The 57,671-nt window shown below is 32.1% G+C and carries 59 protein-coding genes and 1 pseudogene (1 of these 60 running past the window's edge); 42 read left to right on the top strand and 18 right to left on the bottom strand.

Annotation, left to right across the window (positions count from 1 at the left end):
* From MK851_RS07425 to MK851_RS07405, 5 genes are all read right to left on the bottom strand, one after another.
* Positions 1 to 372 carry the 5' portion of a hypothetical protein gene (locus MK851_RS07425; protein WP_320242822.1) on the bottom strand. The gene continues 270 nt to the left of window position 1, outside the view, so the window shows 372 of its 642 coding nt (coding positions 1–372); it begins with the start codon at positions 370 to 372; its stop codon lies beyond the left edge, outside the window.
* A gap of 12 nt (positions 373 to 384) precedes the next feature.
* Positions 385 to 2,094, bottom strand: coding sequence for an alanine/glycine:cation symporter family protein (locus tag MK851_RS07420; protein WP_320242820.1), 1,710 nt, complete (start codon positions 2,092 to 2,094; stop codon positions 385 to 387).
* A gap of 85 nt (positions 2,095 to 2,179) precedes the next feature.
* Positions 2,180 to 3,079 carry an SDR family oxidoreductase gene (locus MK851_RS07415; RefSeq protein ID WP_320242818.1) on the bottom strand — a complete coding sequence of 300 codons (900 nt, stop codon included), beginning with the start codon at positions 3,077 to 3,079 and terminating at the stop codon, positions 2,180 to 2,182.
* Positions 3,079 to 4,083, bottom strand: coding sequence for a potassium channel protein (locus MK851_RS07410; protein WP_320242816.1), 1,005 nt, complete (start codon positions 4,081 to 4,083; stop codon positions 3,079 to 3,081). Before MK851_RS07410 ends, MK851_RS07415 begins: the two co-directional genes overlap by 1 nt.
* Entirely contained in the window at positions 4,080 to 4,307 is a 228-nt protein-coding gene (locus MK851_RS07405; RefSeq protein ID WP_320242814.1) for a PspC domain-containing protein, read from the bottom strand. Before MK851_RS07405 ends, MK851_RS07410 begins: the two co-directional genes overlap by 4 nt.
* A 113-nt stretch (positions 4,308 to 4,420) precedes the next feature.
* On the opposite strand from MK851_RS07405, the gene uvrA reads away from it, so the two are divergent.
* From uvrA to MK851_RS07310, 19 genes are all read left to right on the top strand, one after another.
* Positions 4,421 to 7,246, top strand: a complete 2,826-nt coding sequence (uvrA, locus tag MK851_RS07400; RefSeq protein WP_320242812.1) for an excinuclease ABC subunit UvrA — start codon at positions 4,421 to 4,423, stop codon at positions 7,244 to 7,246.
* Between the two features lie 137 nt (positions 7,247 to 7,383).
* Positions 7,384 to 8,067 (top strand): DNA-binding response regulator, encoded by a 684-nt coding sequence (locus MK851_RS07395; RefSeq protein WP_320242810.1) that lies wholly within the window; start codon positions 7,384 to 7,386, stop codon positions 8,065 to 8,067.
* Between the two features lie 116 nt (positions 8,068 to 8,183).
* A complete protein-coding gene (locus MK851_RS07390) occupies positions 8,184 to 9,782 on the top strand; it encodes a vitamin K epoxide reductase family protein (RefSeq protein WP_320242808.1) in 1,599 nt (532 codons plus the stop codon).
* A 187-nt stretch (positions 9,783 to 9,969) separates the two neighbouring features.
* Positions 9,970 to 10,098 carry a hypothetical protein gene (locus tag MK851_RS07385; protein ID WP_320242807.1) on the top strand — a complete coding sequence of 43 codons (129 nt, stop codon included), beginning with the start codon at positions 9,970 to 9,972 and terminating at the stop codon, positions 10,096 to 10,098.
* Positions 10,099 to 10,197: 99 nt separating this feature from the next.
* Complete coding sequence (locus tag MK851_RS07380) at positions 10,198 to 10,869, top strand: GLPGLI family protein (protein ID WP_320242805.1); 672 nt, start codon at positions 10,198 to 10,200, stop codon at positions 10,867 to 10,869.
* Positions 10,870 to 11,054: 185 nt separating this feature from the next.
* Entirely contained in the window at positions 11,055 to 11,258 is a 204-nt protein-coding gene (locus tag MK851_RS07375; RefSeq protein ID WP_320242803.1) for a hypothetical protein, read from the top strand.
* 62 nt (positions 11,259 to 11,320) lie between these two features.
* Positions 11,321 to 11,476 carry a hypothetical protein gene (locus MK851_RS07370; protein ID WP_320242801.1) on the top strand — a complete coding sequence of 52 codons (156 nt, stop codon included), beginning with the start codon at positions 11,321 to 11,323 and terminating at the stop codon, positions 11,474 to 11,476.
* Between the two features lie 14 nt (positions 11,477 to 11,490).
* Positions 11,491 to 11,730 (top strand): hypothetical protein, encoded by a 240-nt coding sequence (locus tag MK851_RS07365; RefSeq protein WP_320242799.1) that lies wholly within the window; start codon positions 11,491 to 11,493, stop codon positions 11,728 to 11,730.
* Positions 11,702 to 11,941 carry a hypothetical protein gene (locus tag MK851_RS07360; RefSeq protein WP_303508602.1) on the top strand — a complete coding sequence of 80 codons (240 nt, stop codon included), beginning with the start codon at positions 11,702 to 11,704 and terminating at the stop codon, positions 11,939 to 11,941. The genes MK851_RS07365 and MK851_RS07360 overlap by 29 nt, the downstream gene beginning before the upstream one ends.
* A 20-nt stretch (positions 11,942 to 11,961) precedes the next feature.
* Positions 11,962 to 12,120, top strand: coding sequence for a hypothetical protein (locus tag MK851_RS07355; protein WP_320242795.1), 159 nt, complete (start codon positions 11,962 to 11,964; stop codon positions 12,118 to 12,120).
* A gap of 78 nt (positions 12,121 to 12,198) precedes the next feature.
* Positions 12,199 to 14,385: a peptidase domain-containing ABC transporter gene (locus MK851_RS07350; protein ID WP_320242793.1), complete on the top strand. Its 2,187-nt coding sequence runs from the start codon at positions 12,199 to 12,201 to the stop codon at positions 14,383 to 14,385.
* Between the two features lie 83 nt (positions 14,386 to 14,468).
* The gene (locus MK851_RS07345) at positions 14,469 to 14,687 is read left to right on the top strand and encodes a hypothetical protein (protein ID WP_320242791.1); all 219 of its coding nucleotides are present in this window, start codon (positions 14,469 to 14,471) and stop codon (positions 14,685 to 14,687) included.
* 14 nt (positions 14,688 to 14,701) lie between these two features.
* Positions 14,702 to 14,923: a hypothetical protein gene (locus MK851_RS07340; protein WP_320242789.1), complete on the top strand. Its 222-nt coding sequence runs from the start codon at positions 14,702 to 14,704 to the stop codon at positions 14,921 to 14,923.
* A 397-nt stretch (positions 14,924 to 15,320) separates the two neighbouring features.
* On the top strand, positions 15,321 to 16,610 hold the full coding sequence (locus tag MK851_RS07335; protein ID WP_320242786.1) for an HlyD family secretion protein: 1,290 nt from the start codon (positions 15,321 to 15,323) through the stop codon (positions 16,608 to 16,610).
* A 69-nt stretch (positions 16,611 to 16,679) separates the two neighbouring features.
* Entirely contained in the window at positions 16,680 to 16,871 is a 192-nt protein-coding gene (locus MK851_RS07330) for a hypothetical protein (RefSeq protein ID WP_147300548.1), read from the top strand.
* A 235-nt stretch (positions 16,872 to 17,106) separates the two neighbouring features.
* Positions 17,107 to 17,286, top strand: coding sequence for a hypothetical protein (locus MK851_RS07325; protein ID WP_303508628.1), 180 nt, complete (start codon positions 17,107 to 17,109; stop codon positions 17,284 to 17,286).
* Between the two features lie 35 nt (positions 17,287 to 17,321).
* Positions 17,322 to 17,465, top strand: coding sequence for a hypothetical protein (locus MK851_RS07320; protein ID WP_320242781.1), 144 nt, complete (start codon positions 17,322 to 17,324; stop codon positions 17,463 to 17,465).
* 117 nt (positions 17,466 to 17,582) lie between these two features.
* The gene (locus MK851_RS07315) at positions 17,583 to 17,789 is read left to right on the top strand and encodes a hypothetical protein (RefSeq protein ID WP_320242779.1); all 207 of its coding nucleotides are present in this window, start codon (positions 17,583 to 17,585) and stop codon (positions 17,787 to 17,789) included.
* Positions 17,790 to 17,801: 12 nt separating this feature from the next.
* Positions 17,802 to 17,978, top strand: a complete 177-nt coding sequence (locus MK851_RS07310; RefSeq protein WP_176550523.1) for a hypothetical protein — start codon at positions 17,802 to 17,804, stop codon at positions 17,976 to 17,978.
* 124 nt (positions 17,979 to 18,102) lie between these two features.
* Here MK851_RS07310 and MK851_RS07305 read toward each other — a convergent pair whose 3' ends face one another.
* Both MK851_RS07305 and MK851_RS07300 read right to left on the bottom strand, forming a co-directional pair.
* Entirely contained in the window at positions 18,103 to 18,933 is an 831-nt protein-coding gene (locus MK851_RS07305; RefSeq protein ID WP_320242775.1) for an IS3 family transposase, read from the bottom strand.
* A 5-nt stretch (positions 18,934 to 18,938) separates the two neighbouring features.
* A pseudogene (locus tag MK851_RS07300) lies at positions 18,939 to 19,265 on the bottom strand (hypothetical protein); the annotation flags it as partial.
* 251 nt (positions 19,266 to 19,516) lie between these two features.
* On the opposite strand from MK851_RS07300, the gene MK851_RS07295 reads away from it, so the two are divergent.
* The 3 genes from MK851_RS07295 (at position 19,517) to MK851_RS07285 (ending at position 25,732) form a co-directional block, all read left to right on the top strand.
* The gene (locus MK851_RS07295) at positions 19,517 to 20,227 is read left to right on the top strand and encodes a TIGR00730 family Rossman fold protein (RefSeq protein ID WP_303508632.1); all 711 of its coding nucleotides are present in this window, start codon (positions 19,517 to 19,519) and stop codon (positions 20,225 to 20,227) included.
* Between the two features lie 111 nt (positions 20,228 to 20,338).
* Positions 20,339 to 23,161 carry an aminopeptidase gene (locus tag MK851_RS07290; RefSeq protein ID WP_320242771.1) on the top strand — a complete coding sequence of 941 codons (2,823 nt, stop codon included), beginning with the start codon at positions 20,339 to 20,341 and terminating at the stop codon, positions 23,159 to 23,161.
* A 117-nt stretch (positions 23,162 to 23,278) separates the two neighbouring features.
* Complete coding sequence (locus tag MK851_RS07285) at positions 23,279 to 25,732, top strand: thiamine pyrophosphate-dependent enzyme (protein WP_320242769.1); 2,454 nt, start codon at positions 23,279 to 23,281, stop codon at positions 25,730 to 25,732.
* 81 nt (positions 25,733 to 25,813) lie between these two features.
* Here MK851_RS07285 and MK851_RS07280 read toward each other — a convergent pair whose 3' ends face one another.
* Both MK851_RS07280 and MK851_RS07275 read right to left on the bottom strand, forming a co-directional pair.
* Complete coding sequence (locus MK851_RS07280) at positions 25,814 to 26,584, bottom strand: SH3 domain-containing protein (protein ID WP_320242767.1); 771 nt, start codon at positions 26,582 to 26,584, stop codon at positions 25,814 to 25,816.
* Positions 26,585 to 26,649: 65 nt separating this feature from the next.
* Positions 26,650 to 27,921, bottom strand: a complete 1,272-nt coding sequence (locus tag MK851_RS07275) for a DUF2851 family protein (protein ID WP_320242765.1) — start codon at positions 27,919 to 27,921, stop codon at positions 26,650 to 26,652.
* Between the two features lie 216 nt (positions 27,922 to 28,137).
* Here MK851_RS07275 and MK851_RS07270 point away from each other — a divergent pair, with 216 nt between their 5' ends.
* From MK851_RS07270 to MK851_RS07260, 3 genes are all read left to right on the top strand, one after another.
* The gene (locus MK851_RS07270; protein WP_303508642.1) at positions 28,138 to 28,767 is read left to right on the top strand and encodes an NAD(P)H-dependent oxidoreductase; all 630 of its coding nucleotides are present in this window, start codon (positions 28,138 to 28,140) and stop codon (positions 28,765 to 28,767) included.
* Positions 28,768 to 28,855: 88 nt separating this feature from the next.
* Positions 28,856 to 30,298 (top strand): sodium:solute symporter, encoded by a 1,443-nt coding sequence (locus tag MK851_RS07265; RefSeq protein ID WP_320242763.1) that lies wholly within the window; start codon positions 28,856 to 28,858, stop codon positions 30,296 to 30,298.
* A complete protein-coding gene (locus MK851_RS07260; RefSeq protein ID WP_164723466.1) occupies positions 30,291 to 30,464 on the top strand; it encodes a hypothetical protein in 174 nt (57 codons plus the stop codon). Before MK851_RS07265 ends, MK851_RS07260 begins: the two co-directional genes overlap by 8 nt.
* Before the next feature lie 118 nt (positions 30,465 to 30,582).
* On the opposite strand, the gene MK851_RS07255 is transcribed toward MK851_RS07260, so the two are convergent.
* Positions 30,583 to 31,206, bottom strand: a complete 624-nt coding sequence (locus tag MK851_RS07255) for a LysE family translocator (protein WP_320242759.1) — start codon at positions 31,204 to 31,206, stop codon at positions 30,583 to 30,585.
* A 110-nt stretch (positions 31,207 to 31,316) separates the two neighbouring features.
* On the opposite strand from MK851_RS07255, the gene MK851_RS07250 reads away from it, so the two are divergent.
* On the top strand, positions 31,317 to 32,210 hold the full coding sequence (locus MK851_RS07250) for a LysR family transcriptional regulator (protein WP_320242757.1): 894 nt from the start codon (positions 31,317 to 31,319) through the stop codon (positions 32,208 to 32,210).
* A gap of 59 nt (positions 32,211 to 32,269) precedes the next feature.
* On the opposite strand, the gene MK851_RS07245 is transcribed toward MK851_RS07250, so the two are convergent.
* The 3 genes from MK851_RS07245 to MK851_RS07235 form a co-directional block, all read right to left on the bottom strand.
* Positions 32,270 to 32,527: a DUF6952 family protein gene (locus MK851_RS07245; protein WP_303508657.1), complete on the bottom strand. Its 258-nt coding sequence runs from the start codon at positions 32,525 to 32,527 to the stop codon at positions 32,270 to 32,272.
* A 2-nt stretch (positions 32,528 to 32,529) separates the two neighbouring features.
* Positions 32,530 to 32,838, bottom strand: coding sequence for a thioredoxin family protein (locus MK851_RS07240; RefSeq protein WP_320242755.1), 309 nt, complete (start codon positions 32,836 to 32,838; stop codon positions 32,530 to 32,532).
* 92 nt (positions 32,839 to 32,930) lie between these two features.
* Positions 32,931 to 33,572 carry a peroxiredoxin gene (locus MK851_RS07235; RefSeq protein ID WP_047790073.1) on the bottom strand — a complete coding sequence of 214 codons (642 nt, stop codon included), beginning with the start codon at positions 33,570 to 33,572 and terminating at the stop codon, positions 32,931 to 32,933.
* Between the two features lie 288 nt (positions 33,573 to 33,860).
* Here MK851_RS07235 and katG point away from each other — a divergent pair, with 288 nt between their 5' ends.
* A complete protein-coding gene (gene katG / locus MK851_RS07230) occupies positions 33,861 to 36,053 on the top strand; it encodes a catalase/peroxidase HPI (RefSeq protein WP_320242749.1) in 2,193 nt (730 codons plus the stop codon).
* A gap of 75 nt (positions 36,054 to 36,128) precedes the next feature.
* Here katG and MK851_RS07225 read toward each other — a convergent pair whose 3' ends face one another.
* The 5 genes from MK851_RS07225 to MK851_RS07205 all read right to left on the bottom strand — a co-directional run bounded on the left by MK851_RS07225 (position 36,129) and on the right by MK851_RS07205 (position 40,913).
* On the bottom strand, positions 36,129 to 37,292 hold the full coding sequence (locus MK851_RS07225; protein WP_320242747.1) for a sigma-54 dependent transcriptional regulator: 1,164 nt from the start codon (positions 37,290 to 37,292) through the stop codon (positions 36,129 to 36,131).
* Between the two features lie 41 nt (positions 37,293 to 37,333).
* Entirely contained in the window at positions 37,334 to 37,690 is a 357-nt protein-coding gene (locus tag MK851_RS07220; RefSeq protein WP_320242745.1) for a four helix bundle protein, read from the bottom strand.
* Between the two features lie 26 nt (positions 37,691 to 37,716).
* A complete protein-coding gene (locus MK851_RS07215) occupies positions 37,717 to 38,556 on the bottom strand; it encodes a mechanosensitive ion channel family protein (RefSeq protein WP_320242743.1) in 840 nt (279 codons plus the stop codon).
* Positions 38,557 to 38,660: 104 nt separating this feature from the next.
* Entirely contained in the window at positions 38,661 to 39,980 is a 1,320-nt protein-coding gene (locus MK851_RS07210; protein ID WP_320242741.1) for an ABC transporter permease, read from the bottom strand.
* A 3-nt stretch (positions 39,981 to 39,983) separates the two neighbouring features.
* Positions 39,984 to 40,913 (bottom strand): ABC transporter ATP-binding protein, encoded by a 930-nt coding sequence (locus MK851_RS07205; RefSeq protein ID WP_303508679.1) that lies wholly within the window; start codon positions 40,911 to 40,913, stop codon positions 39,984 to 39,986.
* Positions 40,914 to 41,103: 190 nt separating this feature from the next.
* Between MK851_RS07205 and MK851_RS07200 the strand changes: the two genes are divergently transcribed.
* The 15 genes from MK851_RS07200 to MK851_RS07130 all read left to right on the top strand — a co-directional run bounded on the left by MK851_RS07200 (position 41,104) and on the right by MK851_RS07130 (position 57,581).
* Positions 41,104 to 41,565, top strand: coding sequence for a MarR family winged helix-turn-helix transcriptional regulator (locus MK851_RS07200; RefSeq protein WP_303508681.1), 462 nt, complete (start codon positions 41,104 to 41,106; stop codon positions 41,563 to 41,565).
* Between the two features lie 17 nt (positions 41,566 to 41,582).
* The gene (locus MK851_RS07195; protein WP_320242737.1) at positions 41,583 to 43,988 is read left to right on the top strand and encodes a 3-hydroxyacyl-CoA dehydrogenase/enoyl-CoA hydratase family protein; all 2,406 of its coding nucleotides are present in this window, start codon (positions 41,583 to 41,585) and stop codon (positions 43,986 to 43,988) included.
* A 68-nt stretch (positions 43,989 to 44,056) separates the two neighbouring features.
* Positions 44,057 to 45,247 (top strand): acetyl-CoA C-acyltransferase, encoded by a 1,191-nt coding sequence (locus MK851_RS07190; protein ID WP_320242735.1) that lies wholly within the window; start codon positions 44,057 to 44,059, stop codon positions 45,245 to 45,247.
* Between the two features lie 119 nt (positions 45,248 to 45,366).
* Positions 45,367 to 47,175, top strand: a complete 1,809-nt coding sequence (locus MK851_RS07185; RefSeq protein ID WP_320242733.1) for an acyl-CoA dehydrogenase family protein — start codon at positions 45,367 to 45,369, stop codon at positions 47,173 to 47,175.
* 274 nt (positions 47,176 to 47,449) lie between these two features.
* Positions 47,450 to 48,451, top strand: a complete 1,002-nt coding sequence (locus MK851_RS07180; protein WP_320242731.1) for a PliI family lysozyme inhibitor of I-type lysozyme — start codon at positions 47,450 to 47,452, stop codon at positions 48,449 to 48,451.
* 10 nt (positions 48,452 to 48,461) lie between these two features.
* On the top strand, positions 48,462 to 48,890 hold the full coding sequence (locus MK851_RS07175) for an META domain-containing protein (protein WP_320242729.1): 429 nt from the start codon (positions 48,462 to 48,464) through the stop codon (positions 48,888 to 48,890).
* A 787-nt stretch (positions 48,891 to 49,677) separates the two neighbouring features.
* The gene (locus MK851_RS07170; RefSeq protein WP_320242727.1) at positions 49,678 to 50,241 is read left to right on the top strand and encodes a TetR/AcrR family transcriptional regulator; all 564 of its coding nucleotides are present in this window, start codon (positions 49,678 to 49,680) and stop codon (positions 50,239 to 50,241) included.
* Between the two features lie 51 nt (positions 50,242 to 50,292).
* Entirely contained in the window at positions 50,293 to 50,700 is a 408-nt protein-coding gene (locus MK851_RS07165; protein WP_320242725.1) for a nuclear transport factor 2 family protein, read from the top strand.
* A 12-nt stretch (positions 50,701 to 50,712) separates the two neighbouring features.
* Entirely contained in the window at positions 50,713 to 51,690 is a 978-nt protein-coding gene (locus MK851_RS07160; protein WP_320242723.1) for an alpha/beta hydrolase, read from the top strand.
* A gap of 172 nt (positions 51,691 to 51,862) precedes the next feature.
* Complete coding sequence (locus tag MK851_RS07155; protein ID WP_320242721.1) at positions 51,863 to 52,735, top strand: helix-turn-helix domain-containing protein; 873 nt, start codon at positions 51,863 to 51,865, stop codon at positions 52,733 to 52,735.
* A 185-nt stretch (positions 52,736 to 52,920) separates the two neighbouring features.
* Positions 52,921 to 53,694, top strand: a complete 774-nt coding sequence (locus MK851_RS07150) for a nuclear transport factor 2 family protein (protein WP_320242719.1) — start codon at positions 52,921 to 52,923, stop codon at positions 53,692 to 53,694.
* Positions 53,695 to 53,756: 62 nt separating this feature from the next.
* Entirely contained in the window at positions 53,757 to 54,569 is an 813-nt protein-coding gene (locus MK851_RS07145) for an SDR family oxidoreductase (protein ID WP_320242717.1), read from the top strand.
* Between the two features lie 29 nt (positions 54,570 to 54,598).
* Positions 54,599 to 55,075: a hypothetical protein gene (locus tag MK851_RS07140; RefSeq protein ID WP_320242715.1), complete on the top strand. Its 477-nt coding sequence runs from the start codon at positions 54,599 to 54,601 to the stop codon at positions 55,073 to 55,075.
* Positions 55,076 to 55,098: 23 nt separating this feature from the next.
* Positions 55,099 to 55,758, top strand: coding sequence for an oxygen-insensitive NAD(P)H nitroreductase (gene nfsB, locus MK851_RS07135; protein ID WP_320242713.1), 660 nt, complete (start codon positions 55,099 to 55,101; stop codon positions 55,756 to 55,758).
* A gap of 164 nt (positions 55,759 to 55,922) precedes the next feature.
* Positions 55,923 to 57,581 (top strand): ATP-dependent nuclease, encoded by a 1,659-nt coding sequence (locus MK851_RS07130; RefSeq protein ID WP_320242711.1) that lies wholly within the window; start codon positions 55,923 to 55,925, stop codon positions 57,579 to 57,581.
* Positions 57,582 to 57,671 lie beyond the last annotated feature (90 nt).

Raw genomic sequence — 57,671 nt, 5'->3', positions numbered from 1 at the left:
TAAGCTATCAGACACTTTTGTTACTTGTTTAAAATCTTTAACAGAATTGATCCACTTGTTTTGTTTTCTGTAATTATGTAATCTATCAATTTCTTCAAGTGACATTCCTAGTTGATAACCTTTAAAATCAGTTATATAATTTGGGTTGAATGGATACAGCTTTGGTTTTCTTTTATCCAGTTCTATTCTTTTTAAACTATCAATTTTATTCTGAAAAGCTATCAACTCCTTCTTATTTATATCCTGTGTTTCTCCCGAAGAAAAATCGACATAAACATATATTAATTGTAAAGTAATTATTATAAACAGTAAAAAGAAAACCCCATTTCGTTGGTGTTTATTATACCAGAAATGGGGTTTAAATATTTTCATTCGTTTTATTTTTTATTCTTCTACTGCTTCTTTCTTAAGGTTAATAGCATCTATATATCTTTTCAGCTGTTTTTTAACTACAGGCATTAACAAATATAAACCTACCATGTTAGGGAACACCATTGCAAAAATCATTGCGTCAGAGAAATCCCATATAGACTTCATACTAGCCGCAGCTCCGATCACCACAAAAGTTAAAAATAAAAATTTATATGTTAAATCGGCTTTTTTACCTCTACCAAATAAAAACTTCCAAGATTGCAACCCGTAATAAGACCAAGAAATCATTGTAGATACAGCAAACAGTACTACTGCTACAGTTAAAAACAAATTTGAGTAAGGAATGTAAGCTGCAAATGCTTTAGAAGTAATTCCTGCCCCTTCGTAAGAAACTCCGTCAATAAGTACAGAACCAGCACCGTCACCACCATATTGAAAAATTGTGGCTCCCGACGCATCTCCTCCAAAATTAAAGATAATAATTACTAAAGCTGTCATTGTACAAATTAATACAGTATCAATAAACGGTTCTAACAACGCCACCAAACCTTCAGAAGCTGAATATTTAGTTTTCACTGCTGAATGCGCAATTGAAGCGGAACCCGCTCCTGCTTCGTTTGAGAAAGCTGCTCTTTTAAAACCTACCAATAAAACACCTATAACACCACCTACACCAATTGCTGTTGGATTAAAGGCTTCTGTTACAATTAAAGATATAGCATCATCTATTAAAGAAAAGTTAACTCCTAATATATATAAACAAGCTAATAAATATAACAATGCCATAAAAGGAACTACTTTTTCAGTAACAGAAGCAATTCTTTTAATACCTCCAATAATTATTATACCTACTAAAATAGCCAACACAACACCTATAATAGCTCCGGCTGCTGTACTTTCTAAACCTAACAACTCCTTAATTACTATAGTTGCTTGGTTAGACTGAGCAGCATTACCTCCACCAAAAGAACCTCCAATACAGAAAACTGCAAATGCTCCCGCAGCTATTTTACCTAGAGTTGCAAAACCTTTTTCTTTTAATCCTTTAGATAAATAGTACATAGGTCCTCCATATACTGTTCCGTCTTCACCTACATCTCGATAATGTACTCCTAACGTACATTCAACAAATTTTGTAGACATTCCCAGTAAACCACAAATTATCATCCAAAATGTTGCCCCTGGACCACCTAAAGCAATCGCTAATGCAACTCCTGCAATATTACCGTTTCCTACTGTACCAGAAACCGCTGTTGCCAACGCTTGGAAGTGTGATACCTCTCCTTCATGACTTTCATCTCGAATGGTATCTTTAATATCTCCATCAATCTCTAAATCACTATGTAAACTTTCTACATTCTCTATATGCTCCTCAATATCATCAACCTCATTCATATCCACTCCTTGAGCTATACCATCTTCTCCATATAGCAATTGAGCTCCATGTTTTTCGATATCCTCATATTTTCCTCTTACAACATTAATTGCAGTAAAGAAGTAGCGAACATTTGGAAACCCAAAATAGAACGTAAAAAAAGCGGCACTAGCCACTAACAAAATCAATACAAAAGGAGTTCCAAATACTGGAAAGAAAATCACACTACTAAAAAAATCAGAAATTGGCTGAAACCATTCATCTATTTGTTGGTCTAAACCTTTTTCCTGTGCAAATGTTAACATCGGCGTTATTGAAAACAACAATGCAAGTAGTTTTTTGTTCATAATATGTATTTGATTTTTGAATTAGTAGCCCGCAATATCATAAAAAAATGTACTTACAACAAGTTTTCGTTGTTAAATATAGTTTTTACGTTAGTTTTTCTTTAAATTTTTGTAAATCTTCTTGAAATGATTTCGGAGCCAACCCCAAGTATTTCTTAACTTTTTCCAAATCAAAGCCTGTTGTAGCTGGGCGTTTAGCTCTTTGATTTAGTTCTTCAGTAGAAATTGGTTTTATTAAGCTTTTGTCTAGCATGAATACTTCTGCTATTTGCTGTGCTATTTCATAAATACTCAACATTTTTTTTGAGGAAACATTAAAAACTCCCAATGCTTTTTTATCTATTGACAATTTACATGCCAATGCCAAATCTTCAACATAAGTTGGCATACGAAACTGATCATCTACTATCGTAATTTCTTTCCTATCTCCCAACATTTTCTTTACCCACAATACTATATTGCTACGTGACATATCATATACTTTTCCATATACTAATATGGTACGTAAAATAGTATAATCTATCTTAGACTGGATTAAGGTCTCTTCTGATTTCAACTTAGAAAGTCCATAATAACTTAACGGATTTGGTTTATCAGTCTCTTTGTATGGACCATTCTTTCCATCAAAAATAAAATCAGTTGAAATATGGATTAAATGTGCATTATTTTCTTCAGAATAGTTTTTAAGATATTGAACTACATCTATATTTAGTTTATCACAAGCTTCTTTATTTATTTCACATTCATCAACATTTGTCATTGCTGCTGTATTTACAATAACATCTGGTTTGTATTCAGACAGTTTTTTGTAAAGCAAAACTTCATCTGTAACATCAATTGAAACATAATTAAAATCACTTCTACCACTTCTATTTTCTCCTCTTGAAAAACCTATTGTTTGATATCTTTCTTTTTCTTCCAATAAAAGGTTTACTAAAGTTTGTCCAAGCAAACCATTACTTCCTGTTATTACGACTTTCTTCATTAAAAAACTTTTCTAAGTGTTTCTATCTGCTCAGTACGTCCTAAAACAATTAAATTCCCTCCTGTTTCTAACTTCACAGAAGCCTCTGGGTTGATGATGTAATCTTTATTTGGAGTGCGATAACCTATTACTGTACATCCTGTTTTTTTTCGTAAATCTAAATCTAATATTGTTTTATCAATATATTTTTCTGGTAAATCATTAATCGCTACTTCTTCTAAATTAGCAGTTGTTTCTCCTTCAATAGTTAGCCTATCTACAAACTCAATAACATCAGGAGTTACCACTAAAGATGCCATGTGAGAGCCTCCTAATTTATCTGGCATAATTACATTATCTGCTCCTGCTATTTTTAGCTTACTATATGACGTTTCTTTAGATGCTCTGCTAATTACTTTACAGTTTTTATTTAATTGCTTTGCTGTTAACACTACAAATAAATTATCGGCATCAGAAGGTAACGCCGTTATTAGATTTTCTGCATTCATAATACCAGCTCTTAATAAAGTTTCATCGAGCGTTGCATCACCTTGAATAGCTAATACTCCTTTTTCATCTAACTGCCTGACTATTTCGTCGAACTTTTCAACTATGACTACTTGCTTTTTGTAATTCTTTAATTTTGAAATAGCTTGTTTACCGTTTCTTCCATAACCACACACGATAGTATGCCCTTTTAATTGTTCTATTTTTTTTTGCACTTTTTTTATTTTTAACTGATGAAAAAATTGCCCACTAATTAAATACTCTGAGAATGAAGAAACCGCATAACCAAAAACAAACAAACTAGATATTATCAATCCGATAGTAAATAGTTTTTCTCCCGTACCAAAAGGATGCACTTCTCCAAAACCAATAGTACTAATGGTTATAATCGTCATGTACAAAGCATTAATAAAGGAATAGTCAAAAAGTAACATATAGCCTACAACCCCTACCATGACTATTAAAACGGAATAAATTATAGCTCTATATAACCTTGATTGAAATACTGTGTTTATCATAAATCAAAAACAGATGTTCTTTTAGTATAAATCATATCTTTTAATCTCAGTAGAAAGGCCATTGTTAAATACAATCCAAAAGATAAACCTACTGTTACAAATGATATATAAATAAAGAATAAACGCACATTAGTAGCTCTCATACCCAATTTATCAGCAAATCTAGAAGACACATTAAAACCATAACGTTCAAAAAAATGTCGTACAGAATCTATAAACTTCATTTATTAATTAAGTTTTATTCGCAATATACTATTTTCAGTTTATTTGTTGATAATCGCTGCTTCAAAATAAATTTGGTTTTGGTAACTTTGCTGTTTTTGGTAAAATCCTCACTTTGAAAGAACAAGAATACATAGAAGTTTACGGAGCCCGTGCTCACAATTTAAAAAATATTGATGTTAAAATCCCTCGTGAAAAACTCGTTGTGATTACTGGTTTGAGTGGAAGTGGAAAGTCTTCTTTGGCTTTTGACACAATTTACGCTGAAGGACAACGTCGCTATATTGAAACTTTCTCTGCATATGCACGTCAATTTTTGGGTGGGCTAGAAAGACCTGATGTTGATAAAATTGACGGACTTTCGCCTGTAATTTCTATTGAACAAAAAACAACGAACAAAAGTCCACGTTCTACTGTAGGGACTATTACTGAAATTTACGATTTTCTCCGTTTGTTATTTTCTCGCGCGGCTGATGCTTACTCATACAATACAGGTGAAAAAATGGTAAGCTATTCTGACGAACAAATCAAAAACTTAATTTTAAAAGATTTTAACGGGAAACGTATTGCTATTCTTGCCCCTATAATCAAATCGAGGAAAGGACATTACCGTGAATTGTTCGAACAAATTTCTAAACAAGGTTTTGTTCGTGTTCGTGTGGATGGAGAAATTAGAGAAATTGAAAAAGGCATGAAACTCGACCGTTATAAAACACACGATATTGAAGTGGTTATAGATCGTTTAGCTGTGAATGACGCTGCTGAAAAACGCTTAGAAGAAACTATTAAAACTGCTTTGTATACTGGTGATAATATTTTAATGGTTATTGATGTTGATGATGAAAAACCACGTTATTTCAGTCGTGAATTGATGTGTCCTACTTCAGGAATCGCTTACCCAAACCCTGAACCAAACACCTTTTCATTTAACTCACCAAAAGGTGCATGTTCTCACTGTAACGGATTAGGAATTACTAATGAAATAAACAATCAAAAAGTAATTCCAGATGATACTATTTCAATTAAAAATGGAGGAATTGTTCCTTTAGGAGAGCAAAAAAATAGTTGGATTTTTAAACAACTACAAACTATTGCCGAACGTTATAGTTTCAAATTAACTGATTCAATAAGAAGTATTCCTAAAGAAGCCATGGAGATTATTCTTCACGGCGGGAAAGAAAAATTTGAAATACAGTCCAAAACTGCTGGGGTTACTAGAAATTACGAAATTGATTTTGAAGGAATTATTGCCTTTATTGAAAATCAATATAAAAATTCAGAAAGCACTTCCATTAAACGCTGGGCTAAAGGTTTTATGGATGAAGTTTCCTGCTCAGTTTGTAATGGGAAACGGTTAAAAAAAGAAGCACTTCATTTTAAAATCACTGATAAAAACATTAGTGACTTAGCTCAAATGGATGTTTTGGAATTGGCTAGTTGGTTTCAAGAAGTTAATGAAAAATTATCAGAAAAGCAACTCACTATTGCTGCTGAAATTTTAAAAGAAATACGTACTCGAATTCAGTTTTTATTGGATGTTGGGTTAGATTATCTAACATTAGACCGTACATCAAAATCACTTTCTGGTGGTGAAGCACAACGTATTCGTTTAGCAACACAAATAGGTTCGCAACTAGTAGGTGTTTTATATATTTTAGATGAGCCAAGTATTGGCTTACATCAACGTGACAATCAAAAATTAATTGATTCTCTTATCAAACTTCGTGATGTTGGTAATTCTGTTTTAGTGGTTGAGCACGATGAAGACATGATCAAAAATGCTGACTTTGTCCTAGATATTGGTCCTGGTGCTGGTCGCCATGGTGGAGTAATTGTTAGTGAAGGTAATTTTGACGATTTAAAAAGTCATGACACCCTTACTGCTGATTATTTATCTGGAAGAAAAGTAATTGAAGTTCCTAAAAAACGTCGTGAAGGGAACGGAAAAACAATTTCTTTAAAAGGTGCTTCAGGGAATAATTTAAAAAATGTTTCCGTTGAATTTCCTTTAGGAAAAATGATTTGCGTTACAGGAGTCTCTGGTAGTGGGAAATCTACCTTAATTAATGAGACCCTCTACCCTATTTTAAACGCACACATTTATCGAGCAGTTAAAAAACCGATGCCTTACAAAAAAATTGAAGGCTTAGAACATGTTGATAAAGTTATTGATATTGATCAATCTCCTATTGGTAGAACTCCACGCTCCAATCCTGCTACTTACACTGGAGTGTTTAGTGAAATACGTAGTTTATTTGCAAAAACTCCAGAAGCCTCGATTCGAGGTTACAAACCTGGTCGTTTTAGTTTTAATGTAAAAGGCGGACGTTGTGAAACCTGCCAAGGTGGTGGTGTTCGTGTAATAGAAATGAATTTCTTACCAGATGTTCATGTAGAATGTGAAACCTGCCAAGGAAAACGTTTTAATCGAGAAACATTAGAGATTCGTTATAAAGGAAAGTCTATTTCAGACATTTTAGAAATGACGATTAACGAAGCTACAGCCTTTTTTGAACATATTCCTAAAATATATAGAAAATTAAAAACAATTAAAGATGTTGGTTTAGGATACATTACACTCGGACAACAATCTACCACACTTTCTGGTGGAGAAGCACAACGTATTAAATTAGCATCAGAGTTATCAAAAAGAGATACAGGAAATACCTTTTATATATTAGATGAACCAACTACAGGATTGCATTTTGAAGATGTTCGGGTTTTAATGGATGTTTTAAATAAATTAGCTGATAAAGGAAATACTGTATTAATTATTGAGCATAACTTGGATGTTATTAAACTTGCCGATTATATTATTGATATTGGTATGGAAGGTGGTAAAAAAGGTGGTAAATTACTAACTTCTGGAACTCCTGAAGAAGTTTCTAAACACAAAAAAAGCTACACAGCGAAATTCCTAAAAAAAGAGTTAAAAAAGTAAGATTACAATATTTCTCACACACATACAACTTGTTTTTTATATATTTTTTTTGATTTTAAATTAATTTATATAAATTTATGAGCTGATTCTTTGAAAAAAGAATCAATTAAATAGTATTCCCCCGAAATTATTTAAACATGAGAAAAGAAAAACAATCTGCTTTATTAGCAGATAATTGCCCACTTATTTGCGAAACGTACAAGAACATAATATCTAAAATAGCTAGGCTAAATCCTAACTTTAACTTTAACACGGACATTACCTACAATTGTAATGGAGCTTATGATATTATAAAAAAGACAATTGAAAAAGAAACTTCTCTCAACTTTGTTGTTTTAGACTTAAAACTTTCTCCTGCTAAGAGTAGAAAAATATTATCTGGGGAAGATCTAGGGCTTTTAATAAGAAAGTTACTTCCAAACACAAAACTGATTGTTTCAACTGATTGTAATGACAATTACAGAATCCACAATATTTTTAAAAGCTTAAATCCTGAAGGCTTTCTTATTAAGAATGATTTAACTTCAAAAGAGTTAAAAAATGCGATAAAGAATGTGACTAGTAACATTCCTTATTACAGCAAAACTGTCTTAAGCCTTTTAAGAAAAGAAGTTTCCAACAACTTTTCCATTGATTCGATAGATCGACAAATCCTATACGAACTTTCATTAGGTTCTAAAATGAAAGATATGCCTAATTTTATACCTCTTTCTGCTGCTAGCATTGAAAAACGTAAACGGCATTTAAAAAAAATTTTCAACGTTAAAGCTAAAGGAGACAGAGAGTTGATATTAATAGCCAAAGAAAAGGGCTTCATTTAAAAAACAACAATTACGGTTTTCCCTTACTTTTTTTATGGTTTTTTATATGAAAAAATAATTATCAAAATATAGCTTTGGGAAAACAGAAAATAGCTATCCTTAAAACCTTTTTACTTTTGAAAGACACATTAATTAATTTAGTACAAAATTTACTTAAGAAAAATAGTATTTCTTTTGACAAAGAAGAATTGGCTTTTCAAATTCAAAGCCATCCTTCTTATCCTAGCTTACACGCAATTACAGGAGTGTTAGATCATTTTAATATTGAAAATGTTGCTGCCGATGTTCCTGCTAACTCAGAAACACTTTTACAACTCCCTGAATGTTTTATCGCTCAAATTAATGGCGACCATGGTCAAGATTTAATTGTAGCAGAAAGAAAAAATTTAGACTACATAATTTATGATTCTGAAAACAAGAAAACGAAACTATCAGAAAATGAATTTCTAGGTAAGTTTACTGGAATTATTGTGGCTGTTGAAAAAACAGAAGATTACCAAGCAGCCAAAAACAACTCTAAACTAGTAAAAACTATCGGCTTTTCTCTTCTTAGTGTTTTTGCGTTATTTTTTGTTTTTAATAATTCAACTTCATGGTATAATACTTTTTATTTTATGTTATCAATAACAGGAGTTGTTATTAGTATTGCCATTATAAAACAAGAGCTTGGGTTAAAAACCTCTATAGGTGATGCTTTTTGTTCTGGAGCTGATGACAAAAAGGATTGTGACGCTGTATTAACCTCTAAAGGTGCTGAAATTTTAAAAGGATATAAATTAAGTGACTTTAGTATGCTTTATTTTATTGGATTATCTCTTTTAACTTTTACTCAAATTTCTAATCCTGTAATTTCATATACTATTAGTTTACTTGCTATACCTATTACGTTATATTCTTTATATTATCAGTATGCAATAGTAAAAAAATGGTGCCTTTTATGTTTAAGTATAGTTGGGGTACTTTGGCTACAAGCATTGGCTCCAGTATTGACAAACAATTACATTAACACCCTTATACTTAATGACTTTGTTACTTTAGGCTTAGTTGCTTCTTTTACCTGGTTAGCTTGGAATTATATTAAACCTCTGTTCACTGAAGTTCAAGAACTTAAAAAAGAAAAAATAGCAAGTGTAAAGTTTAAAAGAAACTACGCTCTATTTGATAGCTTATTACAAAAGTCACCTCAACTTAACACTCAGTTAACTGACAGTAAGGAAATTACTTTTGGAAATCACAACTCTAACCTTGAACTAACAATAGTTACAAATCCTTTTTGCGGACACTGTAAACCGGTTCATACTCATGTTGATGAGATTCTTAAAAGATATCATAACAATGTAAAAATTAAAGTACGCTTTAATGTGAATGTAGAAGATAAAGATAATGATGTTGTTAAAATTACTAGTAGACTTCTAGAGATTTATAATACCAAAGGAGAAAAAGAATGCCTCCTAGCTATGGATGCTATTTATGAGGGACAAAAACCTACTGCTTGGCTAAAAAAATGGGGTGAGTGTTCCAACAAAGAAATTTACACTTTGGAGCTTAAAAAAGAAAAAGATTGGTGTACAGAAAATGCTATCAACTTTACGCCAGAAATATTAATTAACGGAAAATCATTTCCTAAAGAATATAATAGAACAGATTTAATCTTATTTATTGAAGATTTAGAAGAAAATTCAGAAACGTCTAATGTTTCATTGAAAACAGCATAAAGACAAAGCCCCAAAAAGGGGCTTTGCGTTTTGAACAAAATTCTCTCGCGAAGAATAGACACATTGGTGAGTGTCTTTAAATGTTCGCCGCAAAAGTAACCTTAATATTTTAATTATGAAAAAACAATTTTTAAACTTCAGTCGAAACCTAGACAAAGTCACACAAAAAAAAATTAAAGGAGGGTTTATGGATAGTGATGACTGTGGTGGTTGTATAGCCTATGCAGACTCAAGAGATGATGGAAGCGATAGAACGCTTAAGAAATGGCAAAAAGATCTTGATGATTGCCGAGCAAGCTCTCCTGAATGTCAGTAGTGACAACTATTTAAAAGAGTAGCCTTACCTACATCAAAATATAATCACTATTAGCTCAATTATACAAGCTAATAGTGATTCAATAATAAATATATAATCATGAAAAAAATTGTCATACTAATTATTCTATTAAACTTCTACTCAACTATAGCTCAAACCAATGGTAGAATAACCTATAAAGCTTTCTTTTCAGAATCTCAAGCTTCAGAAAAATTAAGAAGTAATAATATAAAGCGTTATCAAGAAATATTAGACGAGGAAATGATGGCAAAAATGCTAATCTTTAATCTAGATTTCAACAAAGATGAATCTTTATTTTATTTATCAAAAAACTTAATCTCTGAACATGAAAATCAAGAAACAAAAAAATATGTTACAGGTTTATTTTATGGGTATGATAAAATCTACATAAATAAAGCTAAAAATCAACTCATAGAGCAACTTTACTATTCTTCTGGTAGTACGTTAAAATCACGAAAAGCAAGTTTTATAAAATGGAATCTCTCCAAAGAAACAAAAAGTATAAATGGTTATAAATGTTATAAAGCAACTTATACCTATATCCAAAAATGGAGAGGAAGAGAGTTTCCTTGGAAAGTTACAGCATGGTATACCCTTGAAATTCCTTTACAATATGGACCAATTCGTTATAGCGGACTTCCTGGACTGATTCTTGAACTCTCTGAAAAAGATAGAGGATTTATTGTTGACAAAATAACGTTCATGGATAAAAAAATAAAAATAAAGATTCCTGATGGAGGGAAATCTTAAAACAACCTTAATATTTTAATTATGAAAAAACAAATTCTAATTTTAGGTAAAGCTTTAAAAAAAGCGGAACAAGCTCAAATTAACGGAGGTAGAATACAGTGTGATGTCAATAGAGATCGCATATGTGAAGATTACGGATGGAAATGTGCAGAAACGTACTGCCGTCTATTAATGCCTTTATAGTCATGAAAAAGCAAATTTTAAACTTAGGAAAACTTTTAAATAAGACGGAACAGAAGCAAATTGATGGAGGAGCTTCAAGATTTTGTCAGTGTGATTCTGATTGTGGATTTAATTCTCACTGCTGTAGTAACATGTGTTTTCTTGTATCGGCTCCTAATTACCCTACAGGGAATTGCCCTCAAATGGAATGTCCAAATGACTTTTAATATAAAAAAACTAAACAAATAAAAATAAGTGGTTTATATCACTTTATAATAATAACTCGATTATGAAAAAATCAATTTTAAGCTTAGGTAAAGTTTTACATAAAACAGAACAAGCTCAAATTAACGGAGGTAGAAAACAATGTGATAAAAATAGAGACGGTGTATGTGAAGACCATGGAAGACACTGTGCAGAGTTTTATTGTAGTTTTATTCTATAACAAAAAAAACAATCATGAAAAAATCAATTTTAAGCTTAGGTAAATCTCTTAATAAAAGAGAACAAAAGTTAATTAATGGTGGTGGGGCTGTCGGGTTTTGTGACATGAATGGTAACTGCCCTTCTGGTCAGTATTGTGAAGGAATATATTGTTACACTAATGATACTGGTGGAGGCGAAGGTGGAAATAACAACAACTGTACTCATCCTTGGGAATTTTGTCCTGATGGAAGTATCAGTTGTACAGGATGTTAAACTAAAAAACAAAAACATGAAAAAACAAATTTTAAATCTTGGAAAAACTTTAAATAAAATAGAACAGAAGCTAATTAATGGAGGAAAAGAAATTCCTGGTGGATGTAGAACAGATAAAGGATATTATTGGCACCCATTGGAAAGATGTTGTTGGACTGATCAATATAATTGCTGTTATGGAACACCTGAATGTCCTGCTCCTTACCTATAAACCTCAAAACAAATAATCTTATGAAAAAATCAATTTCAAACTTAGGAAAAACTTTAAATAAAGTAGAACAAACTATAATTAACGGAGGCAATCCAGGACATTGTACAAAATTTGATTGTTACAATCCATATACAAAAGAATGGAGCTGTGTTCTTTCTGCTGAATATTGCCCATACTAAATTCAATAAGAGTATAATTAAAAAAAAGAGTAAAATTTTACGTATTTTACTCTTTTTAATCTTTTTATATATAATTCATTGAAAAAATTCCCAAATTACAAACAAACTGAGGCCAAAGATTGTGGACCAACTTGCATAAAAATCATAGCTAAGCACTATGGTAAAACTATTAACACACAACAATTAAGAAGTCTAAGTGAAACCACTCGAGAAGGTAGTAGTCTACTTGGTTTAAGCGAAGCCGTTGAATCTATTGGTTTTAAATCTTTAGGTATAAAATTAGCTTTCAGTAAACTTAAAGAAGCTCCTTTCCCTTGTATTGTTCATTGGAACAAAAACCATTATGTGGTTCTTTATAAAATAAAAAAAGATACTGTTTATATTTCTGATCCTGCTCATGGACTCATTACTTTTACTAAAGAGGAGTTTATTCAACACTGGATTGGAAACAACGCTGATGAAAACACAGAAGAAGGTATTGCCTTATTAGTAGAACCAACCCCTAAATTTTATCAAGAAGAGTTTGAAGAAGATGAAAAATTTGGCTTTTCATTCATTTTCAAGTACTTATATAAGTACAAAAAGTTTATAGTTCAATTAATTATAGGACTTTTAGCAGGAAGTTTACTACAATTAATATTACCATTCTTGACTCAAAGTGTAGTTGATGTAGGTATTAAAAATCAAGATTTAAACTTTGTATATCTAATTTTATTTGCTCAATTATTTTTATTCGTAGGAAAAGCTTCCCTAGAAATTATTCGAAGTTGGATTTTACTTCACCTAAGTACTCGTATCAATATATCTTTAATTTCTGACTTTTTCATCAAGTTAATGAAATTACCTATCTCCTATTTTGATGTGAGAATGACAGGCGATTTACTACAAAGAATTAACGACCATAAACGTATCGAACGAATATTAACCACATCGTCTTTAACTGTTTTATTCTCTTTTTTTAATCTGATTATTTTTAGTTTAGTATTAGGATATTACAGTATACAAATATTTGGAGTCTTTGTATTAGGAAGTATTCTGTATTTTGGATGGGTATTGTTTTTCTTTAAAAAACGAAAGGAATTAGATTACAAACGTTTTTCGCAAGTAAGTCAAGAACAAAGTAAGGTTATTGAACTTATTAACGGAATGCAAGAAATTAAGCTCCACAATGCTGAAAGACGCATGCGCTGGAATTGGGAATATGTACAAGCTCGTTTATTTAAAGTAGCTACCAAAAGTCTTGCTTTAGAACAAACACAAAGCGTAGGTTCAAATTTCATTAATGAACTTAAAAACATGTTTATCACCATTCTATCTGCAAAACTAGTTATTGATGGTCAAATAACTCTGGGGATGATGATGGCAATTAGCTATATAGTTGGTCAATTAAACGGGCCAATTACACAACTAATTAATTTTATGAGAGATATACAAGATGCACAAATCTCTATAGATAGGCTAGGTGAAATACATAACATGGAAGATGAAGAAAAACCTGGTGATGAAAAAGTAACTACAATCCCAGATAACGCATCTATAAAATTAAATAATATTTCATTCAGATACACAGGTGGTTTAGAACCCGTTTTAAAAGATTTATCCCTTGAAATTCCTGCAAATAAAACAACCGCAATTGTTGGAGTTAGTGGAAGCGGTAAAACTACTTTAATGAAGTTATTACTCGGGTTCTACCAGGTTGATCAAGGTGATATTATGATTGACAACTTCAACTTAAAAAATGTTTCACAAAAAGAGTGGCGAAGAAACTGTGGGGTTGTGATGCAAGAAGGGTATATTTTTAATGATTCTATAGCTAAAAACATAGCCGTAGGAGAAGATTACGTTGATAAAGAAAAATTAGCTCACGCAATTGATGTAGCCAATATTGGAGATTATATAGAAGGCTTACCTTTAGGTTACAATACGAAAATTGGTAGTGAAGGAAACGGGTTAAGTACAGGTCAAAAACAACGATTATTAATCGCCAGGTCTGTTTACAAAAACCCAAAATTCTTATTCTTTGACGAAGCGACTAGTGCATTAGATGCCAATAATGAAAAGGTTATCATGGGAAAGCTTAATGAGTTTTTTGCCAATAAAACAGCTGTCGTAATAGCACACCGATTAAGTACTGTAAAAAATGCACATCAAATAGTTGTACTTGAAAAAGGAAAAATTATTGAAAAAGGAAGTCATGAAGAACTAATCAACCTAAAAGGAAGTTATTATCATCTAGTTAAAAACCAACTAGATTTAGGTAAATAAAATATTCACTCGCGAAGAATAGACACAAACCTTGAGTGTCTTTAAACTGTTCAAGGATTTTATCAAACTTAAATTATTTTAAAATGAAAAAATCAATTTCTAACTTAGGTAAAACTTTAAATAAAGTTGAACAACAACAAGTACAAGGAGGTATAGTATTGAATCGTTGTCTTTCTGGTACTTGCTATTCAAATAACTGGGTCTCAAGTGACACTCATGAAGGTGCCGTATGTGCCGTATTATTTGGTTACGGAGAATACTGTAGAGGTACAATAAATAATGGTAAATGTTGTATCAATTAAAATTTATAAACATTATGAAAAATTCAATTTTAAACTTAGGTAAACCCCTAAACAAAGTACAGCTAAAGCAAATTAACGGAAGTAACGAACCTTGCCCCTCGACAAGTTGTTATTTTGGACCTCCAGACCCTCTAATGGGAGATGCTATTCATTGTGGTTCTTGTCAAGATTACAACAGTCTCCCACAAGAGTGCAAAGGTAGAGTTTTAGTTAGTTATGAGTGCTTCCCTATGTAGAAACATTTATAAAACAATTAGCAGGTAAGAATAGGCACAAACCTTGAGTGTCTTTAAATTATTCAAGGTTTTATCTAATTTAAATTATTATAAAATGAAAAAATCAATATTAAACTTAGGAAAAGTTTTAAACACAAAAGAGCAAAAAAAACATATTTGGAGGGCTTACAGATTTAGAATATGATTATGACTGCGATGCCGTAGAAGGTAAAGTGCCAAGAGGCTGCCCTTGCACATCGGACTCACATTGTATAGCACCTCTATACAACTCTAAAACTAAAAGATGGTACGATGGACAGGGAAAATGTATGATGGGGAATTGTATTTAATATTTTATAATAAAAAAAGAGGTATTTTAAAATACCTCTTAAAATAAGAAAAAACACTAATACTTTAAATGCCAAACAATACTCAAAACATAGAAATTCGAAGTGAAGAAGTTCAAGAAATTTTAACTCATGTACCTAACTGGATGATTCGTTGGGGTAACACCTTACTTCTTGGTCTTATAATAATGTTATTATTCATTTCGTGGTTTGTAAAATACCCTGATGTTATTTCCACCGAAGTAATGGTTACCACCTCCACTCCACCTGAAAAAATTTATGCAAAATCTACTGGGCAATTTGAAACTTTTTTAACAAGTGAAGGAAGAAATGTGTCTGATGGTGATGTTTTGGCTGTAATTGAAAACAGTGCTTCATACAAAGATGTCTTATTACTAAAGAGTATTGTAGATACTATTGAAATAAATCAACAAAAATTCTTTTTCCCTATTGATAAAGTTCCTCCGTTAATTTTAGGTGATATAACTTCTAGCTACTCTCAATTTGAAAATGACTATTCTGAATATGTTTTAAACGAAAAACTAACTCCGTTTAAATCTGAAAACTTTGCAAACCAAATGTCTGTTATAGAAGCAAGAGGTAGACTACAGATTTTACTATCACAAAAAGAGCTAAACTTAAAAGAGTTAGAGTTTAAAGAAAAGGATTTGGAACGTAGTCGAAAAATGTTTGGCCAAGGAGTTATTTCTGCCAAAGAAAAAGACCAAAAAGAAATAGAGTATTTACAAGCGAAACGATCATATAAAACTCTTGAATCATCTATCTCACAAATAAGAGAGTTGATTAATAATTCTGCCAAAAATTTAGAAGGAACTTCTATTAAGAAGACACAACAAGATACCCGATTAAAAAAGAAAGCCATTCAATCTTTCTTATACTTAAAAAAAGCCATTAAAGATTGGGAAAAACAATATGCTTTAACCTCTTCAATAGATGGTAAAGTATCCTTCTTATCTTTTTGGAATAAAAATCAAACTGTTAATACGGGTGATTTAATATTCACCATTATCCCTAACAAAGGAAACTCTTTTATTGGTAAAATTAAAGCTCCGGCTGCTAACTCTGGAAAAATAAAAAAGGGTCAAAAAGTTCAAATTAAGCTTTTAAATTATCCATCCGATGAATTTGGCGAATTAAACGGAGCTGTAAAATCTATCTCACTAATTCCAAATGAAGAAGGAAATTATTTAGTTGATGTCGAATTACCTCAAAACTTAAAAACTACCTATGATAAAACAATTCCTTTTAGGCAAGAAATGAAAGGTGCTGCGGATATAGTAACTGAGGACTTACGCTTGATAGAACGTTTTTTCTATCAACTTAAAAATATTATTAAATAAAAAATTAGACACAAACCTTGAGTGTCTTTAAATGTTCAAGGAATTATTAACCCTCGAAATTTTTCTATTATGAAAAAACAGATTTTAAACCTCGGAAAATCCTTAAAAAAGTCAGAACAAAGACTGATTAATGGAGGTACCGGTTGTGTAATTTACACACCTGTAGAGTGTTTTGCTTGCGGTGGTTTCTCTTTACCTAACGGATGCTGTTTAGGTTCTTATGAAACACATGCTTGTTTAGGAGAAGATGTTCCTCAATAAGAGAGTTCATTTACTATTATTTTAGTTAAATCATTCCTAGGTTTAGACCTATTTATTTTTAATTAGTTTTAAACCTAGGATAAATTTAGACTAAGTATAGCACCAATTTAATAATAGATCATAAATTTATTCTAATAAAACATCACCCAATAATATTTACTCGCGAGGAATAGACACAAAACCTTGAGTGTCTTTAAATAATTCAAGGATTATTAAATATTAAATATTTTTAATCATGAAAAAATCAATCTTAACCTTAGGTACAGCTTTAAGCAAAGCTAATCAAAAACAAATTAATGGTGGAGTAGCACAAGGTTGCTATCAAGACGGCAGAAAATGCTGCCAAACTGGTCCAGGAGGGCACACTTTCTGTGATGCTGGTAGATGTGATAGATTTGGGTGCATCTGGTACTAAGCCTAAAATAAATAATAATCTTAAAATTTAAAAACATGAAAAAATCAATCTTAAACTTAGGTAAAGTTTTAAATAAAACTTCTCAAAAGAAAACTACTGGAGGGAAAGCCCCTAGATGTTGTATAGACTGGAATCCAATTGAACGCAACTGCTACAAATGGCAACCAAACTGTTTATAAGTTTTTCAATTAAGATTACATTAATTACAAACAGCTAGACTCATAACTTCTAGTTGTTTGTTTATTGAAAAAAATATAGTACTACCAAAAAACGCAGTACTAATAAAATTTTTAATTATGAAAAAATCAATTTTAAATTTAGGTAAAGCTTTAACTAGAGCTAATCAAAAACAAGTTAAAGGAGGAAACAAACTTAACGATCCATGTCCATGTACCTCTGCTTATACAGGTAATGGAGACGGTTCTTGTATCTATCCCGCTTTATTTCCTGAGGGATTTTACTGTTATGGTGAAATACAAGGAGGTCAATGTTGTGAAAGCTAAATACTCTTAATCATGAAAAAATCAATTTTAAATTTAGGAACAAGTTTAAATAAGACTAAACAAAAAGCAATCAAAGGAGGTAATACTGGCACATTTTGCTACACATTTAGAGATTGTGGCCCAGATGAAGACTGCTGTCATGGAGAATGTTTTAATTCTAAAATTGCTATTGACTTAATCCACTGCTAAAACTGACCCGTCCTAAAAAACCGTTACAGTTTTTATTAGGATTAAAAATAGTTAAAACACAGATAAGACAGCTGTCTTATCTGTGTTTTTGTTTTTATAGGTTTTTATTCTGATTTTATTTTGTTTATGCATTTGTATTGGAGTTAGCATTTGACATGATAAATTTATGTGGTCTTTTGGTATTATAAACATCAACACTTTGTTTTACTATAGTTTTCATCATTTTAATACTAATTGTATCCGTATTGATTAAAAATTCTTGTTTTAAAATTCCATTGATTCTCTCAGCCACTGCATTTTGATATGGATCATACGATTCTGTCATACTACATCGAACCTTATTCCTGTCAAGGATCTTTTGATACTGATTACTACAATATTGCAATCCTCTGTCAGAATGATGTATCAAGGCTTCTTTCGGATATCTCCTGTTTCTAGTAGCTTGTTTTAATGCTTTTATAGAACTCTCTACAGCTAAAGTATTTGATACATAATATCCAACTACCATCTTAGAATAAGCATCTGTAATAAGAGATAAATACATTGGATTACTTCTGTTACCTACATAAGTGATGTCTGCTACCCAAACTTGTTCTGGTCTTTCTATATTTAGACCCTCTATCAAGTTTTTATGTTTTCTAAAACGATGATGAGAGTTGGTAGTTATATGATAACTTCGTTTAGGCTTTATCAACATATGATTGGCTTTTAAAATAGAAAACAAACGATCTCTTCCAACACTCAACTTCTGTAATGGTTCTTTTAAGATATGATACAATTTTCTTGTGCCAATACGCGGTTGATCCATCCGAACACGCTGAACTAACTCTGTTACTTGTTTAGCAATAGATTGTCGTTTTTGTTTTGATCGTATGGCTCGATAATATACTTGCCTGCTAACCCCAAGTAACTCGCAAGTAGATGAGATACTCTCTCTATAATGTATTTTAAACATATCAATTACTTGGGGTTGGAGTTTTTTCTGATAGGGATATTAAATTCTTTTTCCGCTAAGTCAATCATCATATCAAACAGAATAACTTTCTTATCAGCACGTTCAGCCAAATGTTCCGCACGTGCTTTCTGTTTCTCTAAGAGTTTGATCTTTTCTTCTAATTCTAAAATCTTTTGTTCGGGAGTCTTTGACATAGAAAGTGGAGTTTGATTCTGCCAATCAAAGTTACCATATTTTTTTAACCAAGTTCTGATAGTAGCTCCTGATTGAATACCATATTTAGATAGAGCTTGGGTACGCGTGAGCAAACCTTGCTCAATCTCTTGAACTACTTGAAGTTTGAAAGATAAGGAATAGTCTTTCTAAGTACGTTTTACATAAGTTGTTTTCATTACACTTGAATTTTTGTGTAACGATATTTCAGGACGGGACAAACCATAAAAAAGAAAAGCAACTCAATTGAGTTGCTTTTCTTTTTTTATATATTTAATTTTTTTTTCTAAAAAACCACTAAATTAGCAGGCTTGCTAAAAAGCAAATTTTAGCAGTTTAATTTGTTATTTAATATAAAAGTAGAAGAATTATGAGTCCGAATGATGACAGAAAAATTAGAGAAAAACTACAGCAAAAAACTTGGAACGAGATAAAAACAAATGACTCTTGGGCAATATTTAAAATCATGTCTGAGTTTGTAGAAGGTTATGAAAAGCTAAGCAAGATTGGTCCTTGTGTATCAATTTTTGGATCAGCACGTACAAAAACTGATGATCCTCACTATAAATTAGCAGAAGAAGTAGCCTTTAAATTAACACAAAATGGTTTTGGAGTAATTACTGGTGGAGGACCAGGTATTATGGAAGCTGGTAATAAAGGAGCCCACAGAGGAAAAGGTACCTCAGTAGGGTTAAATATTGACCTTCCTTTCGAACAACATGATAACCCTTGGATTGACAAAGATAAAAACCTAAATTTCGATTATTTCTTTGTTCGTAAAGTAATGTTTGTAAAATATTCTCAAGGTTTTGTTGTGATGCCTGGTGGTTTTGGCACAATGGACGAGCTTTTTGAAGCAATTACTTTAATTCAAACTAATAAAATTGGACGTTTTCCTATTGTTTTAATTGGTCGAAAGTTTTGGTCTGGCTTATTAGACTGGATTAAAAACACTTTAATTGAAGAAGGTAATATTAGTGAAAAGGATCTAAATTTATTCAGAGTCGTAGATACCGCTGATGAAGCTGTTGAACACTTTAATAAATTCTATGCTAAATACCAACTGAAACCAAACTTCTAAAAATACTTATCTTTAAGGCTCGTTGAATTTACAACGAGCTTTTTTATTTTCACAAAGTTTATGAAACTTAAATGTTTTCTATAAAACTTTTTAAACCGACTTTATATAATATTGAAACAGAAAACACTCCTTTTAGTATGTACTATCATCTTATATTGCTTTAAAATAGTAGCACAAGAAAACTCTGTTGAAATAAAAGCCAAATTAGATGTAAACAAGGATGTAATTCATGTCTTACAAAAAACAACCTTTTATAATCACTCTTCATCTACCTTAGATCGTATTTTTTTACATAATTGGACAAATGGTTACAAAAACGATGATACTCCCTTAGCTAAACGTTTCATTGAAGATTACAAAAAAAACTTTTACTTTTCAAAAGAAAAAGATAGAGGTTATAGTAAAATACGAAACTTAACTGTAAACTATAAGCAAGTTTCATTCAAAGAGAAAAAAAATCAGCAAGATATTATTGAAGTACTACTCAACGAACCTTTAAAACCAAAAGATAGCTTAATAATACGTACGTCATACTCTGTAAAAATCCCTAATGCAAAATATACAGGGTACGGAAAAACTAAAACAGGATATCACCTACGGTTTTGGTATATAGCTCCTGCTATTTATAACAAAAAATGGCAATTAATGAGTAACTTGAATTTAGATGATTTATATGAAGAACTTTCTAATTATAATATCTCCATAAACATCCCAAAAAAATACCACATTGAAAGTAACTTATATCAATATAAAACCGAAAATGATAACTATACCAATTATTATCTAGTAGGTTCCAAAAAAAAGGACATTATACTACATATTGATTCTATAAAAACTTTCAAATCTTTTAAATTAAAAGACAAAGAAATAAAAACGGACGCCTACTTAAGAAAAATTTCTAATGAAGAAACAACCAAAATCATAAATCGACAAATACAATTCATAGAAGGTTTTATAGGAAAACACCCTCACCCAGAAATCCTTGTAGATTCACGTACTATTAACAAAAATTCGTTACATGAAATTTACGGTCTTCCTAGTTGGTTGAAACCCTTTCCAAAAAATTTTAGATGGGAAACTGGATTTTTTAAAGCACTTACTCAAAAATATTTTGATGATGTAATTATCCAAAACCCAAGAAAAGACTATTGGTTAACTGATGGGTTACAAACATTTTTAATGATGGAGTATGTAAAAAAATATTATCCAAATGTTACTTTTCTTGGGAAATACTCCAACTATTGGCCTATAAAAACCTACAACATTGCTCAGCTAAAACAAAACGACAAATACCCACTTGTTTATCAATTCAGCTCTCGTAAGTTTTATGACCAAGCTTTAACTACCTCTAGTGACTCTCTTTCTAACTTTAACAAAAAAGTTGTTAGTAAATACAAAGCTGGTTTAGGAATTAAATATTTATACGATTTTGTAGGGGATAGCATTTTAAAAAATGCTGTAAAAGAATTCTATATTCTAAACCAATTAAAACCTTCAAGTAGTAAATCCTTTGCTGAAACCCTTCAAAAAAAGACTTCAAAAGATTTGCAATGGTTTTTTGGTGATTATCTTACTACTGATAAAAAAATTGACTACAAAATAAAAAAGGTAGCCTACACTAAAAACAAAGACTCTCTATTAGTTACAATAAAAAACAAAAGAAACTTTATAGCTCCTGTAGCACTTTATGGTGTTCAAAAGAAAAAAATAAAACTTAAAACTTGGGTTACCAATGTAGACTCTACCAAAACAGTAAAAATTAAAAGAGGAGATTTTAATAAACTAGCTTTAAACTATGAAAACAACTATCCTGAATTTAATTCTCTAAACAATTTTAGAAACGTAAATAATAGCATTATAAGCAAGCCTATTCAATTTCGTTTTTTTAAAGATTTTGAAAACCCCTATTACAATCAATTGTTCTATTACCCAGACATTAAATATAATTTATATGATGGATTAATTCTTGGTGTTAACATTAACAATAAATCACTTGTCAATCATAATTTTCAATTTAGTTTAACCCCTAACTACAGTCTCAAAAGTAGAAACTTTACCGGATCATTCTCTATAAGCTATAATCATTTCTTAAGAGACTCCAAGCTTTATAAAATACGATATGGTATTTCGGGTAGCAACTTTCATTATGCGCCAGAATTAGGTTATAATACGTTAAGTCCATTTATTAATTTTCAATTTAGAAGAAACACACTCCGTGACATCGGCTCAAAATCTTTAACCGTTCGTTTAGTTAGTATCGATAAAGAAGTAGCTCCCAACGATATTCAAAGTGATCGAGATAAATACAATATTTTCAACCTACGTTACATCAACAATAAATTTGATGCCATACACAGAATTCGGTATGCAGCTAACCTAGAAGTAAATTCTAACTTCAGTAAAGTATCAACCGATTTTCGTTATCGAAAATTTTTTACAGCAGACGAAAGTTTTGAAATTCGTTTTTTTGGCGGCCTCTTTTTATCTAATAAAACAGAAGGAGATTATTTCAGCTTCGGGTTAAATCGTGGAAATGATTATTTATTTGAACAAAACCTATTTGGACGCTCAGAAAACGAAGGGATTTTTAGCCAGCAATTTGTTGTAGGGCAAGGAGGTTTCAAATCTAAATTTAACAAGCCTTACTTTGCTAATCAACTTATGACATCTATTAACACCAGTGTAAGTGTTTGGAAATGGGCAGAAATTTATAATGACGTTGCCATGTTAAAAAACAAAAACACTTCTCCGAAGTTTTTTTATGAAAATGGTATTCGCTTAAACTTTCTTCCTGATATTTTTGAATTTTACTTCCCTATATACACCAATGAGGGTTTTGAAATTAATAAGAGCGCTTACCCTTCAAAAGTTAGATTCATCATCACAACAGATATTGATAGAATTTATAATTTTATTAGAAGAGGTATATTGTAGATACTTCAATAATTTTCTTTTTTTTCTTGTTTTATTGAAAGATGTTCAATAAAAATTCAAATTTTTAAATTTCAACTAAAAAACCTATCTTTGTAACCATACCTAAATTAGATGATTATGACGCAAAATACCGAAATAGCTAATACTCAACAGCTTTCTTTTCAAGATTTTAAAAATGAAGTTTTAAAAGACTATAGAACTGCTCGTATTAGTCGAGAATGTAGTTTATTAGGAAGAAGAGAAGTTTTAACAGGGAAAGCTAAATTTGGAATTTTTGGTGATGGTAAAGAAGTTCCACAATTAGCTATGGCTAAAGCTTTTCAAAATGGAGATTTCAGATCCGGTTATTATCGTGATCAAACATTTATGATGGCTATTGAGCAATTAACTCCACAACAATTTTTTGCTGGTTTATACGCTCATACTGATATTAATGTTGAACCAATGTCAGCTGGACGTCAAATGGGAGGGCATTTTGCTACGCATTCTATAGATGAAAATGGAAACTGGAAAAACTTAACAGCTCAAAAAAACTCATCGGCAGATATTTCTCCTACAGCGGGTCAAATGCCTCGTTTATTAGGATTAGCACAAGCATCTAAGATTTACAGAAATGTTGAAGGTTTAGAAAAACACACTAACTTTTCTATCAACGGTAATGAAGTTGCTTGGGGTACTATTGGTAACGCTAGTACTAGTGAAGGCTTATTCTTCGAAACAATCAATGCTGCAGGAGTTTTACAAGTTCCAATGATAATGAATGTTTGGGATGATGAGTACGGAATTTCAGTACATGCACGCCATCAAACCACAAAAGAAAGTATTTCTGAAATCTTAAAAGGGTTCCAACGCGAAAACGAAACCAATGGGTATGAAATTTTTGTGGTTAACGGTTGGGATTATGTTCAGTTAATTGACACTTATAATAAAGCTTCTCAAATAGCAAGAGAGCAACACATACCTGTGTTGATTCATGTAAAGGAATTAACGCAACCACAAGGACACTCAACTTCTGGCTCACACGAACGCTACAAATCTAAAGAGCGTTTACAATGGGAACAAGAGTTTGATTGTATTGCGCAAATGCGTAAGTGGATTTTAGAGTTTGAATTAGAAAGTGAAGATGGAGAAACTTTAAAATTTATTGATTCTGAAGAAGATTTAATAACTATTGAAAAAGAAGCTAAAAAAGAGGTAAGTAAAGCTAAACGTGATGCTTGGAGTGCTTACACAAATGAAATAAAAACAGAAGTAACTGAAGCTATTTCATTGTTAGAAACTATTGCTCAAAAAAGTAACAATGGTTCTTTTATTACAAAATACAAAAATGATTTAGCTGCTATTTCAGAACCTATTAGAAAAGATATTTTAGTTGCTGCTCGTAAAACTTTACGTTACTTAAGAGATGAAGATTTTGCTGAAAAAATAGCACTTAAAAACTTCATCAAAGCTTCAATTGACAAAGCTGCTGTAAAATATTCTGCACATTTATTAAGTGAAACTGAATTAGCAACTAAAAATATTGCTGCAGAAGCTCCAACTTATGCTGCAGAAAAAAATATTGTAGATGCACGTATTATTATGCGTGATAATTTTGATGCTATTTTAGCTAAACACCCAGAAGTATTAATTTTTGGTGAAGACGCTGGATATATTGGTGATGTAAACCAAGGATTGGAAGGCTTGCAAGAAAAATTTGGTGAGTTACGTGTTTCTGACACAGGAATTCGAGAAGCTACCATTTTAGGTCAAGGTATTGGAATGGCAATGCGTGGATTACGTCCTATTGCTGAAATTCAGTATTTAGATTATTTATTATATGCTTTACAAATTATGAGTGACGATTTAGCAACGCTACGTTATCGTACTTTTGGAAAGCAAAAAGCTCCATTAATTATCCGTACCCGTGGACATCGTTTAGAAGGAATTTGGCATTCAGGTTCACCAATGGGTGGAATTATAAACAACATTAGAGGTATTCATGTATTAGTTCCTCGTAACATGACTAAAGCTGCTGGTTTCTATAACACTTTATTAGAAGGTGACGATCCTGCTTTAGTAGTAGAATGTTTAAATGGGTACCGTTTAAAAGAAGAATTACCAACTAATTTAGGAGACTTTAAAACTCCAATTGGTGTTGTTGAAACAATCAAAGAAGGAACAGACATTACAATTGTTTCTTATGGTTCTACCTTACGAATCGTTGAAGAAGCGGCAAAAGATTTAGCGCAGGTAGATATAGATGTAGAAATTGTAGATGCGCAAAGTTTATTACCTTTTGACTTGAATCATGACACTGTAAAATCGGTTGCAAAAACAAATCGTTTATTAGTTGTTGACGAAGATGTTCCTGGTGGAGCTTCAGCATATTTATTACAAGAAATTGTTGAGAATCAAAATGGTTACAAACATTTAGATAGCAAACCACAAACCTTAACTGCTAAAGCACATAGACCTGCTTATGGTACCGATGGAGATTATTTCTCTAAACCATCTGCAGAAGATGTTTTTGAAAAAGTATATGAAATTATAAGCGAAGCAAACCCTTCTAAATTCAAGAGTTTGTATTAATAATTAATTTTAAAATAATTAAAATAAAAAAAACGATTTTAGAATATTCTAAAATCGTTTTTTATTCGCTTTTTTATATAATTATTCAGCTGCTTTCTCTGCTACCGCCTCAGTAGCCGCTTCTGCTTCCTGCGCATCTAAAGGCTGATTTTTTGACTCGTAATCTTCTATTTTATTCTCTATAACTGGGATAAACTTAGAAGAAGATAGATCTGAATTATTTATAACATCTTTCAATGCCTTTATTCTTTCTGTCATTGTTGGTTGAGTATTTGCTATTCCTGCAAATTTAGCCGTTGCTATATCAACTTGATCATTTGTAATATTAGAAGTTTTTACCCAACCTTCTTCTATATACTTCCCTTCAGATCTTTTCCCTTTAACTTTAATCCAATCGCCTTGAGTTTCAGTCACAGCAATAATATCCATAACGCTGTACTTTTTTTCTGTTTTGGTAAGTAAATCTGGCCTTTTGTAAACTACTGCCTCTTCTAACATAGCTCCCACTTTACCATTAACAGCTAAAAAGGTAGATCTAGTCCATCCTTCTTTTCCGTCAATCAACTTTACTTTGTAATACTCTTTCTTAGAAACAGAATCTATAGTTTCTTCTCCTGTTAAGGTTACTTTTTCTCCCAAACTAATAGAAGTTATCCATTTCCCTTTTGCAGAAGCACTTTCTCTAATAGATAATTTATCTAATAAACAAATTGCTGAAGTAGACTTTTCTTCTTTTTCACTAATAGATTTTTCAGTTGTTGAAATATTTCCTTTGTTTTCTGAGTTTTTGTTGTCTTTACAACCTATACAAATAGTAGACACTAATGCAATAGCAATTAATATTTTTTTCATTATTATAAATTTTTTACGCAAATATATCATTTATTAATTAAATAATTTAACATGCTTTATTTACATTATTTGTTTAAAATAAAATTCCCAACATTACAGCTTAAACATTTTTTGTTTTGGCAATAATTATTTTTCAACTCTAATAAAGCTTGAGACTCAAAAGCATTTTTTGCTTTAATTTTTAACTCATCAAACTTATTTATAATTGAATTTTTTTCTGGGTGCAACTGTTGTATCAATTTTAACAAACTTTCTTCATTAACCTTTCCTCTAGCTTGTTCATAAACAAACTTTAAAGGAATAATTGTATTAATAATCAACAAGTCAATAAATGATTTTGTAAGTATTTTAACTGATTTTTTTGACTCAGAACCAAACGTATAATGAGTTTTCCAAAACTCATTTACTTCAACTGTAAATAAATTATAAAAATCCTCTATTTTATTTACATCCATTAACCTTGAAAATAAGCTTTCATATTTATTATATAAAGCCACTAATTGCGCTATTCTAATCGTAGGAAAGTTATTGGGGCGCATTCTAAAAAATTGAAAACGGTGTTTTATTAATGATTGTAGCCTGTATTTGTGCTGTATATAAACATACTCATTTTTAAGTTGCTCATAATAACTCTCTTCTATTTCATCAGCTAAAAAACCTGCCTGTCCAAACAGTAAAGCAGATAGCTGCTCTTCGTTAAATCGAACTTTACGTAACACAGAAAAATCAAACGATTGTGCTAGTTCTAGGAAAGCTGCTCCATTAACTTTTAATCCGAAATTCTTAGCTAATAACTGAAACAACACCGCTTCATAATCATTATTTGATTTTTGTAGCAGCTCTTTTATTACCTCCGATTTGTTCTCTAATCGTTCAAAGTACAAACGTTCTAACCAGTTATTCAATATAAAAGAACTAGTTTCAGCTATTTGCTTTTCACATGGAATCCATCGCTGCTCTTTTAAAAACAGTTTTTTATAGTTTGCCAATATTTCTTTTTGAACAAAGCTTTGTAATTCTACCGTTGGTAATGGACGGTTATTTTTCATAAATATATCTGTATCGTGCTCCCATACAATATGCAAAATAACGGCATCGTAATTTGCATCTTTTTCGTGATGATGCATATACCAGTCTGATGACTTTATATGAATTTCAACATTTCCAACCCATAACTGGCTATCAATCTTCAATTTTGCATTCAAAAAATCAGGTCCTGAATTAGTATTGTGACTCCCTGAATCTACCACTTCAACAATTCTTCCTTTTACTGATATTAAATTTGCTTTGTTAAATAATTTGTATTTCCACAAAAAGTGTAAAAATTCTTCTTTCATACGCTTTCTTTTTCACCTTCAATGTACAAAATATTTTTATGATACTATCAATATTAATTATTCGAAGTATTTTTAGGCTACTTTTTATTCCTCTACTTTTGTCAAAGTAAATTACCGTAGGTAAACCTAAAAGGTGACTACGTAAGAACACGTTTTAATTTCAAGACAAGTCTTGAAGTATTTTAACTCTCGATTATCGAGTAAAAACCAAACCATATGAATAGTATTGAAAATTTACAATGGCGTTATGCTGTTAAAAAATTTGACGAACATAAATTTCTTTCCGAAGAACAAATTAACATTTTAAAAGAAGCTTTTAATTTAACTGCTACTTCTTACGGATTACAGCCTGTTAAAATGGTTGTAGTAAAAAACAAAGATTTACAGCAACAATTAGTTGCACATTCTTGGAATCAGCACCAAGTTGCACAGGCTTCTCACTTATTGGTATTATGTACCCCAAAAGAACTTACTACTAAAGATGTTGAGAGCTATTTTAAATTAGTAAAAGACATTAGAAACACCCCCGATGAGATTTTAAACCCTTTCAAAGAATTTTTAACAAACGATATTGAGAATAAATCACCAGAAGTATTATTTCATTGGATGAAAAATCAAGCTTATATCGCTCTAGGAAACCTAATGACTGTTGCCGCTAATGAAAAAATTGATAGCTGTCCTATGGAAGGTTTTGTTCCTGAAAAATACAATGAAATTTTAGACTTGGATAAATATAATTTACAATCGGTTCTGGTATTACCAGTTGGTTTTAGGGCAGAAGACGATTATATGAAAGACTTAAAAAAAGTTCGTAGAAAAACAGAAGAAGTGGTTATAGAACTATAGTTTTTTAATTGTTAGTTACGAATTATGATTTTGTATAAGCTAAAAACTAAATTAGTACATTCGTAATTTATAATTCGTAATTAACAGTATGCAGCCACTACATATATTACTCCTTATTTTAGCCTATTTCGGTGTATTAATTCTTATTTCATACATCACTAGTAAATCGGCAAACAACCAAACATTTTTTAAAGCAAACAACTCATCTCCATGGTATTTAGTAGCCTTTGGTATGATTGGAGCTTCACTATCTGGAGTTACTTTTATTTCAGTCCCTGGTTGGGTTGAGGGTGACAAAATGAGCTATATGCAAATGGTACTAGGATATGTAGTAGGTTATGCCGTCATTGGATTGGTATTACTACCTCTTTATTATCGATTAAATTTAACCTCAATCTACACCTATTTAGAAGGACGTTTTGGTAGGTATTCGTATAAAACAGGCGCCTCTTTTTTCTTACTTTCAAGAACTGTTGGTGCTGCCTTTCGTTTGTTTTTAGTTGCTAATGTATTACAACTAATTTTGTTTGATGCGTATGGAATCCCATTTTGGGTAACAGTAACTATTACCATTTTACTTATTTGGTTATATACTTTTAAAGGAGGAATTAAAACTATTGTATGGACCGACACTTTACAAACGTTGTTTATGCTAATTGCTGTTGGGGTTTGTATTGTAATGATAAAAGATGAAATGCAAATAGACAATTTGTTTTCGTACGTAACGGACAACAACCTTTCAAAAACCTTCTTTTTTGACGATGTAAAAGCAGGAAATTACTTTTGGAAGCAGTTCTTTTCAGGTGCTTTTATTTCAATTGTAATGACAGGTTTAGATCAAGACATGATGCAAAAAAACTTGACCTGCCGCAACTTAAAAGATGCTCAAAAAAATATGTTTTGGTTTACCATCGTATTGGTAATTGTTAACTTTTTCTTTTTAGCTTTAGGTGTTTTATTAACAGATTATGCTACAGCAAATGAGCTAAACGCTCACAAAGATAGCTTATTCCCTACCATAGCAATGAGTGGCGATTTAGGTATAGCCACTTCTCTATTCTTTCTATTGGGATTAATTGCCGCAGCATACTCAAGTGCTGATAGTGCTTTAACTTCGTTAACTACCTCTTTTAGTATTGATATTCTTGAAATTGATAAGAAAGAAAACGAAGAAGAAAAAGAAAGAACACGAAAGAAAATTCATGTGCTATTTTCATTTATTTTAGTGGCTACCATCTTAATTTTTAAATATTTTATTGCTGATGAGAGTGTAATTGCTAAAATATTTCAATTTGCTGGCTACACATACGGTCCTTTACTAGGCTTATATGCTTTTGGCTTATTTACCAAACTAAATATAAAAGACAAGTTTGTTCCTATCATTTGTTTAATTGCTCCGGCTTTAACCTATGTTATTAGTTTTTACAGCAAGAAAAAATTTGGGTTTGATTTTGGATTCTTTGTATTGATATTAAACGGATTCTTAACTTTCTTGGGATTATTAGCCATTAAAACATCAAAAAATGCCTAAAAAAGGAAAAGCAAAAAACACGGTAAACAAAGCGAAGCATACTCGCTTAATGAAACAAAAAGAAAACAAACTTCGTTTGGAAAAACAACGTACTAAAGAACGTTTAAAAGCCATTATAAAAAAAGTTAACGAACAAAAAGAAAATGACAGCACAACAGATAGCTAAAAAATTTAATCTAACAGAACATCCCTAAGGTGGTTTTTATAATGAAACAGAAATGAAGGCATAATTAAAAATAATACAAACCGATAGCGAAACATTAATCACTATCGGTTTATAATTTTTACATAAACGCTATTTGTACCCCCATCAATACGAATATAGCACCTGAAATTTTATTCAATCTCACACCCATTTTTTCATTTTCTTTAATTTTAGTTGAAAATGTACCTGCAAATGATGTTAAAACCAAGTACCAAACAGTAGTCATTATTGCATAAATAACACCTAAAATCATAAAAGGAACTGGATTTTCTATTTCTGTTGGGGTGATAAACTGCGGAAAGAATGCTATAAAGAATAATGCAACTTTCGGGTTTAATATATTTGTAACAAACCCTGATGTAAAATTACTTTTTGCTGAATCTTTCTTTCGTCTTTCATTCGTTTCTGTTATCAATCCTTTTTTAGAAATCACTTTTGTTACTCCTAAATAAATTAAATAAGCTGCTCCTAAATATTTAATTAGTGCAAAGAATATTGCTGATTTAGCTACCATAATCGACAACCCTAATGCACCTAGTAATGTATGCACTAAAGCCCCCGTATTTAAACCAAAACTAGTATATATACCAGATCTTCTTCCTTGGCTAATTGACTTGTTAATTAAAAAGACGGTTTCTATTCCTGGTGTTAATACAAAAAGAACAGTTGCTACTAAAAACGCAATAAAATTCTCAATTCCCATTTCGTTACTCTTTTAAAAATGATTACAAAGTTTTTTTATGCAAAGCAACAGCAGTTCTCTTTATTAAAAAATACTTATTTTTGACTTATTAATGCAAAAAACGCATTAAAATGACATTTCAACAAATTCGATATTTTTTAATTCTAGCAGAAGAACTACATTTCTGGAAAACAGCAGAAAAAGTTTACACCTCTCAATCGTCATTAAGTAGGCAAATTCAATCTTTAGAAGAAGAATTAGGTGTTACTTTATTTGAGCGAGATAAAAGAAATGTAAAACTTACCGAGGCTGGTGTATTCCTTAAGAAAAAGTGGGACGTTTTATTAGACGAGTTTGATCGCACACATCAACATGCTAAAAAAATTGATGAAGGTTCTTCTGGGCTTGTTAGTATTGCTTACCCTGGTTCTATCTCTTACAACTATTTACCTGAGTTACTCAAAATATTTTCAGAAGAGAAACCAGATTTAAAAGTAGAACTTATGGAACCTACTGATATTACGCTTGAAAAATTACTTTCTAGTTATCAAATAGATTTTGCTTTTAGCAGAAATGAAGTTCTAAATGCTTCTATTTTATCTGAAAGGTTGTATGCTGAACCCGTTTGCCTTGTGGTTCCAAAAGATCATTGGGTAACAGAAGGTTCTTTTGTTGATTTAAGAGACGTAAAAGACGAAAAATTTATCCTTTCTGGTTTACATCACACTACTTACTTTTCCTCATTACTACGCAATATTTTTAACACTTATGGTTTTGAACCTCAAACTCATATTGAATCTGATTTTGGAAGTATGATATTAAACTTAATTGGTAGAGGTTTAGGAATATCTATTTTACCTTACTCCTATCAGTTTTCTTTAAATACAAACATACGGTTTATTACACTACCCGAAAGCACAGAATTATATATTAATTGGAGAAAGAACGACCATAGAAAAGTCATTAAAAGTGTTATTGAATATTCTATAAAATTAGGTAAAAACTACAACCGAAAGTTTGTATAAAATAAAAACCTGAACACTTTTCAATGTTCAGGTTTTTGTTTATTTGTAAGTACAAGTAACTATTTATCAATCGAACCTAAAACACGTTTCATAAAATTATTTAACGCTTCTTTCTTAGGTGTTCCGTCTTTAATCATTTTATCAACCTCAATTGCTCCGTACATATTAGAGATTAACTCTCCTATAACGTCTAGCTCTTCATCTTTTAACGATGGAACCTCTGTTAAAGCTTCAAGCGTCTCAATAGTTTCTAGTACATAATCTTGGTCATTTTCTTCAATAAATGAAGTTAAGTGTTTAATTACTGGTAATTTCATAACTAAGCTACTTCATTTACTAAATCCTTCAATACATCAAACTTATTGGTTTGAGTTTGATTTACTAATTTTCCATCAATATAAGTAGCAAAAGTAGGCAAGTTACTCACATCAGCAAGCTTTCTACTCTCTGTAAATTTCTCAGCATCAGCTATTACAAAAACCATATCTTCATTTTCAGAAGATAACTTTTTAAATTTAGGTTTCATAATACGGCAGTTACCACACCATGAAGCTGAAAACTGAACTATAACTTTTTTATTGTCTGCAACAACTTCTGATAAATTGTCTTGACTTAATTCTTGTACCATTTCTTTAATTATTATCCATTTCGAAAGGAGCTCGTGCTCGACCCCTTCACTTATCTCACACGAACTTGTTTCCTTTCTTTAATTATGTCTAATTAGTTTGCTGCTAAATATTCTGCTGTTGCCTTTGCGTTAGCTTGCATTGCTTCTTTACCTTCTTCCCAGTTTGCAGGACAAACCTCACCTTTTTCTTGTACGTGAGTATAAGCATCTACTAAACGTAAATATTCATTTACATTACGACCAACTGGCATGTGGTTGATTCCTTCATGGAATACAGTTCCTTCTTCATCTATTAAATATGTAGCTCTATACGTTACATTATCTCCTTCAACCTGTACAGTTCCTGTAGCTTCATCATAAACCTCGTTAGAGATGTCTAAGATACCTAAAATAGATGATAAATTACGATTACTATCAGCTAATAATGGGTAAGTAACACCTTCAATACCTCCATTATCCTTAGATTGGTTTAACCAAGCAAAGTGTACTTCAGGAGTATCACAAGAAGCTCCAATTACAATAGTGTTTCTTTTTTCAAATTCTGGTAATGCAGCTTGAAAAGCATGTAACTCAGTTGGACAAACGAAAGTAAAGTCTTTCGGATACCAAAATAACAACACTTTTTTCTTGTTTTTAACTGCTTCTTCTAATACATTTAACTTAAACGTATCACCCATTTCATTCATTGCATCTACGTTTAAACTTGGAAATTTTTTTCCTACTGCTGTAGCCATTTTATAATTTTTTATTGATTAATATTTTTTTACAGGCACAAATGTATTTTGTTTCTTCTCATTTAAAGTGTGAATCTAAAAATATTTTTTTATTTCACTATAACTATAACCAATAGTTAACATATTTTTAAATCATTAAAAAAAATATACCTTTATATTTCAACATATTATAAAGTCTAAAAACTACAATTATAATTATTTGTTATTTTAAAATAAAAAATATAGATAAAAATTATCTATTGTTTTATAGTAGCTTTTTCCAATTCTAACCTATTAAATTATAATATCATGAAAAATACAAACTCACATTCTTCAAAAGGTAAATGCCCTTTTTCACAAGGTGCAAACACAGAAATACATGATAACATCATGGAATGGTGGCCGAAATCATTAAACTTAGATATACTACATCAACACGATACCAAAACCAATCCTTTAGACAGTAATTTTAATTATGCTGAAGAATTTAAAAAATTAGATTTAGAAGCAGTTAAAAATGACCTTAAAGACTTAATGACCGATAGTCAAGATTGGTGGCCTGCCGATTGGGGACATTATGGTGGCTTAATGATTCGTATGGCGTGGCATGCTGCTGGTACCTATAGAGTTACTGATGGTAGAGGTGGTAGTAACACTGGTAATCAACGCTTCGCTCCATTAAATAGTTGGCCTGATAATGGTAATTTAGATAAAGCAAGACGGTTATTATGGCCAATCAAGAAAAAATATGGAAACAAACTATCTTGGGCTGACCTTATTATTTTAGCTGGTAATATGGCTTATGAATCAATGGGCTTCAAAACTTTTGGTTTTGCTGGTGGACGCGAAGATATTTGGCATCCTGAAAAAGATATTTACTGGGGGTCTGAAAAAGAATGGTTAGCGCCAACAGGGAGTAAAGGCTCTCGATATTCTGGTGATAGAGACTTAGAAAATCCATTAGCTGCGGTAATGATGGGGTTAATTTATGTAAACCCTGAAGGTGTAGACGGAAAACCTGACCCGTTAAGAACTGCACAAGATGTTAGAGAGACTTTTAAACGAATGGCAATGGATGATGAAGAAACCGTTGCTTTAACTGCAGGTGGACATACCGTAGGAAAGGCTCACGGTAATGGTGATGCTGATGCTTTAGGTCAAAGCCCTGAAGGGGCAGAAATTCACAACCAAGGTTTTGGTTGGATGAATCCTAAAGGAAGTGGAAATGCTGAACATACTGTAACTAGTGGTTTAGAAGGTGCATGGACAACAACACCTGATAGATGGAACAACACATACTTCCATTTATTATTAAATCATGAATGGGAATCAAAAAAGAGCCCTGCAGGAGCGTGGCAATGGGAACCTATTAATATGAATGAAACTGACAAACCTGTAGATGCTCACAATCCGAACATCAAAAGAAATCCAATCATGACTGATGCGGATATGGCTATGAAAATGGATCCTGAATACAGAAAAATATCTGAAAAATTCTACAAAGATCCAGAATACTTTGCAGATACTTTCGCTCGTGCTTGGTTTAAACTAACACATCGTGATTTAGGGCCTAATACTCGTTATTTAGGTGCTGATGCTCCAGCAGAAACACTTATCTGGCAAGATCCTGTTCCTACTGTTAACTATACTTTAAACAATACTGAAGTTGAAGAACTAAAAGAAAAACTATTAAATAGTGGACTTTCTCGTACTGAACTTATAAATACCGCTTGGGATAGTGCTAGAACTTATAGAGGATCCGACTTTAGAGGTGGTGCTAATGGAGCACGCATTCGTTTAACTCCTCAAAAAGACTGGGAAGGAAATGAACCTACAAGACTAAAAAAAGTATTAGATAAGCTCACTGAGATTCAATCAGAGTTAAGTAAAAAAGTTAGTATTGCTGATTTGATTGTTTTAGGAGGTAGTGCTGCTGTTGAAAAAGCTGCTAAAGATGGTGGTATTGACATTAAAGTTCCTTTTACCCCTGGAAGAGGTGATGCAACCGCTGAAATGACAGATACTGAATCTTTTGATGTTTTAGAGCCTCTACATGACGGATATAGAAACTGGCAAAAGAAAGATTATGCTGTAAAACCAGAAGAGTTATTACTAGATAGAACGCAACTTATGGGCCTAACTGCTCCCGAAATGACTGTTTTAGTTGGAGGAATGCGCGTACTAGGAACCAACCACGGAGGCTCAAAACATGGAGTATTTACAGACAACGAAGGCGTGTTAAGTAACGATTTCTTTGTAAACCTCACAGATATGAAATACTCATGGAAGCCTGCTGGGGAAAACTTATACAATATTGTTGATCGTAAAACTGGAAGTACTAAATGGACAGCTACAAGAGCTGATTTAATATTTGGTTCAAATTCAATTTTACGTTCGTATGCTGAAGTATATGCACAAGATGATAACAAAGAAAAATTTGTAAAAGATTTTGTAGCTGCTTGGACTAAAGTAATGAATGCTGACAGGTATGATTTAGCTTAATTTAAAACTAGATTACAAAAAAAGAAGAGCTAAATGCTCTTCTTTTTTTGTCTTTTATTTTTAAGTAGTAGTTTTTTACTTACTCGCAAATAGTTTTACGTCATTTTCTGACACTTTCTTCTCTCCTAAAATAAGCAAACGCTCTACAACATTTCTTAATTCACGGATATTCCCAGTCCAATCGTATTCTTGCAATTGCTTAATCGCTTTATCTTCAAATTGTTTCTGAGGCATTCCTTGTTCTTCTGATATTTTTTTTGCGAAAAAATCTACTAGTAAAGGAATATCTTCTCTTCTATCATTTAGCGCAGGGACTTTAATTAAAATCACTGCTAAACGATGGTATAAATCTTCTCGAAAGCGTCCTTCCTCTATTTCCGTCTTTAAATCTTTATTTGTTGCAGCAACAACACGTACGTTTACTTTTATATCTTTATCAGAACCTACACGCTGGATACGATTTTCTTGTAGTGCTCGTAAAACTTTTGCCTGTGCCGATAAACTCATGTCTCCAATTTCATCTAAGAAAATGGTTCCTCCATTAGCTGCTTCAAATTTCCCTGCTCTATCTTTATTTGCTCCTGTAAAACTTCCTTTTACATGTCCAAACAGTTCACTTTCTATTAACTCAGAAGGTATCGCTGCACAATTCACTTCAATCATTGAAGCTTTAGAACGGTCAGATTTTTCGTGCAACCAATGTGCTACTAATTCTTTTCCTGTTCCGTTAGGTCCTGTAATTAAAACTCTAGCATCGGTAGTTGATACTTTTTCTATAATCTCTTTTATATGAGTAATAGCATCACTTTCTCCAATCATTTCATAGTTCTTACTCACCTTCTTTTTTAAACGCTTATTTTCTACTACCAACTCCTTTTTATCTAAAGCATTTCTTACGGTGTTCAATAAACGGTTTAAATCTGGTGGTTTTGAAATATAATCAAAAGCTCCCAAACGCATTGTGTTTACTGCGGTGTCTAGATCTCCATGACCAGAAATCATCACCATTAGTATTTCTGGTTTTAATTTTCTGGCTTTTTCCAACACCTCAACACCATCCATTTTAGGCATCTTAATATCACATAACACTAAATCATAATCTGTTTTCTTTATCTTTTCAATTCCTTGCAAACCATCTTCTGCTTCTTCAACCTCATAGGAATCGTTTTCTTCCGTTATAATTTTTTTTAATACCCTGCGAATTGCAGCCTCATCTTCTATTATTAATATTTTACTCATATTTTTTTAGACTTTTAGATGTAAGACCAAAAGAAAAAAGACTAGTTTAATGAATTCTTAAATCCCAAAACCATTTTTTGAAGCTCTTCTATTTCGTCTTCTAAACCTATTAACGTTACTTTATTGATATATTCTTTATAATAAGAAAGAACTATTTGTGTTTGCAATTCAAAAAGCGAGCCAAGTGCAATTTCTAAAAATCTTTTAAACTCTTTATTTGAACTTCTACTTGACCCTTCTGCAATATTCGACGGGATAGAAATTACTGATCTATTTATCTGAGATATTAAAGAATATACTTCTTCTTTTGAAAACTCTTTTGTTATCTTAAAAACCTTATCACAAAGCTTCATTGAATAAATCCAAATTTTAAGTTTTTTAAAATTATGTTTTCCCACCGTCTAATTTTTTTTTCTTTTCGTCTTTACTCTTTAATAATATGTATATCTCTTTGAGGGAATGGAATACTAATATTATGCTCTCTAAACAGTTCGTCTATTTTAAACCGTATATCGCTTTTTGGTATAGCTGCCTGAAAACTATCGTTTAGTGTAAAAACTAATTTAAAGTTTAACGAACTATCTCCAAAGTTTTCAAAAAGCACCAACGGAGCAGGGTGTTGATACACCTTTGGATGCTCACTGGCCGCTTGCATTAATAGTTTTTTTACCAAAGCTACATCACTACCATATGCTACTCCTACTGTTACACTTTCTCTAGTTGTAGTGCCATTTTGCGTCCAGTTATATAAACTGCTTGATAAATACTTATGATTTGGTATCACTAATACCTTATTATCAATAGTTACAGCTCTAGTTGTTCTTAATTTTATTTCCTCTACTCTACCAACTTTATCATCTAGTTCAATAATATCACCTACATGAACACTTTTATCAAGAATGATAAAAACTCCAGAAATTATATCTTGAAAAAAGGTTTGCAACGCCAAACCAATACCAATTAACAAGGCTGAAGACGCTACTAAAATAGCACTTAAATTAACTCCTGCTGAACTTAAGACTATTGAAAAAACAACTACATAAGCTAACCAACTAGTAAAAGAGAAAATTGTATCAAATTTATTCTTATCATCTTGTTCTAGTTTACTTTTTGCTAACCTTTTTAGGTATTTCAATAAAAGTTTAATAAGAATCAAACCAATTATTAAAAACAGAATCGTTTTTATGGTAAAATCTATTTCTTTTCCTCCTACAGGAATTCTAAGGTTCAGAAAATCGGTTACTTCTTTTATTATTTCTTTCATCTGCTAGTTCTTATTATTTTTTATTGGTCAGATGTAATTCACCATTAAATACTTTAAGTAACATTAAGTTAGTTACGCTACAATTCATTTTATAAATGATTTAATTATCCATTATAACGAATCCACTTCCATAAATCTTTGTAAGTTGGTTTTTTACCGTACATTAAAATACCTACACGATAAATTTTTGCGGCAATCCACACAATTACCATAAAAGTAAGAATTAATAGCAACATAGAGATCGCTATTTCCCACCAAGCAACTCCAAACGGAATTCTCATTAACATCACGATAGGTGAAGTAAATGGTATATATGAAAATATAACTGATACTGGCCCGTGAGGATCATTAATAACTGTTGCAAACCCAACATACACGGCTAAGATTAATGGTAACATAATAGGCATCATAAATTGTTGTGTATCCGTTTCGTTATCTACTGCTGCTCCTACCGCTGCAAACAAAGAACTGTATAACATATACCCTCCTAAAAAGTAAAAAATGAATAAGAAAAACATTTTAAGCCATGGTAATTTTCTTACTTCAATTAAAACATTTGTTCCATCACCTATAACACTTTTAGCACTTTCAATTTGATCAGCGTTTAATTTTCCTCCATAAAATTCGGTCACATTAATACCCAAAACTAATGACACTACAACTCCAACTATTAAGAACAAAATTCCCCAAATAAAGAACTGTAACAATCCAGCTGATGCATTTCCAATAATCTTTCCTAACATTAATTGAAAAGGTTTTACTGAAGAAACGATTACCTCAATAATTCTACTTGTTTTTTCTTCAATTACACTTCTCATTACTGATGTACCATAAATCATTACAAACATCATTAATAAGTATCCTGCAATAGCTCCAACACCAATCTTTAATCCGTTGATTAATTTAGATGATTTTTCTCCCGAAAAATTAAACATTTTAATTTCTGATGAAATTTTAGACTCTTCAATATGTGCAATATCAATCCCGAAGTTTGTCAATTTTTTATGACGTAACTCCTTATCAATTTTATCTTCTAAACGTTCCATAATAGACATACTGGGTGAGTCTTTAGAGAAAAACTCAATCGACTTTGCCAATACTTCTATACTATCTTGTTTCGGAATGTATAAAGCTCCGTAGTAATCTCCTTCTTCAACTTTCTTTTTAGAGTCTTCAATACCTAAAGCAGTAAAATCTTCATACTTTACTGTTTTTGAATCTTTAAAAATATCTTTAGAGAACATTCCAGACTCATCAACATATACTATCTTTTTAACCTTTTCATCGTTCTTCTTCATTAAGAAAAATACTAAAGCACCCATACCAATCATTAACAACGGACTTAGGAAAGTCATAACGATAAACGATTTATTTCTAACCTTAGCAATAAACTCGCGTTCTATAATTAATCGTAATCTTTTCATTGGTTAACTGTTTTTATGAATTGCTTGAATAAAAATATCATTGGCACTTGGTATCAACTCTACAAAATGCTGCACCTCTCCTTGAGTAGCTAAATACGATAATAAATCGTTCGCTGAATTTCCGTTAGTAAGTTTTACATTTAACTTTAACCCATCATTTAACAATCTAAAATCTGCCGGTAATACTTCAAAGTTTTGTTTTAGCTTCTGCTCCACTTCTCTTGAGTTAGAAGTTACTAACCCTATTTGAAAAGTATTTGTTCTAAACTCTTTTTTAATATCGTCTAGTTTACCATCTAAAATTTTATTCGACTTATTAATCAACGCTATATAATCACACATTTCCTCCACACTCTCCATTCTATGTGTAGAAAAGATAATCGTAGCTCCTTCATCTCGTAACTGTAAAATTTCTTTTGCTATTAGTTGTGCATTAATAGGGTCGAATCCTGAAAACGGCTCATCAAAAATTAACAATTTAGGTTGGTGAAGTACTGTTACAATAAACTGAACTTTCTGAGCCATTCCTTTTGAAAGCTCTTCAATTTTTTTATTCCACCATGCTCCAATATCAAATTTATCAAACCAATATTTTAAGCGTTTCTTTGCTTCCGATTTACTTAACCCTTTTAATTGAGCAAGATATAATGCCTGCTCTCCTACCTTCATACTTTTATACAAACCACGTTCTTCAGGTAAATACCCTATATATTCTATATGATTAGGAGCTAGCTTCTCTCCATCTAAAATAATTTCACCTGCATCTGGCATTGTTATTTGATTGATGATTCTAATAAGCGAGGTTTTTCCTGCTCCATTAGGACCTAACAAACCAAAAACACTTCCTTTAGGTATGTGCATCGACACATTATTTAATGCAGTATAATCGCCGTAACGCTTTACTACATTATTAACTTCTAATAAATTGCTCATAGATTTTATAGTTGATTAATTACCGTTTATTTAAAAACAGCAGTGACAAACTTACATATTTTTATACTCAATTAGTATACGGTTCTCTTCAAACGTTACAAGATTATTTTTTTGTTAATTTTACTATGCACGCATAACTTTTTTACAAAATACTATGCGTGCATAATAAAATTTATTATATTTGGCATTCATGGATAAGGATAAATCAATAGATCACCAATTAAGAGCCACGTGGCAAGCAGTTGCGAAAATGTACAACGAGCAGGCTGCAAAGCACGATAGCACTATGGCTACGGCTTTTGCTTTATTGAATATAGATTCTGAAAACGGTACTCCTTCAACTGCATTGGGTCCGTTAATGGGAATGGAACCTACAAGCCTTTCTCGTTTGTTAAAAACAATGGAAGATAAGGGAGTTATATGTCGCGAGAAAAATCCTAATGATGGTAGAAGCGTTATTTTAAAACTTACCGAATACGGTAAAGAAATGCGTGAAGTTTCTAAAGGACACGTATACCAATTCAATAATAAAGTAAGAGAACATATTACTGAAGAAGAGCTAGACACCTTCTTTAAAGTAACCACAACAATAAACAAACTAATTACAGATAAGTTAATATACGAAGAAGATATTGACAATAAAGCTGTATAAAACAAACCAACAAACAAATGGCAAGAAGAATTAAAAAAGTAGCAATTATCGGTTCTGGTATCATGGGATCAGGTATTGCATGTCATTTTGCTAACATTGGCGTTGAAGTGTTGCTTTTGGACATCGTTCCGAGAGAGCTTAACGACAAAGAAAAAGCAAAAGGACTAACCTTAGAAGACAAAGTAGTTCGTAACCGTTTGGTAAATGATGCTTTGACTGCTTCATTAAAGTCAAAACCATCACCTATCTACAATAAAAAATTTGCAGATAGAATTACTACAGGTAACCTTGAAGACGATTTACATAAAATAAAAGATGTAGATTGGATTATGGAGGTTGTTGTTGAACGCTTAGACATTAAACAAAGTGTTTTTGAACAAGTTGAAAAACACCGTACACCTGGTACTATAATTTCTACCAATACTTCTGGAATTCCTATTAAATTTATGAACGAAGGACGTAGTGAAGATTTCCGTAAACACTTTGCGGTAACACACTTTTTTAACCCTCCTCGTTATTTAAAATTATTTGAAGTTGTTCCAGGACCTGACTGTAAGCAAGAAGTTACTGACTTCTTAATGGATTATGGTTCTAAATTCTTAGGAAAAACTTCAGTATTAGCAAAAGATACACCAGCGTTTATTGGTAACCGTATAGGTATCTTCGGAATCCAATCGTTATTCCACCAAGTAAAAGAATTAGGCTTAACTATTGAAGAAGTTGATAAGTTAACAGGACCAGTTATTGGACGACCAAAATCAGCTACTTTCCGTACTGTTGATGTTGTTGGATTAGATACTTTAGTACATGTTGCTAACGGAATCTATGAAAACTGTCCTAACGACGAAGCTCACGACTTATTCAAGTTACCAGATTTCATCGACACCATGATGGAAAATAAATGGTTAGGGAACAAAACCAAACAAGGTTTTTACAAGAAAACTAAAAATGCTGAAGGAAAACGTGAAATTTTAGCGTTAGACTTAGATACGATGGAATACCGTCCGTCTAAAAAAGCAAAATTCGCTACCCTTGAATTAACAAAAACAATCGATAAGCCAATTGACCGATTTAAAGTTTTAGTTGGCGGAAAAGATAAAGCGGGAGAATTCTACCGTAAAAACTTCGCAGCAATGTTTGCGTACATTCAAAATAGAATTCCAGAAATTTCTGATGAATTATACAGAATTGACGATGCCATGAAAGCAGGTTTCGGTTGGGAAAATGGTCCTTTCGAAATTTGGGATGCTGTAGGAGTTGAAAAAGGTATCGAATTAATGAAAGCTGAAGGGGCAGAACCTGCTGCTTGGGTTACAGAAATGGTAGCTAAAGGAGAAAAGTCTTTCTATACAGTTAAAGACGGTGCAACATATTACTACGATGTACCAGCAAAAGCACAAGTTAAAAAACCAGGACAAGATTCATTTATCATCTTAGATAACATTCGTAAAACTACCGAGGTATTCAAAAACTCTGGTGTTGTTATTGAAGATTTAGGAGACGGAATCTTAAACTGTGAATTCCAATCTAAAATGAACACTATTGGTGGTGATGTTTTAGCTGGATTAAATAAAGCAGTTGATTTAGCTGAAAAAGACTTCCAAGGATTAGTAATTGGTAACCAAGCTGCAAACTTCTCAGTAGGTGCCAACATCGGAATGATTTTTATGATGGCTGTTGAGCAAGAGTACGATGAGTTAAACATGGCTATAAAATATTTCCAAGATACCATGATGCGTATGCGTTACTCTTCAATTCCTACGATTGCTGCTCCTCACGGAATGGCGTTAGGTGGTGGTTGTGAATTATCATTACACGCAGATAAAGTAGTTGCTGCTGCTGAAACCTACATCGGATTAGTAGAGTTTGGAGTTGGAGTAATTCCTGGTGGTGGTGGATCTAAAGAAATGGCTGTAAGAGCTCAGGACTTATTCCACACTGGTGATGTACAATTAAACGTATTACAAGAGCACTTCTTAACTATTGGTATGGCTAAAGTGGCAACTTCAGCTTATGAAGCATACGACTTAAACTTACTACAGAAAGGAAAAGATGTTGTGGTTGTAAACAAAGACCGTCAAATTGCAGAAGCTAAAAAACACGCTATATTATTAGCAGAGGCAGGGTATACACAACCTGTAAAACGTAAAGATGTTTTAGTATTAGGTAAGCAAGCCTTAGGTATGTTCTTAGTAGGAACAGACTCTATGGAAGCTTCTAAATATATTTCTGAACACGATCAGAAAATTGCAAACAAACTAGCCTATGTAATGGCTGGAGGAGATTTATCAGAACCAACAAAAGTTACTGAGCAGTATTTATTAGACCTTGAGCGTGAAGCTTTCTTAAGTTTAACTACAGAACGTAAAACGTTAGAGCGTATTCAGCACATGTTAAAAACTGGTAAACCTTTACGTAATTAAAATTACTATGCTATTAGCCTCTAGCTGTTAGCAAATAGCTAAAAGCCAATAGCCAAAAGCAAGAAAATATGAAAACAGCATATATAGTAAAAGGATATAGAACCGCCGTAGGGAAATCTAAAAAAGGTGTGTTCAGATTTAAAAGAGCTGACGAATTAGCTGCTGAAACCATCAAGTATATGATGGAAAAGTTGCCAGAATTCGACGTAAAGCGTATCGACGATGTTATTGTTGGTAACGCAATGCCAGAAGGTTCTCAAGGATTAAACATGGCAAGAATTATTTCGTTAATCGGATTAGATTCTGTGGATGTTCCTGGAGTTACCGTAAACCGTTTCTGTTCATCAGGATTAGAAACTATTGGTATGGCAGTAGCAAAAATTCAATCTGGAATGGCAGAGTGTATTATTGCTGGTGGAGCAGAAAGCATGAGTTCTGTACCAATGACAGGTTTTAAACCAGAATTAAACTACGATATCGTAAATGCAGGTCACGAAGATTACTATTGGGGAATGGGTAATACTGCGGAAGCAGTAGCGCAACAATACAATGTATCTCGTGCAGATCAAGATCAATTTGCATACGAATCGCACATGAAAGCTTTAAAAGCATTAGATAGCGATCGTTTTCAAGATCAAATAGCTCCAATTGATATAAAAGAAACCTACATTGATGCAAACGGAAAACGTGCTACAAGAAATTATACAGTTACTAAAGACGAAGGTCCACGTCGTGGAACTAGCGTAGAAGCCTTAGCAAGATTACGTCCAGTATTCGCTGCTGATGGTTCTGTTACCGCTGGTAACTCATCACAAACAAGTGACGGAGCTGCTTTCGTAATGGTAATGAGTGAAGATATGGTAAAGGAATTAGGTATTCAACCAGAAGCTCGTTTAGTAAGTTATGCAGCAGCAGGAGTACCCCCTCGTATTATGGGAATTGGTCCTATAGCAGCAATACCAAAAGCATTAAAACAAGCAGGTTTACAACAAAGTGATATTGAATTAATTGAGCTAAACGAAGCGTTTGCTTCACAATCGTTAGCAGTTATTCGCGAATTAGGATTAAATCCGGATATCGTTAACGTAAATGGTGGAGCAATTGCTTTAGGTCACCCATTAGGATGTACTGGTGGTAAATTATCTGTTCAGTTATTTGATGAAATGCGTAAGCGTGAAATGAATAGCAAATACGGAATGGTAACGATGTGTGTAGGTACCGGTCAAGGTGCTGCAGGTATTTTTGAATTCTTAAATTAGAATTAAGATATAAGTATTGAGTATTGAGAATTTTCTCATCTCTTTTAAAAAATAAGTAACAAAATTATAAAAGTAGTTAGTATCTCAATACTCACTACTAAATACTAAAATCTAAGATTATGTCAGAATTAAATAAAGATATTTTACGCGGAGGGCAGTTCCTAGTAAAAGAAACAAAATGCGAAGATATATTTACTCCTGAAGATTTTTCAGAAGAGCAAACAATGATGCGTGATGCGGTTAAAGAATTTAACGACCGTGAAATCATTCCTCATAAAGCTCGTTTCGAGGCAAAAGATTATGCACTTACCCAAGAAACTATGCGTAAAGCTGGTGAATTAGGGTTTTTAGGTGTGGCGGTTCCTGAAGCGTATGGCGGATTAGGAATGGGATTCGTTTCTACCATGTTAACATGTGATTACATTTCAAGTGGAACAGGATCTTTTAGTACTGCTTTTGGTGCACATACAGGTATTGGTACGATGCCAATTACTTTATATGGTACCGAAGAGCAAAAGCAAAAATATGTTCCTGCGTTAGCAATGGGAGAGCGTTTTGGAGCTTACTGTTTAACTGAACCAGGAGCAGGATCGGATGCGAATTCTGGTAAAACTACTGCTGAGTTAACTGAAGACGGAAAGCACTACAAAATTAACGGACAAAAAATGTGGATTTCGAATGCAGGTTTTGCTGAAATCTTTATCGTTTTTGCTCGTATCGAAGACGATAAAAACATTACTGGTTTTATCTTAGAATATGATAAAAACAATCCTAACGGAGTAACTTTAGGAGAAGAAGAACACAAATTAGGTATTCGTGCCTCTTCTACTCGTCAGGTATTTTTCAACGATACATTAATTCCTGTTGAAAACATGTTATCTGTTCGTGGTGGTGGATTCAAAATTGCCATGAACGCCTTAAACGTTGGTCGTATTAAATTAGCTGGTGCTTGTTTAGATTCTCAAAGAAGAATTATTAGCCATGCTGTAAACTATGCTAACGAGCGTAAACAATTTAAAACTCCAATTGCTGAATTTGGAGCTATTAAAATGAAGTTAGCTGAAATGGCTACTAGTGCTTATGTTGGTGAATCTGCATCATACAGAGCTGCTAAAAATATTGAAGATAGAATTGCTATCCGTGAATCTGAAGGAAGTTCTCACCAAGATGCAGAATTAAAAGGTGTTGAAGAATATGCTATTGAATGTTCTATCTTAAAAGTAGCAGTTTCAGAAGACGTACAAAACTGTGCTGATGAAGGAATCCAAATTTACGGAGGCATGGGATTCTCTGAAGAAACTCCAATGGAGTCTGCTTGGAGAGATGCTCGTATTGCTCGTATTTACGAAGGAACTAACGAAATTAACCGTTTATTATCGGTAGGAATGTTGGTTAAAAAAGCCATGAAAGGTCATGTAGATTTATTAAATCCTGCAATGGCAGTTCAAAACGAATTAATGGGAATTCCTTCTTTTGACACTCCAGATTATTCTGAATTATTCTCAGAAGAAAAAGAGATGATCGCTAAATTAAAGAAAGTATTCTTAATGGTAGCAGGTGCTGCTTTACAAAAATTTGGTCCTGAATTAGAACAACACCAACAATTATTAACTGCTGCTTCAAATATTTTAATTGAAGTATACATGGCAGAGTCTGGAATTTTAAGAACTGAAAAGAACGTGAAGCGTTTTGGTGAAGCAGCTCAAAAAGAACAGATTGCAATGGCGAAGTTATACTTATACAATGCTGTAGAAACTATTACTAAAAGTGCAAGAGAAGGAATTATTTCTTTCGCTGAAGGTGATGAGCAACGTATGATGTTAATGGGACTTAAGCGTTTTACAAAATACGCAAACTACCCTAACGTAGTGGAGTTACGTAACACAATCGCAGAAAAATTAAAAGCAGAAAATAAATACTGCTTCTAAACATATTAAAACTACCTAATGTTGCTAACAAGCATAGGTAGTTTTTAAAAATTTTCTTCAACTTTTATAGGTTTTAGAATTTAGTTGTTTGTTTAAAAGATCGTCAAATTAATTTTTGGCGGTCTTTTTTTATGCTCTTAAAAAACGTTGTTCAACCTATATTCTACAGTACCAACCTACTAGAAAATCAAGATTCTTAAGGTTTTCTTAAAACGTTTTTTCATACCTTTAATGGTATATTTATTGAATCAGTCCCTATGAAAAATAAAACAGCATGATAAAACTTACTACCACAGCACTACTAGGAATGGCTTTCTTAGCCATAATTAGCTGTAAAAACGAAGCAAAAAAAACAGACACACAAGAAACCACAAAACAAGAAACTGTAGCTACAGTTACTGATGTTACAGGAAACTATGTTTCATCAGAATACGAAAAAAGGAACGAAGGGTACGACTGGGTTTCAGTTGCTGTAAGACCTGCCGCAGATAACAATATAAAAATTGCTGTTCGCTCACGTGCTGACAAGAAAAAACCTACCTGTACTTTTGACGCTCTTGCCGAAAAAACAAATGACAGCACCTACAAAGCTGTTATAAACGGTAAGACCGTAGTATTTTCTTTTAAAAACAAACAAATTTCTATTGCCACGGCAAACAAAGAAGATAACAGTTTATTAAACTTTTACTGTTCTGGTGGAGGAAGCCTTGCGGGTTCTTATCATAAAATTAAAGGAAACCTTGACCAAACACAGATAGACAAAACCATTTTTAGAAAAAATGTAACCTTACAAGGAATTAGTTTTAGCATTGCTACTCAAAAAAATGGAATGGAAACTGAATTAACAGTTACTCCTTACGGATTAGAAATTGACAATTCTACTGTTACTCAAACAATTGATGGTAACGTTGTTGATGCTGAAATTGAAGATTTAAACTCTGATGGTTCTCCTGAAGTATTAATTTATACACAATCTGACGGAAGTGGAAGCTACGGAAATGTAATAGGATTTTCAGTAAACAATAAAAAATCGATGAGTCAAATATACTTCCCTCCTATTACCGATAATAAAGAATTAAGTAAGGGATATATGGGGCATGATGAATTTACCATTATTGAAACAACCTTAGCGCAACGTTTTCCTATTTATACAAAAGAAGATTCTAATGCTAACCCAACAGGAGGCATCAGACAAATTAACTATAAATTGGTTGATGGTGAAGCTTCAAGAAAATTTGTAGTAAAAAACTCAACTAACTTTAACACTAACAATTAAACTATTTATTATGAAAAAACTATCATTTGTATTCGCAACTATTCTATTAATCACAGTGTCTTGTGCTAAAAAAGAGGCTGCTGAACAATTATATGGCACTACTTGGGAGCTAGAATACATCTCTGGACCAAGAATTGCTTTTGAAGGATTATTTCCTGATAAAAAGCCACAACTTACGTTTGATAAAGAAACAAAGAAAGCTACAGGAAACAACGGTTGTAACGGTTATGTTGCTGAATTTACGTTAGGTGAAGAAAATGCGATTTCTTTTGGAGAACCAGGACCAACTACGATGATGTACTGCGGACAAGGGGAGCAAGAGTTTTTAAAAACCATTAAAAGAATTAACAAGTATAGTTTTGACATAGAAGGAAAACTAAACTTGTTAATGAACGATGTAACCATGATGCGTTTTAAAAAAGTAACTACTGAAGAATAATTCACGATAGTTGTTACTTTAAACGAATTAATAACATAGGGGAAAACCTCATACTATATAACCTTTTTTGGGTTTGTTAGTATGAGGTTTATTTTTTACTACCAAAGGCAACGTCCGCTAATAAGTATATAGTGAATGTTGGGTTGAATCTGTACTGATATATAAGCAGAGAGCATGCCGTGATAGTAACGACCCGTGCCGTGGTGTCTGCGGAGCACGCCGTAATATTAGCGACCCGTGCCGTGGTGTCTGCGGAGCATGCCGTGATATCAGCGACCCGTGCCGTGGTGTCTTCGGAGCACGCCGTGATATTAGCGACCCGTGCCGTGGTGTCTTCGGAGCATGCCGTGATATCAGCGACCCGTGCCGCGGTGTCTTCGGAGCACGCCTTAGTATCAGCGACCCATGCCGCGGTGTCTGCGACCCATGCCGCAGTGTCTGCGGAGTACGCCGTGATAGTAGCTACCCAATAACGGGGAGTATTCAATAAGGTGTGTCAACATATTTTTAGTTTTCTAAATAAGGTATCAGAGGTCCTTAATAACGACTAAAACTACTTTTAGTACTTAAATCGCTGAGCTTATGGGTTTCCGTAAGAAAATTAAATTATTATTAGTAAGTTCGTAAAAGTATAAACAAACATAAAATACAACTATAAACCTACCAAAACAGGTGTATAACGATGTATTTTACATCTATATAAACAAGTTAGCAACAAGCATAAAGCGAACCTTTAAGTATTTTACCAAACGTTTGGTAATTAAATAATTTTAGCTATATTTGCACTATGAGACCACAAAAAGTATTAGACATTGAAATATTAAAAGGACTAACTAAAGTTTTTCGTGCCAAAGGATATGAAGGTGCTAGCTTAAAAGAGTTATCAGAAGCAACAGGTTTAAAAAAAGCTAGCCTATATCATAGATTTCCAAACGGAAAACAGGAAATGGCTGACGCAGTATTGAATCATTTAGATCAATGGGTTAATGATATTATTTTTCAATCTCTTTCAAATACTGATTTTGAGCCAAAAATTAGATTAAAAAATGCATTAAATGAAATAAGTACTTTATACGATGGCGGAAATGAAACCTGTATTTTCCGAGCGCTTTCAATGCAAGGAGGTATTGAGTTATTCGAGAAACAAATTAATAAAGGAATGAATGACTGGCTTTCTGCTTTTAAAGAAATTGGAATCGCATTAAACCTAAGTCCTAAAGAAGCAGAACAAAAAGCTTTACAAGTATTAATTGATATACAAGGCAGTTTGATTGTCACTAAAGGATTAGGAGATATTTCAATTTTCGAAAAAACGCTTCAAAATATTGAGTACAACTATCTAAACGAATAAAAAAATTTACTTATAAATTATACCGAATGTTCGGTAACAAATATATTAATTATGAAAAAATATCCAATACCGCCTTTCAATGAAGAAACGGCACAACAAAAAGTTCAAATGGCAGAAGATGCATGGAATAGTCAAGACCCTATAACTGTATCTATGGCATATACCGAAGATACCGAATGGAGGAACAGAACCAGTTTTATCAATGGTCATAAGGAGGTACAGGAGTTTTTAAAAAACAAATGGCTCAATGAACGTAACTATAAGTTAAAAAAAGAACTCTGGGGCTTTAGAAATAATCGTATCGCTGTTCGGTTCGAATATGAATACCAAAACAAAGAAGGACAATGGTATAGAGCCTACGGCAATGAAAATTGGGAATTTGATGAAAACGGTTTAATGCAAAAACGTTATGCCAGTATTAATGATTTAGAAATAAAAGAATCTGAACGAAAACTTTAAATATACAACACAATGAAAAAATCAAACCTAGTATACCTGTTAGTCTTGACACTAATAGTTTCTTGTCAAGAAAAACCAAATACCCAAAAAAACACAGAAACATTAACAATGCAAATAAAAAAAACAATGAATCCAGTACATTACAAAACTAAAAATATTAACGGAGTAAATATAGCGTATAGAGAGGCAGGAGACAGCAAAAATCCTACGCTTGTTCTTCTGCATGGTTTTCCTTCATCTTCACACCAATATAGAAAAGTATTAAATCAACTTTCTGATGAATATCACCTAATAGCACCAGATTATCCTGGTTTTGGAAATAGTGATTTTCCTTCCGCTAATGATTATGAATACACGTTTGACAATATTGCCAAAACCATAAATTCGTTTTTAGAATTAAAAGAAATCAAACGCTATGCATTAATGATTCAGGATTATGGCGCACCAATTGGTTTTAGAATTGCCACCGCACATCCTGAAAGAGTTACCGCAATAATTAATCAAAATGGTAATGCCTATGAAGAAGGACTTGGAGAAGCTTGGAAAGGCATTAGAGCTTTTTGGGCTGATAGGAATGAAAAAACAGAAAATGCACTATTACCAGCTTTCTCTTTAGAAGGTTTAGAATGGCAATACACACATGGAACTAGAAACCCTGAAAATGTAAATCCGGATACTTGGCATTTAGATTACTTAAGATTATCTAGACCCAATGCTCATGCCGTAAATATTGATTTGTTTTATGATTATCAAAACAATTTAAAATTATATCCAAAATGGCAACAATACTTAAGAGATAACCAACCACCTTTATTAATTGTTTGGGGAAAAAATGATGAGTTTTTTCCCGAAAGTGGTGCAGTTGCCTTTAAAAAAGATGTGAAAGAAATAGATTATAATATTTATGACACAGGACATTTTGCTTTGGAAGAAGATGGTGATAAAATTATTACCAAAATGAGAGAATTCATGAAGAAAACATTGAAATAGCCAGTTGCTAACAATGTATAAAAATAATAGCGGTTTGGGTGTATAATCAAACCGCTATTATTTTTTAATTAAGTATATTGTTATCCGAAAAGTAAGTACTTATTAATCCGCTACTATTCTTATACTAGACCGTTAGGCACAAGGCGGAAAAAACCACAGAACTAATAACAAAGTGAAGGAAAAAATTCAAAAATACGATTTCAAAGAAGGACTTCCACAGGAATTTGAAATTATAGATTTTGACTTACTTTTTAACGAATTTTCGGAAGAAATAAAGAAACCACATCGAGCAGAATTTTATCAAATTTTATGGTTTCAAAAAGGCTCACCAACTCACTTTGTAGATTTCAACCCAATAAAAATTAAACCGAACTCATTATTATTCGTCAATAAAAATAGTGTTCAAATTTTTGATAATAAAACAAAATTCAAAGGAAAAGCAATTTTGTTTACTGACAGTTTTTTCTGCAAAACTGAAACAGATACAAAGTTTTTGAGAAGTAGTATTTTGTTCAACGACTTGCTATCTATTTCACAAATTGAGTTACCCAAAAATAATTCTATAATTGAGACTGTTTTTGAATTATTGGAAACTGAATTAAAAAATTCTAAAGACAATTATCAATCTGACTTACTACGAAACGATTTGCGTAATCTTTTACTGCATTCCGAACGGGAAAGACGAAAACAAGATTTTAAAGAATTAAAAAAAGATGCCAATCTTGAACAAGCATTGTATTTTAAAACGTTATTAGATGACAATTTCGTAAGGCATAAAAGAGTTAGCTTTTATTGTCAAGAACTGAACATAACACCAAAAAGACTTAATCAATCTACTTCTAAAATTTTTGGAAAGACGCCTAAAAATATCATTGATGACAGAGTTTTGCTCGAATCAAAAAGATTATTGGCTCACACAAGCGAAAGTATCAAAGAAATATCATTTTCATTAGGATATGAAGAGTTAACAAACTTCATTAAATACTTCAAAAAACATACTAACAAAACACCTGTTGAATTCAGAGCAGAATTTAATGTGGCGTAAAAGTATCATTCAAAGGACTTTTTTTATCGTTCCTTTTCTTCTTCTTCATTGCAACTTTGCAGTATCAATTTAAAATCATAAAAATGAGAAAAATACTATTAGGTGCAACAGTAATTTTAGCAATTGGGTTGACCTCTTGAAACTGTCAGAAAACAACAAATTCAGAAACTAAAAAAGAAGAAAAAATGGAAATTTCAAACAAAGAAAAAGTAATTGCTCTTTTAAAAAGCATTGAAACTGGTGCACAAGAACCAGTTGGGTACATTAATCCGCATAAATATATTCAACATAATCTTGGAGTTGCAGACGGACTTGCAGGATTTGGAGCATTATTGCAACAACTTCCACCAAACTCTGCTAAAGTGAATACAGTTAGAGCTTTTGAAGATGGCAATTTTGTTTTCACGCAAACAGATTATAATTTTTTCGGACCAAAAATCGGTTTCGATATTTTTAGATTTGAAAATGGAAAAATCGTAGAACATTGGGATAATCTACAAGAAACATCAGCAAATCCAAATCCAAGTGGAAACACAATGATTGACGGAGCAATTGAAATTAAGGACATCGACAAAACAGAAGAAAACAAAACTTTAGTAAAGAATTTTGTGAATGACATTTTAGTAAACGGAAAAATGGAAAAACTGGCTGGATATTTTGATGGAGATAATTATATACAGCACAATCCTAATATTGCAAATGGACTTTCAGGACTTGGAAAAGCATTAGAATATATGGCTTCACAAGGTATTACTATGAAATACGACAAAGTACATAAAGTTTTGGGAGAAGGCAATTTTGTATTAACTGTTAGCGAAGGTTCGTTCGCAAATAAGCCGACTTCGTTTTACGACTTGTTCCGTGTTGAGAATGGAAAAATAGCTGAACATTGGGATGTTATGGAGACAATCGCACCCAAAGACGAAAGTAAAAATAATAATGGTAAATTTAATTTTTAATTATTTAGTCATCAGACTTAAATAGCTTGAAGAAATTAACTCTTAAAAAACTAAACAATAAAATGAAAAAAACAATTTTTATAACAGGAGCTTCTTCTGGATTAGGAAAAGCAACAGCACTACTGTTTGCTAAAAATGATTGGAATGTAATCGCAACTATGCGTAAACCAGAAAACGAAACCGAACTAACTAAAGTAGAAAGCATTGCGCTTCTTCCTTTAGATGTTACCAAACCAGAACAGATTTCTGAAACTATTGAAAAAGCATTAAAAATATCAAAAATAGATGTGGTATTTAATAATGCAGGATATGGTTTGGCAGGTCCTTTTGAAGGTGCTACCAATGAGCAAATAACCAATCAAATTAATACAAACCTTATTGGTGTAATGAGTGTAATCCAAAAGTTTTTACCTCATTTTAGAGAAAATAAATCTGGCACATTCATCACTACAACTTCTATTGGCGGATTGGTTACTTTGCCATTCAACTCGGTTTATCACGCTACAAAATGGGCTTTAGAAGGCTTTAGTGAAAGTTTGGCTTTTGAGCTTAAAGAATTTGGAATAACAGTAAAAACGGTTTCACCTGGTGGAATTGCTACCGATTTTGCAGGTCGTTCTTTAGTTTTAACACAACATAATGCGTACAATAAGCAAATAGAAAAGGTAATGTCCGTTTTTATGGACCCTGAAAGAGCAAAAAATTATTCTACAGCAGAACAAATTGCAGAGGTAGTTTACACAGCTGCTACAGACGGAAAATCTACTTTAAGGTATGTTGCTGGTACAGATGCAAAAGAAATGTATGCACAAAGAAATGAAGTTGGCGAAGAAATTTTTAGACAAGGAATAGAGCAAACTTTTTATAGTAAATAAATTAAAAAATGATAAGCAAACCAATAACTATGGAATCTATATTAGAATTTTTAAATAGTGAAAGAACTTTGATTCTTTTTGCAGGAATAATAGGTAGTGTTTCTTTATTTGTTGGTTTGCTTTTTTTAATATTCTCAAATCACAAAAGTTTTGCGGTTACAATGATGGTTCTTGGCATAATAGAAATGGCGGTAATGTTTCCAATTTATATTAAATATCAACAAAAAATAGATACTAAAATTTCTATGTTTGAAAGTGGAATTCCTGCATTTACAAAAGCAGAAACTATAAGTACTGAAAAAGCATTAAAATCATTCTTTAGATTAAAATTAATCTATGGGATTTTAATAGTCTTACTTATTTTGACAATGTCTTTCTTAGGCCCAAAATCATTACTTTTTGGTGTTTTTTCAGCATTAATTTTGCACTTATCCTTCGCTATTACTATTGATAATTTTGGAGAAAAATACACTAATAAACATCTTACCGCACTACTTAAAAATTAAAATATCAATAAAACGTATTAAATATGAATGTAATTAAAGCATTAAACTGGAGATATTCCACAAAGGATTTTGACCCTAATAAAAAAATATCGGAAAAGGATTTTGTTAAAGTAAAAGAGATTTTAAGAATGAGTCCTTCGAGCACCAACCTTCAACCTTGGCATTTTATTATTGCAAATTCAGATGAAGGCAAAAAACGAATGGCAAAAGGAACTCAAGGCTTTTTTATCTTTAATGAAGCCAAGATATTAAATGCTTCGCACGTAATTTTATTTTGCTCAAGACTTTCGGCAGATAATGATTATATGCAACACCTTTTAGACGTTGAAGACAATGACGGAAGATTTCCTAATGAAGAAATAAAACAAAATGTAAATGGTGGTAGAAATGCTTTTGCTGCCATTCATAAATATGATTTAAAGGATTTACAACATTGGATGGAAAAACAGGTTTATTTGAATATCGGAAACTTTCTATTGGGAGTTGCGACACTAGGTATAGATGCTTGTCCAATGGAAGGTGTTGATATGAAAGCATTAGATGAAGAATTTGGCTTGCGTGAAAAAGGATTTACAGCAATAACAGCAGTTTCTATTGGCTATAGAACTGAAAGTGATTTTAATACTACAGATAAAACGCCAAAATCAAGACTTTCGGAACAAGAAACTATGACAATTCTATAGCGGAAAAAACCCAGTGCCTAACAACGTATATAAAAAATAGCAGTTAAGAGCCAGATTAAAAGTTTGGTTCTTTTCTGCTATCTTTGTTTTAAACCGAAAATTGGCACTTATAAATCTGCTACTTTTCATATACAAGACCGTTGTAGCCAATTAAACGAACCTCAATGAAAATCAAGAGAATTGTAATAAGAAATTATAAAAGTGTTAAGCACATTGACATTGAATGTTCAGATAAAATAAACGCATTTATTGGAGAAAACAGCACAGGAAAAAGCAACATTTTTGATGCAATAAATTGGCCTTTAGGCCCAATTTATCCTTCTTTTAACTCAACTCTTCCAGAGGACCATTTTATGGGAGACATTAATAATGAAATTAAAATTTCTCTTGAATTTGATAATGGCAAATATCTTCAATTGGCTCAAAATTGGACTGACCAAGCAGGACGAGAAAAAACTGGATTAAATCATTCAGGAAATTACATTACTGACATTGATAGACAAAATTATTGTTCTGGCTATTTAGGAGTTGATAGGTCAATTCTTGATTACGCACCTTCAAACAGATGGTCTTTAATGGGTAGAATTCTTTTGGACATTAACAAGATGTTTAAAGAACAAGAAATAGTTGATGAAGAAACTGGAGAAGTTGTCAAAAAAACGGAAATATTTAAAACAGAAATAGAACGACTGAGAGATGATATTCTGTTTACAGTAGAAGATGATAATGGAACACAAGTAATGAAAAAATTCATTGAAGTTCTTCAAGTTGAAACAGCAAAACAATTAAATCGACCAAGTAACGAATTAAAAGTAGATTTAAATTTGTATGACCCTTGGAATTTTTTTAGAACTCTACAACTGGTAATTTGTGAAAACGACACAAATCTATCTTTTCAGGCTTCTAAACTTGGAATGGGTGTACAAGCATCAATTTCAATAGCAATTTTAAAAGCTTATTCACAACTGAAATTAAATAATAGTACACCTTTATTTATTGACGAACCTGAACTGTTTTTACATCCTCAAGCTCAAAGAAACTTTTACAAAGTTTTATGCGAATTAGCAGAATCTGGTACGCAAATATTTTTCACTACACATTCGCCAGATTTTTTAAATGTTGGTAGATTTAATGAAATTTTCTTAGTTAGAAAAAATGCCGAAAACGGAACATATGTTAGAAATGCAAAACCAACAGCATTTGTAGAAGATTTAAAAATTAGAAGAAATATCAACTCAACAAATGAAGATATTCTACTGCACTACAAAAATGCCTACGAAGAAACTGGAGATACACAAAAAGCAAATGAAGCTTTTTTTGCAAAGAAAATAATATTAGTTGAAGGGCAAAGTGAGACTTTACTTTTACCATATTTCTTTGACTTAATAGATTACGATTATATTGGAAAAGGGATAACAATAGTAAGATGCGGAGACAAAAGCGAACTAGATAGATTTTATCGTTTATATACCGAATTTGGAATACCTTGTTTTGTAATTTTCGATGGTGATAATCATCATATCGGAACACAAGACGAAGCTAGTACAATAGAAAAAAACAAAGCCTTATTAGGATTATTTAATATGGTTTCTGACTTTCCTGACAATAGTGTAAATGACAAATTTCTTGGTTTTGAAGCTACTCTAAATGAAAATTTAGGAATTGCAACTTCAAAAAAAGGATTAAAACTATTTAAATACATTAAGCAACATATTACTACAGCAGACCAAGTACCTAATTGGATAACTGGAATAACTGAAAAAATTGAATTATTAACTGATAATACTGAAAGTGTTTTAAAAGTACCTGAAGTTGAACAATAAAAATAACTGGCTACAACAAAGTACTGTGGTAAAAAACAAGTAAAAACTCATTAACTTTTCACTAAAATACTTCTATAATTATTATCATAG

Origin of the sequence: Tenacibaculum sp. 1B UA (assembly GCF_033978845.1) — a bacterium.
GTDB lineage: Bacteria > Bacteroidota > Bacteroidia > Flavobacteriales > Flavobacteriaceae > Polaribacter.
This window is presented reverse-complemented; position numbering and strand designations above follow the sequence as displayed.

Coding starts and splice junctions, on each gene's coding strand:
- MK851_RS07420 (WP_320242820.1), bottom strand. CDS start 2,094: ATGAACAAAAAACTACTTGCATTGTTGTTTTCAATAACGCCGATGTTA.
- MK851_RS07415 (WP_320242818.1), bottom strand. CDS start 3,079: ATGAAGAAAGTCGTAATAACAGGAAGTAATGGTTTGCTTGGACAAACT.
- MK851_RS07410 (WP_320242816.1), bottom strand. CDS start 4,083: ATGATAAACACAGTATTTCAATCAAGGTTATATAGAGCTATAATTTAT.
- MK851_RS07405 (WP_320242814.1), bottom strand. CDS start 4,307: ATGAAGTTTATAGATTCTGTACGACATTTTTTTGAACGTTATGGTTTT.
- MK851_RS07395 (WP_320242810.1), top strand. CDS start 7,384: ATGAGAAAAGAAAAACAATCTGCTTTATTAGCAGATAATTGCCCACTT.
- MK851_RS07385 (WP_320242807.1), top strand. CDS start 9,970: ATGGATAGTGATGACTGTGGTGGTTGTATAGCCTATGCAGACTCAAGA.
- MK851_RS07380 (WP_320242805.1), top strand. CDS start 10,198: ATGAAAAAAATTGTCATACTAATTATTCTATTAAACTTCTACTCAACT.
- MK851_RS07375 (WP_320242803.1), top strand. CDS start 11,055: ATGAAAAAGCAAATTTTAAACTTAGGAAAACTTTTAAATAAGACGGAA.
- MK851_RS07370 (WP_320242801.1), top strand. CDS start 11,321: ATGAAAAAATCAATTTTAAGCTTAGGTAAAGTTTTACATAAAACAGAA.
- MK851_RS07365 (WP_320242799.1), top strand. CDS start 11,491: ATGAAAAAATCAATTTTAAGCTTAGGTAAATCTCTTAATAAAAGAGAA.
- MK851_RS07360 (WP_303508602.1), top strand. CDS start 11,702: ATGGAAGTATCAGTTGTACAGGATGTTAAACTAAAAAACAAAAACATG.
- MK851_RS07355 (WP_320242795.1), top strand. CDS start 11,962: ATGAAAAAATCAATTTCAAACTTAGGAAAAACTTTAAATAAAGTAGAA.
- MK851_RS07345 (WP_320242791.1), top strand. CDS start 14,469: ATGAAAAAATCAATTTCTAACTTAGGTAAAACTTTAAATAAAGTTGAA.
- MK851_RS07340 (WP_320242789.1), top strand. CDS start 14,702: ATGAAAAATTCAATTTTAAACTTAGGTAAACCCCTAAACAAAGTACAG.
- MK851_RS07335 (WP_320242786.1), top strand. CDS start 15,321: ATGCCAAACAATACTCAAAACATAGAAATTCGAAGTGAAGAAGTTCAA.
- MK851_RS07330 (WP_147300548.1), top strand. CDS start 16,680: ATGAAAAAACAGATTTTAAACCTCGGAAAATCCTTAAAAAAGTCAGAA.
- MK851_RS07325 (WP_303508628.1), top strand. CDS start 17,107: ATGAAAAAATCAATCTTAACCTTAGGTACAGCTTTAAGCAAAGCTAAT.
- MK851_RS07320 (WP_320242781.1), top strand. CDS start 17,322: ATGAAAAAATCAATCTTAAACTTAGGTAAAGTTTTAAATAAAACTTCT.
- MK851_RS07315 (WP_320242779.1), top strand. CDS start 17,583: ATGAAAAAATCAATTTTAAATTTAGGTAAAGCTTTAACTAGAGCTAAT.
- MK851_RS07310 (WP_176550523.1), top strand. CDS start 17,802: ATGAAAAAATCAATTTTAAATTTAGGAACAAGTTTAAATAAGACTAAA.
- MK851_RS07305 (WP_320242775.1), bottom strand. CDS start 18,933: ATGTTTAAAATACATTATAGAGAGAGTATCTCATCTACTTGCGAGTTA.
- MK851_RS07295 (WP_303508632.1), top strand. CDS start 19,517: ATGAGTCCGAATGATGACAGAAAAATTAGAGAAAAACTACAGCAAAAA.
- MK851_RS07285 (WP_320242769.1), top strand. CDS start 23,279: ATGACGCAAAATACCGAAATAGCTAATACTCAACAGCTTTCTTTTCAA.
- MK851_RS07280 (WP_320242767.1), bottom strand. CDS start 26,584: ATGAAAAAAATATTAATTGCTATTGCATTAGTGTCTACTATTTGTATA.
- MK851_RS07275 (WP_320242765.1), bottom strand. CDS start 27,921: ATGAAAGAAGAATTTTTACACTTTTTGTGGAAATACAAATTATTTAAC.
- MK851_RS07270 (WP_303508642.1), top strand. CDS start 28,138: ATGAATAGTATTGAAAATTTACAATGGCGTTATGCTGTTAAAAAATTT.
- MK851_RS07265 (WP_320242763.1), top strand. CDS start 28,856: ATGCAGCCACTACATATATTACTCCTTATTTTAGCCTATTTCGGTGTA.
- MK851_RS07260 (WP_164723466.1), top strand. CDS start 30,291: ATGCCTAAAAAAGGAAAAGCAAAAAACACGGTAAACAAAGCGAAGCAT.
- MK851_RS07255 (WP_320242759.1), bottom strand. CDS start 31,206: ATGGGAATTGAGAATTTTATTGCGTTTTTAGTAGCAACTGTTCTTTTT.
- MK851_RS07250 (WP_320242757.1), top strand. CDS start 31,317: ATGACATTTCAACAAATTCGATATTTTTTAATTCTAGCAGAAGAACTA.
- MK851_RS07245 (WP_303508657.1), bottom strand. CDS start 32,527: ATGAAATTACCAGTAATTAAACACTTAACTTCATTTATTGAAGAAAAT.
- MK851_RS07240 (WP_320242755.1), bottom strand. CDS start 32,838: ATGGTACAAGAATTAAGTCAAGACAATTTATCAGAAGTTGTTGCAGAC.
- MK851_RS07235 (WP_047790073.1), bottom strand. CDS start 33,572: ATGGCTACAGCAGTAGGAAAAAAATTTCCAAGTTTAAACGTAGATGCA.
- katG (WP_320242749.1), top strand. CDS start 33,861: ATGAAAAATACAAACTCACATTCTTCAAAAGGTAAATGCCCTTTTTCA.
- MK851_RS07225 (WP_320242747.1), bottom strand. CDS start 37,292: ATGAGTAAAATATTAATAATAGAAGATGAGGCTGCAATTCGCAGGGTA.
- MK851_RS07215 (WP_320242743.1), bottom strand. CDS start 38,556: ATGAAAGAAATAATAAAAGAAGTAACCGATTTTCTGAACCTTAGAATT.
- MK851_RS07210 (WP_320242741.1), bottom strand. CDS start 39,980: ATGAAAAGATTACGATTAATTATAGAACGCGAGTTTATTGCTAAGGTT.
- MK851_RS07205 (WP_303508679.1), bottom strand. CDS start 40,913: ATGAGCAATTTATTAGAAGTTAATAATGTAGTAAAGCGTTACGGCGAT.
- MK851_RS07200 (WP_303508681.1), top strand. CDS start 41,104: ATGGATAAGGATAAATCAATAGATCACCAATTAAGAGCCACGTGGCAA.
- MK851_RS07195 (WP_320242737.1), top strand. CDS start 41,583: ATGGCAAGAAGAATTAAAAAAGTAGCAATTATCGGTTCTGGTATCATG.
- MK851_RS07190 (WP_320242735.1), top strand. CDS start 44,057: ATGAAAACAGCATATATAGTAAAAGGATATAGAACCGCCGTAGGGAAA.
- MK851_RS07185 (WP_320242733.1), top strand. CDS start 45,367: ATGTCAGAATTAAATAAAGATATTTTACGCGGAGGGCAGTTCCTAGTA.
- MK851_RS07180 (WP_320242731.1), top strand. CDS start 47,450: ATGATAAAACTTACTACCACAGCACTACTAGGAATGGCTTTCTTAGCC.
- MK851_RS07175 (WP_320242729.1), top strand. CDS start 48,462: ATGAAAAAACTATCATTTGTATTCGCAACTATTCTATTAATCACAGTG.
- MK851_RS07170 (WP_320242727.1), top strand. CDS start 49,678: ATGAGACCACAAAAAGTATTAGACATTGAAATATTAAAAGGACTAACT.
- MK851_RS07165 (WP_320242725.1), top strand. CDS start 50,293: ATGAAAAAATATCCAATACCGCCTTTCAATGAAGAAACGGCACAACAA.
- MK851_RS07160 (WP_320242723.1), top strand. CDS start 50,713: ATGAAAAAATCAAACCTAGTATACCTGTTAGTCTTGACACTAATAGTT.
- MK851_RS07150 (WP_320242719.1), top strand. CDS start 52,921: ATGGAAATTTCAAACAAAGAAAAAGTAATTGCTCTTTTAAAAAGCATT.
- MK851_RS07145 (WP_320242717.1), top strand. CDS start 53,757: ATGAAAAAAACAATTTTTATAACAGGAGCTTCTTCTGGATTAGGAAAA.
- MK851_RS07140 (WP_320242715.1), top strand. CDS start 54,599: ATGGAATCTATATTAGAATTTTTAAATAGTGAAAGAACTTTGATTCTT.
- nfsB (WP_320242713.1), top strand. CDS start 55,099: ATGAATGTAATTAAAGCATTAAACTGGAGATATTCCACAAAGGATTTT.
- MK851_RS07130 (WP_320242711.1), top strand. CDS start 55,923: ATGAAAATCAAGAGAATTGTAATAAGAAATTATAAAAGTGTTAAGCAC.